This is a genomic window from Acidithiobacillus sp. (assembly GCF_027322205.1).
GTDB lineage: Bacteria > Pseudomonadota > Gammaproteobacteria > Acidithiobacillales > Acidithiobacillaceae > Acidithiobacillus.
In genome coordinates, this window is sequence record NZ_DAHVHY010000009.1 from 1 (window position 1) to 47982 (window position 47982).

Below are 47982 nucleotides of genomic sequence, written 5' to 3' on the forward strand. Positions count from 1 at the left end.
GGCGTGGTTAGCGCCCTTTCCGGTGGCCAGCGCAAACGGGTAGCCATCGCCGCCACACTCGTCGCTGATCCGGACCTGCTTTTTCTCGACGAACCCACCAACCATCTCGACCTGCCAGCGATTCTGGCGCTGGAGCAATCCCTGCTGCGCCATCGCGGCACACTGGTCTTCATCACCCACGACCGGCGTTTTCTCGACCGCCTGGCGACCCGCATTATTGAACTGGATCGCGGGATACTGCGTAGTTTTCCCGGCACTTTTGCCGCTTATCAAAGCCGCAAGGCCGAAGTTCTCGCCGCCGAAGCCGCCGCCGACAGCCGTCTGGAAGGGCAACTGGCGGAAGAGGAGGCTTGGCTGCGCCAGGGGGTCAAGGCCCGTGCCAAGCGCAACCAGGGCCGCCTGCGGCGTCTGGAGGGGCTGCGTGAGGAGCGCGCCAGCCGTCGCCAGCAGCAGGGGCAGGCCACCCTGCAAATCAGCACGGCAGACCGTTCCGGTGTACTCATTGCCGAACTGGATCATGTTTCTTTTGCCTATAAGGGGCATCCGGTCATTCGCGATTTTTCCACACGCATTGAACGCGGCGACCGGGTTGGCATTATCGGCCCCAATGGGGCGGGCAAGACGACGCTGCTGCGCCTGATCCTCGGTGAACTGGAGCCACGAGAGGGTACCATCCGCCGCGGCACCAAACAGGAGGTCGCCTACTTCGACCAGATGCGCGCCGCCCTCGACCCCGAGAGCCGGGTGCTAGACGCCATCGCCGATGGCAATGATTTCATCGAAATCAATGGCGAACGCCGTCATGTACTAAGTTATCTGCAAGACTTCCTTTTCCCACCCGGCCGCGCGCGGGGGCTGATAAAAGCGCTTTCTGGCGGCGAGCGCGCACGTCTGCTGCTCGCCCGCCTGTTTGCCCGCCCTGCTAACATCCTGGTACTGGATGAGCCCACCAACGACCTGGATCTGGAAACCCTGGAGATTTTGGAAGAGCGTTTACAGAGTTACGCTGGCACACTTTTTCTGATCTCCCATGACCGGGACTTTCTCGATAACGTGGTCACCCAGGTGATCGCCTTCGGGGAGGACGGGCAGATCAGTCAGAATGCGGGCGGCTACGAGGACTGGCTGCGCTGGCAGACGGAGTCCGGCGCCCGGGAAAGTCTACGGAGAGTAGCGGCGGTAAGGGTTCTGGCAAACGCGATGGCGGCAGGGGCAAAAAATCCGCCATGAGCTACAAGGAAACCCAGGAACTCGCCACCCTGCCCGTGCAAATTGAGGCGCTGGAGAAAGAACAGGGTGAAATCGCTGCCACGTTGGCCCTGCCGGAAACCTATCAGAACCCGGAGCGGCTGCGCGAGATGCAGGCCCGCGCTGATACCGTCAGCACCTCCCTGACGAAAGCCTATGGGCGCTGGGAGTCGCTGGAAGAAAAGGCAGCCGCCTTGGCCGCAGACTCCTAGGAAGAAGACTTCGGTGCGCGCCGCGCCTTGTCGCGCAGCAAAAAATGCAGCACCACACCGTCAATAATGGCCGGAACCAGGGTGGCGAGCAGGCCCACGGCCATGCTCATCCATGGTCCGGGCGGCACCCGCGGGTCAGGGACAAAACCCTGCCATTGCCAGGCTATCGCGGTCAGGTCATAAGCGATGATCAGCCCCGGAATCAGCAACAGACCATCCACAGCCAGCAGCACCAGCACCGCCAGCAGCACCAGCAGCACCAGACCTGCGCCTTTGATCAATTCACGCAGCCACTGCTGCAGCCAGTCGCGCGGCTCAGCCACGGTATACCCACAACAGAATATCTTTGCGCGGCAGGGTCACCGAAGCACCATTTTTGAAGTCCAGGATAGCACTAGGCCAGAAAGCCGTGACCGCAGAGCGCGGACTCACCCGATAGGCATCCGGCCAGTCAGGAGCGGCCGCTGCCTGATGCCCACCGACAACGATGGCGCGTGCCCCCGCTGCATCCACATAGATGTGCGCCACCGGGATGCGGGCAAAGGCTGCCGCCGCCAGCACCCCCAGCAGGATCACCGCGATACCTGCCGTAAGCACCCCCGCGACCCATTTATCCAGTCTACTCAATTGCCACCCCCCTCCGCCCAGATTTCTGCCTGAGTGGTCGTAATAGGATCATTCTTAGAAACACAGACCTTGCCTCCGCACCAGCGTGGTGCAATATTCAGATCTTCGAGGGCATGGCGCATGGTTACCCGAAACACCGGCGCTGACTCGACTCCGCCGAAATTCCAGTAGCGGGTACTTCCGCGCATGGTCACCGCCATCACCAGCTTCGGCGCAAAGCCCGGCGCAAAGCCGACAAAAGTGGCATTGGTCTTGTTCTTCAAAAAACCATCCTTGCCGTTGGCCATATTCGCAGTTCCCGTTTTGCCAGCCACCGCGTAGCCGGGAATGGCGGCAAGGATACCGGTGCCATTGGCCGCACAAACCCCTTCCAGCCAGTGCCGCAGGTGGGCGGCGATGCCTGCAGACATGATCCGCACGCGCTGCACCGGCTGCCCGGCGATCAACGTCGGGGTGACATGATAGCCTCCATTGGCGATGGCCGCATAACCCTCCGCCAATTGCAGAGTCGTCACGGACACCCCGTAGCCCAGCGCAATCGTGGCATGGCGCGCCTTATCCCAAGTCTGAGGCCGAGGAAGCACACCACCCGTAGCGCCCGCAAAGCCGAGATTCGGATCCTGACCGTAACCTGCCGCCCAGTACATGTCATAAATAGCCTGTGCGGGCGTCCGCAAAGCAATTTTAGCCGCACCAATGTCGCTGGAGTACTTGAGAATATGCGCCACGTTCAATTCATGGTGTACCACATCGTCGCGGATACAGAAACCGCCCACGGGCAGGCAGTGGGAGACATTGAAGCTCTGGTCCGGCTGGATGCTGCCCGTTTTAAGTGCCGCAGCCACCATAAACGGCTTCATGACTGAACCGGGCTCAAAGGCTTGATGTACGGCATTATTCACATAATCAGACGGGTCGCCGCAACCGTCGCGCGCGTTGGGATTACAGGAGGGCACGCTCGCCATGGCGAGAATCTGCCCGGTTTGCGCATCCATTACCACCGCCGAGCCATCTGTGGCACCGAAGTGCTTTTGCGCTGCCAGCAACGTCATGTAGGCCCAATACTGAATCTGCGGATTGATGGTCAAGTGCAGGTCGTGGCCGGGCGCTGGCGTCTGCCGCGCACCCAGAACATGAAGCACTTCGCCCTGCCCGTCCACCAGCACCGTTTCACTGCCCGCCTTACCCGATAACCATTGGTTGTAACCCCTCTCCAGCCCGGCGGCACCCTGATGATCCAGATGCACGAGGCCCAGCAGCGGTGTGGTTACCGCGCCAAGAGGATAATAGGTGCGGCTGGTTTTTTGCACATAGATACCGGGCACATGCAGTGCGTCCAGGGATTTACCCAACTGCGGCTGCACCTGACGCAGGATATAGGCGAAGCCTGACCCACCCGACCGCACCCGCGCCGCCAGAGTCTCTGGGCTGAGGTCCAGAGACTGCGCCACCTCGTTCCAGTCATTGCGGTGGGCATTGAAGAGACGCGGATCGGTCCAGATGGTCACCGCTGGCACATTTACCGCCAGTGCATCGCCGCTGCTCCCATAAATCACGCCCCGATCGGCGGGCAAAGGCCGCGTCTGCAAATAACGCATGCGCCCTTGGGCACGCAAATGATGGGTCCGCCACCATTGCAATTCCGTATCTCGCGCCAGCACCACCACCAGCCCCAGCAGAATGACGACAAGGAGCAATATCGCTCGCCAGCGCGGCAAAATGCGTTGCAAGCCTAGTCGTTCCGGTGGCATGCGCAGTTTCTCAGCACTTTTCTTGGGTCTGCTGCGTTCAGTGTGGCACCCCCATCCCATGCGCGGACTGACGATGAATCGTTTGCAGCCAGGAAACAGCTGGGGCATAACCCGGATTAGCTCGCAGCAACTGCAACAAAGTGATCTCTGCCGCATGCTGTTCGCCTGCTCGCCATTGGGTCAGGGCGATCTCCATCTGCAGATCACTGCGCGGGTAGGGGAAAAGCGGCCGCTGCAACCCCGCCCTTAAAAAGGCCACCCCCTCTTTGATTTGACCCTGATCCACATAGGCCAATTGGGCGATTTTATTGCGCAGGCCAACACTTTCGGGATTGATGGCCAACCCCTTACGCCAAGCCAGCAAAGCCTGCTGATCCCTGTGCTTTCTATCGAAACCGAGCAGGGCACCCTGCTCCAGATAGAGCGTTCCGATGGAATTCCATACCCCCGACTGCTGCGGAATCCCCACCAGACTCTGGTGGTATTGACCGAGCGCCGCCATCACCAGGGAACGGCGGTGTGCGGCATCCGGCGGCGTCTCACTGTTCGCGAGAGTCAGGTAAGTATTGGCCAGATACACATGGGGTTGTGTCGCCAGAGGACGCACCAGGGTCAACACATCCGCCGCCTTGAGCAAAAATAAGGCCCGCCGGTTCGGATTCGTGATCACCCGATTGAGCCAGCCATTATCGCTCAGCAGGGCAAAAGTCGCGCCATCAGCGACCAAATTCCAGGAAGCTACCACTATGGCCAACACCAGGAGCGACTGAGCAATGAATCCATGGTCAATGCCGATTCGTGGCAATAAGGGCGCAGTCTCACCCTGAACACCGTAGATACGCCATGCGCGCGCCAGAAAAAGTCCCGCCAGCAGGCTAAGGGGGAAATTATAAAAAATAAAGTTCCCTAACGCATGACCGGTGATAGCAAAAACCCCCAACACCAGACCCAAAGCCGACAAGCGACGTTCATCCGTCACCTGCAGGACCTTGCCCGCGTGGTACAACAGGCGGTACAACGCATACATAAGGATCGCCGCAAAACCCAGGAGAAAACCCAGATTGATAAGTCCACCTTCGGCCAGGTACTCCAGATAGTCATTGTGGGCGTAAGTACCGGCCGAGGCGAGTTCGTCGGGCAGGCGATATGCGGGATAATTCAGAAAATAGGACCCAATCCCTGTGCCCAACCAGGGATGGCTGAGGAACATGTGCCAAGTGGCCACCCACATCAATCCTCTAGATATCGTATTGATATTGCTGTAGATATATCCTGGAGCAAGATGCCCGATCAGATTAAAACCATGGGCATAATCCATCAGCAATAGAGCAATGAAGGCGATACCGAAAATCAGCACAAAGCGCGAACGCGCTGCGGGCTGTCGCCACAGACCCCAGATGGCAAAAGGCATGGTACAAGCCCAGGCCAGAAGTCCGCCGCGGCTATTGGTAGAGAAGAAGGCAAGGAGCAGCAGCGTCAGCGTCAGCAGATAAAACAAAGCTACCGGGTTGGCACCGCCACTCAAAAAGCGGGTGCGGCGGCGACCATCCTGTACAAAATAGACGGCAAGGGTCGGGAAAAACAGCAGATTCAGCCAGGCGGCGAAACTGTTGGTATCCAACAGTGGGCCGTAAGGCCGCAGATTGACCAGAATAATTCCTTGTCCCATCCACTGGTAATACTGCCAGAGGGCCATGCCGCTTAGTATCCAGGCACTGGCTAGTGCGCCCCGCCACAGCCAAAGCCAGAACTGTTCCGCAATGGGCTCTGGAATCATCACACTGATGAGAAATACCAACGGCAGGGAACCCAGCACCCAAAAATAGAACCAACTACTATAAGGCGACCCGCTCCAGAACAGGGTCAGACCAAACCACACTAGCCAGAGCAACATAAAAACCGGCAGGAAACCGCGGGGCCAGGGTAGTCCCTCACGCAAACGTGGCCACCAGACCAAGGCACCCCAGATCATCAGAACGATACTGGTAATGGCCAGCAGCGGAATCAACTGCCCGTTGTAATACCAGGAAAGTCCATAAGCGATGAGAGCAAAGGTGGCATAGAGCCCGGCTCGGAAAGAGGGTATGGTAGGATTCACTGGTCGTCTCCGGCATGTTGTGGACAACGGTAATCGCCATCACCCCGACAGACCGCCGCACGAATGGAAAGATGCCGGTTGCAACGCGTGCAACACACCAAACGATCCATAGCGGAGACTTTCGGATGGCGGCATTTCTGGCGCCAGCCATAAAACAGGATCACAGCAAACGCTGCGAGAATAAGCCACTTCAGCATCGGCAAACACACCCGCATGATGCCAAGGCGCCCCTATTTCCTATACAGGCGCATCGACCAGGAAAACTACAAGACCGTTACCAAACGACTACGAAAAAGGCCCGACAATGCGGGCCTTTCCTCAATTGGTCGGGGCGAGAGGATTCGAACCTCCGACATCCGCCTCCCGAAGGCGGCGCTCTACCAGGCTGAGCCACGCCCCGATAACATATCTTCAAAAGTCACGCCGCACAGCAAATGCTGCCAAAAAAGCCAAGGCTTCTTTCTCCACACTGCCTGGGAATCCAGACAGATAAGCAATAGCCTGATCCGCCTTTTCCTCCGCGACGCGCAAAGTGTAATCAATTGCCCCTGTTCTGGCAATAATTTCCCAGACTGGTTCAAAGATGGCTGGCGCATCACCGCAAAGTGCTTCACGCAGAATGGCCTGTTCTGCCACCGTAGCATGCTGCATGGCATGGATGTAGGGTAGGGTCGCCTTGCCATCGGCAAGATCATCACCCCGATTCTTACCCATTTTCTCGACACTGGTGGAGTAATCCAGGGCATCATCCATCAGTTGAAAAGCGATACCGAGCAAGGAACCGTATTGCGCCAACGCCTTTTCCGCGGCAGCATCCAGATTATTTACCAAGGCCCCAATACGCGCTGCCGCCTCAAAAAGCTTGGCGGTCTTGGCCTTGATCACTGAGAAATATGCCCCAGGACTCAGATCGGAGTCATTGGCATTCTCCAGTTGTGCGACCTCACCCTGGGCAATAACGCTGGTAGCCTCTGCCATGGTGGCGAGGATACGCATATCGCCGTCCTGTACCATCATCTCGAAGGCTCGAGCATAAAGAAAATCTCCGACAAGCACGGCGGCGGCATTACCCCAGAGTTGATTAGCCGTCGCGTTACTGCGCCGCAGTTCGGATCCATCGACCACATCATCATGCAGCAACGTGGCCGTATGGATGAACTCCACGACTGCAGCCAGCGGGATCGGACGCGGACCACGTTCACCGCCCATACGCGCGGCCAGTAGCAGAACGATGGGCCGCAGCCTTTTGCCGCCGGCATTGATCAGGTAAGTGCCCATGGCCGGGATAGTCGGCACCCCGGAACGCAGTTGCTCTTGGATGACGCTGTTTACCGCCGCCATATCGGACCGCACAAGGCGGTTGACTTCCTCCAAATCCATGATGCCCTGCTGCCCCCTGTCCCTGCATCAGCACCTGCTCCACACCAGAAGGTGCAAGCTTGCGGCCGCAGGCGATTGTCGTTAGCACGGCATAAACTTGTCAAGCGCAGTTATTAGCGATCTGTGGTAGCACCGGATAATCCGGCGGGAATCTCCAAATGGCGTGACTGGGCCAACTGCCGTAAAGTCTCAGGGTCGCCGTTCCACTGCGCCAGCACGCTCCACAAAGGATGTGGCCCCAGATCGATGCCGGCCCGCAGCATGCGCTCGCGCAAAGTTTTACCCCCGGTTCTCACCGCAAGAAACAGCAGAATCAATGCATTGAGATAGTCCTCAATACGATGTTGCTGATGGGTAACACGCAAGAGTTCGGCATAGAGAGGCAGGCGTTGCGGCTCATGCGCAATAGCCCGCTGCAATACCGCCATACCATAGGCAGGATCAGGGTTGCGGGACACCAGCGCCAGCGCCATCTCTGCGGTCATGGCCGTTTCCGATGCCTGCGCCTGCGCTTGAGGTATCGGCACCGCCATCCCCACCTTCTCAGCCAGCACCAGCAGTTCGAGATTGCCCGGATCCTGCGCCAACCCGGTATCCACGCGTTCTTTCCACCACGCCTCATTCATGGGCGCCGCGCCCGGCTTCTCTCCCAGACCTTCAAGCAGCTCGGCATAACTATCGATGTCTGCCATCGCCAGGTAGGCATCCAGAAGCCTGTTGATCGCCTTGGTCTCATGGGGGTTAAGGTCTACGTACCAGCGTAAAACCGTAGCCGCCTGGGCATAGTGTCCATATTCCATATAAATAATGGCTTCATTGAGAAGGTCGTCAATGCTGAGCGCTTGCTGTTCGGCGCCGCCGGTAGTAACGGATGGAGCAACCGCTTCTACACCGGATAGTTCCAATCGAATCTGCGGTGCGTTCGCGGTCGCTGCCAAACGCGCCGATGAGGGGACTGGCGCGCTGCTTTTATTCGGTATACGTCGTCGACGTGCGCGCAGGCGGACAAAAACTTCCGCCAATAGCAGCAGGACCACCACGATTTCCAATAGTAGCATTACACCTTGCATAGACACCTCAATCTCGACCAAACTCCCCAAACACACCCTTTTTATCAGTATACAAGGGAGTTTTAGTCGAAAGCCCCGGATTCGCCAGAAGCAGCTTTGGTGCTGTCGTCCATACCCAACTCTCTGAGCTTGCGGGTGAGTGTATTGCGCCCCCACCCGAGCTTGTGCGCGGCGTCCTGCTTATGGCCACGGGTATGTTGCAGGGCTGCTTCCAGCAGACAGCGCTCGAACTGCGGCTGAATCTTGTCCAACAAAGACTCTTCGCCGTCAGCGAGGCGCTGCCGTACTATACCCCCCAGCAGCAGACGCCAATCCTGGACGTTCGAGTCCTGCGGCACGGCAGACGGCGCCGGCGCGGCCATTTCCGGCGGCAAATCTGTCACCTGAACCTCGCTGGTAGGTGCCATCACGGTAATCCAGCGACAGACATTCTCCAACTGGCGAACATTGCCTGGCCAATACCAATTCATGAAAGCGAACTCCGCTGCCGGACTCAATACCTTGCGCTCGACATCCAACTGCTCCGCACTGCGACGGAGAAAATGGCGGGCCAGGCGCGGGATATCTTCACGCCGCTCCCGCATGGGTGGGAGGTGGATGTGGATGACGTTGAGACGGTGGTAGAGATCTTCCCGAAAACTACCGTCGCGCACCTTGGCTTCGAGATTCTGGTGGGTCGCGGCGAGAACGCGGACATCCGCACGTTGGGGCGCATGGCCACCGACCCGGTAGAAGGTGCCGTCGGAGAGCACCCGTAGCAGCCGCGTCTGCAGGGCGGCGGGCATATCGCCAATTTCATCGAGAAAGAGGGTACCCCCGGAAGCCTGCTCAAAGCGACCCTGCCGGGTCTGCACCGCCCCGGTAAAAGCGCCCTTTTCATGGCCGAAAAGTTCCGATTCCAGCAATTCGGCGGGAATAGCCGCCGTGTTGATGGCGATGAAGGGTCCGTGCGCGCGGGGACTGTGTCTATGCAGAGCACTGGCCACCAGTTCCTTGCCTGCCCCCGACTCGCCGGTAATAAGCACGTTGATCTGTGAGCGCGACAGACGACCGATGGCACGGAACACCTCCTGCATGGCCGGAGCTTCGCCAATCATTTCCGTCGGATCGCTCTCCTCAACACTCGCGGCGCTCGGCTCTGCCTGACTGCCAAGAGCGCGCCGCACCAGAACAACGGCCTCGTCCATATCAAACGGTTTAGGCAGATATTCAAAAGCCCCGCTCTGAAAAGCGGCGACGGCATTGTCGAGATCGGAGTGCGCTGTCATCACGATTACCGGCAGTTTTGGCCAACGCGATTGCACTTCGCGCAGGAAGGCCAGCCCATCCAGGCCCGGCATGCGCAGATCGGTGACGATGGCTTCCGGCTGCTCGCGCCCCAGTGCCCGCAGGGCACTGTCGGCCTCGACAAAACTGCGTACCGGGATATCAGCCTGGGTCAGCGCTTTCTCTAACACCCAGCGAATTGAAGGGTCATCATCAATAATCCAGACCTGTCTCATGCGAAGGTCTCCCGGTGCGTTGACAGAGGCAGAGAAACGGAAAATACCGTTTCCCCGGGTTGCGAGTGGCAATGAACCACCCCGCCATGCCCGCGTACCAATCCCTGGACGATAGCGAGCCCCATCCCCATGCCCTCAGCACGACTGGTGACCAGCGGCAAAAAAATCCGGGGCAACAGGTCTGGAGGGATTCCCGGGCCGCTATCGACTACATCCACACGCAGCGCCAGGCGAAACTTGTGATGCAAGAGGGTAACGTAGCGTTCGACCCGGGTACGAATCAGGATCGTGCCGTGGCGGTCCAGCGCCTGCTGGGCGTTACGCATTAAGTTCAGAAAAACTTGCACCAGTTGCTCCTGATCGGCCAAAATATCGGGGATAGAGGGATCGTAATCGAAACGCAGGGAAATACCCGTGGGCAATTCCGCGTTCAGCAGCCGACGCACATGTTCAAGTACCTGATGGATATTCACCTCGGCAAAAACCGGGCGGCTGCGGGGTCCTTGCAGGCGATCCACCAGATGATGGAGACGATCCACCTCATGGAGAATGACCCGTGTGTAATCCTTCAGTTCAGGGCGCTGCAGTTCACGCTCCAGGAGTTGCGCGGCCCCGCGCAAGCCGCCGAGGGGATTCTTGATTTCGTGGGCGAGGCCACGCAACATCTCCTGGGCGACGCCATAGATACGATCCTGCATTTCCTCCTCGGCATGACGTGCCGGCAGCTCCATTGGCCGCATTTCCAGAATGAGGCCGTCCGTTGGCGCGGGAGTCACCACCAAATCCACTACTGCACTACCGCCCTCACTCAGCACCAAAGACAAAGCCCTGCGCAGTATCGCCGTGTTTGCCGTAGCGGCATCCGCAAAAAGTGTGGCGAAGCGCTCATCACCGACGATACTGCAAAGTGCCGATAAGGCCTGTCCCAGCGCCTGGTGCTGGCTAACGCGCAGCAGATTTTCGGCGGCAGGATTCATATAACGAATGTGGTAACCACTCCCCAGAACCAGTACCGCCGATTCCAGAGCATCCAGCACCATATTCTCTGTGGGCAGAGTGATTATGCTTTTACGGCGCACCATGCAAGCTCCGATTTTGTGATTCACCAAACAGGCTCTATGCCCAGTCAAGCAAAAAGCGCACCAGCTCATCAGGGAGGCAACACCCCTCACATCGGCATACCACTTGGCACTACTCAGTTCTTCAACACCAACACGGACCCGCAGTCACTGTGCGGCGATCCATCGCCAACCACCGATTGCACCATAATAGTGCACTTCTGACAGATTACCTAGCGCCTCCTGGAGGCAGGCAAGGTCCATACTTCCCAAAGGCATCATTTTCAGCGAATATCGTGAATCCATGTCGCCGGGCTTACAGGAACATGCCATGACCTATTGCCTCACCGCTCATGTCGCAGAGGGCCTGATTTTTTGCTCCGACTCGCGGACCAATGCAGGTACCGACAATGTCAGCATCTACTCTAAAATGCACAATTTCTGCTGGCCCGGAGACCGCTTTCTCTGCCTGCTTTCGGCGGGCAACCTGGCGACCACCCAGGGCGTGGTCAAGCGGATGCAGCAGGATATTGATCAGGACGCCGAAACCCATCTGCTCAATCTGACCAGCATGGCGGAGGCGGCGGATTATGTCGGCCTCATCAATGCGGAGGTACAGCGTAACCAGGCCAACCGCGACACCGCCAACACCAACTTTGAGGCGACTTTCATCCTCGGTGGACAGATCGGGACCAAGGTCCCGGCCACCTACATGATTTACCCGCAGGGCAATTACATCCATGAATCCTCGGACCATCCTTTTCTGCAAATCGGTGAAATCAAATATGGCAAGCCGATTCTGGACCGGGTCATCAGCCCCGAACTCTCGCTGGAGGCGGCGGCACGCTGTGCGCTGGTTTCCATGAACTCTACCATGCGTAGTAATGTCACTGTGGGTCCGCCGGTGGAGTTGCTCATTTATCGCACCAACAGCCTACGGGCAGGGCGTTATCTGACAATGTCCGAGGATGACCCCTTCTACCGGAGCATCGGCGACCGCTGGAGTCAGGGATTGCTGAAAGCACTGGATGATCTGCCGCACTTTGCCTGGGAGATCTCTGACACCCCGCTGGCCTAAGCTCCGGAAATGCGGGTGAATCCTGTTTCATGCACCAAATGTGAACCTTATGCACCGCTATAGTGCAAACGTACTTCCCCGCTCAAATGCGAGTTGATACGAAGGCCGCAGATTCAGGACCCCGTCAAGGCGCACAGCAGACACAAGTAGCCGATGACCAGGCTCACCGATCAGAATAGCGTTATCACAGAGATCAGGAAAAATCGGAGACTACCCGACCAGAATTTGGCACAAGTTTTGCTCAAACCTCTCCAATGACTATAGCGCGGCCCGATCCACCATACGGACGAGGACGCCGTTTCACCGCCATATCAGGAACGTGAGCGTGCATCACGCGAAGGGGAGAAAAGGCTTATGGATTGGCTGAGCACGCATTATCAGCAGCAGATCGCCTATGATGAACTGGTGGGCGAAGGCGGCATTCCGCGCCTGGCTGCAGCCCCGCTGTTTGATTACCTCGGCACCCTGGACAGCAGCGAATTGCTCGCCCGTCGGCAGGCCGCAGATGCTGCCATCCTCGCCATGGGTATCACCTTCACCGTGTACAGCGAGGCTGGCAATATCGACCGCGCCTGGCCCTTCGATATCATTCCCCGCATCATGCCGCAACGGGAATGGGTGCGCATTGAAGAGGGGCTCAAGCAACGCTTACGAGCCCTCAACCTCTTTATCGACGACCTGTATAACGAGCAGCGTATTGTCGCCGACGGCGTTTTCCCCGCCGAGGTACTGGCCAGCTCCCGCAATTTCCGGGACGCCTGTCGGGGCGTGCATCCGCCTTTGGGGGTCTGGGCGCACATCTGCGGCAGCGATCTGGTGCGCGATGCCGACGGCACGGTCTATGTGTTGGAGGACAATCTACGGGTTCCCTCCGGTGTCTCTTACATGCTGGAGAACCGGCAAATCATGAAGCGGCTCTTTCCAGAGCTCTTCAAGTCCTCCATCATCCTGCCGGTGGATGACTACCCCAACCGGCTCTACGAAACGCTCGCTGCCCTGTCCCCGCGCGAGGGGGAGCGACCCGTCGTGGCGGTGCTCACCCCTGGCATCTACAACTCGGCCTACTTCGAGCATAGTTATCTGGCACAGCAGATGGGTGCCTATCTGGCGGAAGGCGCGGACTTTTTCGTCGGCAACGACGATGTCGTTTATCTCAAGACAATCTCCGGACCACAGCGGGTGGATGTGATCTACCGGCGTATCGACGACGATTATCTCGATCCCGAAGTCTTTCTCCCCGACTCCGCCCTTGGCGTTCCCGGGCTGCTGGGCGCCTGGCGACGCGGCACGGTCGCCATCGCCAATGCCCCCGGTGCCGGGGTCGCCGATGACAAGGTGGTGTATGCCTTCGTGCCCGAGATCATCCGCTATTATCTGGATGTCGATCCCATCCTGCCCAACGTACCAACCTACCTGTGCATGCGCGATGCGGACCGCGACTACGTACTGAATCACCTGGATGAACTGGTGGTCAAACCGGCCAATGAGTCGGGTGGTTACGGCATGCTCATCGGACCGCGCGCCACGCCGGAAGAGCGGGTACGCTTCGCGGAACTGATCATCGCCAATCCGCGCAATTATATCGCCCAACCCACGCTGAATCTTTCCACCGCACCGACTTTGGTGGACGATCACCTGGAACCCCGTCACCTGGACTTGCGCCCGTTTATTCTGCAGGCCGACAAAATGTACGTGACCACCGGCGGCCTGACCCGGGTGGCCATGCAACCCGGCTCGCTGGTGGTGAACAGCTCCCAGGGCGGCGGCAGCAAAGACACCTGGATTGTCGATGAGGAGGCTCCATGCTTTCGCGAGTAGCTGAAAACCTGTACTGGATGGCCCGCTATCTGGAGCGGACCGAAGACATGGCCCGGCTGATCAATGCCACCACGCTGCTGTTGCTCGACCTGCCCCAGGGCGCCGAGTTCGGCTGGGACATCCTCTTGCAGGTGACGGGCGACGCCGAACTCTACACGGAGCACTACGGCACGCCGGAGGAAGGCCGCATCATGCGATTTCTCATCGCCGACGAGCGCAACCCCAACTCGGTGATGGCCGCCATCCATCAGGCCCGGGAGAACTGCCGCACCTTTCGCGACCTGCTCCCCGCCGAGTTCTGGGAGCGTCTGAACACCCTCTTCCTCTTCGTCCGTGAACATGCCGGTGCCAGCTCGGACAGCCGCCATGCGCGTTACGCCTTTCTCAGCGAGGTCATTTCCCGACGCCATGCCCTGGTGGGCCTGCTCATCAGCAGCATGAGCCAGGACAATGTGTACCAGTTCATCAAGCTGGGTCGCAACATGGAACGCGCCGACATGACCACGCGCATTGTTGACGTGACCAGCGCCGTGATCCTGCCCCAGGATCACGGCCTGCAGAAAACGACCGGGACCAGTCTCTGGCTGGGCGTATTGCGGGCCCTGAGCGCTTTTGAGATGTACCGTCGCCATGTTTCCGTGCAGGTGCGCAGCAATCAGGTGGTGGACTATCTGCTCAAGGACGGCAAGTTTCCGCGCAGCATGAAATATTGCCTGGGCGAGATGGAGGTGGCACTGGCGCACCTGCCCAACGCGGGCACCCCCGCCGAGGCGGTGCGCCGAGCACGGCGGCGCCTGGATGCCCTGAAGCTCGCCAACCTGCGCCCGGACCTGTTGCACGAATACCTCGATCAGGCGCAGAAAGACCTGGCCATGGTCCACCGCACCATTCAAGGCACCTACTTCGCCCGCGATGCTTCGGGGCTTCGGGCTTCGATGGCATGCCTAAGGGACTGCGTTTGAGCACCATACAAGCCTGACGGAAAACACGGCACCTACTTCACCTCCAGAGGGAATCATCATGGGTATCCATGTCGTCCTGCACCACCAGACCGAGTATGACTTTGATCGCCTGGTGCAGATCCACCCCCATGTACTGCGCCTGCGCCCGGCACCCCATTGCCGGACGCCGATTCTCGCCTACTCGCTCAACGTCGAACCGACCAGGCACTTTCTCAACTGGCAACAGGACCCTTTCGGCAATTATCAGGGGCGCTTGGTCTTTCCGGAGCGCGCGCATTCGCTCAAGGTGGATGTGGAGGTCATCGCCGACCTGACAGTGATAGATCCCTTTGATTTTTTTATAGAGCCTGCGGCAGAACACTGGCCTTTTCATTACGATCCGGCGCTCCGCAAAGATCTGGCACCCTACCTGGAGCGGGAGGAGGCAGGCCCGTTAATGCAGCGTTTTCTGCTCGACATCAAGCGCCGTCGTCAGCGCACCGTGGATTTCCTCGTTGCCGTTAACCAGCGACTGCAGGGGCACATCGGCTATACCCTGCGCATGGAGGTCGGGGTACAAACCCCGGAAGAAACCCTGCAAAAAGCCAGCGGCTCCTGTCGCGACACCGCCTGGCTGCTGGTGCAGGTGCTCCGCCACATGGGTCTCGCCGCCCGCTTCGTGTCCGGCTATCTGGTGCAACTGGTGGCTGATCAGGCGCCACTGGACGGACCGTCAGGTCCAGCCAGCGATTTCACCGATCTCCACGCCTGGGTGGAGGTTTATGTCCCGGGCGCCGGCTGGATCGGTCTCGATCCTACCTCCGGACTGTTTGCCAGCGAGGGGCACATCCCGCTGGCCTGCACCCCGCATTATGAAAGCGCCGCCCCCATTACCGGCGCCACTGATCCCTGCAAGGTGGAATTCCACTTCGCCAACTCCGTCAACCGTCTGTCGGAGACTCCGCGCGTCACCAAACCCTACACCGATATGCAATGGAAGCACATCATGGCCTTGGGCAATGCGGTAGACATCCGCCTGCAGGCCACCGACATGCGCCTCACCATGGGCGGCGAGCCCACTTTCGTGGCCAGCGAAGGGGTAGATGACCCCGAATGGAATCAGGAAGCCCTCGGCGACCGCAAGCGGGAACGCGCCGAGAAGTTGGCGCAGCGCCTCGGCGCACGCTTCGCGCCGGGCGCGCTGCGGCATACCGGTGAAGGCAAATGGTACCCCGGCGAGCCCCTGCCGCGCTGGGCACTTGGCCTCTACTGGCGCAAGGATGGTATTCCCTTGTGGCACGAACCCCGACTGCTCGCCGATCCACTGCACGACTACGGCTGGCAGGCGGATGATGTCCACAACTTCGCCTGCGCCCTAGCCCGCCACCTGCAGCTCGACAGCAACCGCCTGCTGCCCGCTTACGAAGATGCCTGGCATCTCCTGCATCAGGAAGGCCGCACTCCGGTTAATATTGATCTCAGCACCCATCGCTTAGATGACCCGCTGGAACGCCAGGCGCTGATCGGCAAATTGCAGGCCGGACTCGACCACCCGGTGGGCTGGGTGCTCCCCCTCGCCTGGGAATGGCGCCAGCAGCGCTGGTACTCGGCGCCCTGGAGTTTCCGGGGCGGGCGGCTGGTGCTGCTGCCTGGCGACTCGCCGCTGGGTATGCGCCTGCCCCTCGACAGCCTGCCCTGGGTCGTCGAAGCCCATAAAAAATGGCAGCCGGAGAGTGACCCCTTCGCGCCGATGCAGCCATTGCCGGATATCCACGGCGAAATCGCCGCGCGCTACAGCCATGTCCCCGAAGCGCCGCCATCGCCCACGGCGGACCAGCCGCTCTGGGAGGAGATCCCCCATACCGCAGTCACCGTGGAAATCCGCAAAGGCTGTCTGTACTGCTTCTTCCCGCCCTTGCAGGTGACAGAACACTATCTGTACCTGCTCAGTGCGGTCGAACACAGCGCCGCCGAACTCAATATGCCGGTGATCATCGAAGGCTATCCGCCACCCAGCGATCCGCGAGTGGAAAAACTGCTCGTCACCCCCGACCCTGGCGTCATCGAAGTCAACATCCATCCCTCGGCACACTGGCCGGAGATGGTGGAAAAGACCACAGCCATCTACGAAGAGGCTCACGCCTGCCGCTTGACCGCCGAAAAGTTCATGCTCGATGGCCGACATACCGGCACCGGCGGCGGCAATCACATGACCCTCGGCGGTGCCACCCCCGGTGATAGTCCCTTTTTACGCCGTCCTGACCTGCTGCAAAGCCTCATCACCTACTGGCAGCACCATCCGGCCCTGTCCTATTTTTTCAGCGGCATGTTCATCGGCCCCACCAGTCAATCACCACGGGTGGATGAGGCGCGCCATGAGGCACTTTACGAGCTGGAGATCGCCTTTGCTCAGGTGCCGCCCGGTATCGTGCCGCAGCCGTGGCTGGTAGACCGTATTTTCCGCAATCTGCTGGTGGACATTACCGGCAACACCCACCGCGCCGAGATCTGCATCGACAAGCTCTATTCACCGACCGGGACTGCCGGTCGCCAGGGACTGGTGGAACTACGTGCCTTCGAGATGCCACCCCACGCCCGCATGAGCCTGGTACAGCAATTACTGGTGCGCAGCCTCCTGCTGCGCTTCTGGGAAGCCCCCTATCGTCATGAACTGGTGCGCTGGGGGACCACGCTGCATGACCGTTTCATGCTGCCCCATTATGTCTGGGAGGATCTCCGCGACGTTTGCGCGGATCTGCAGGAACACGGCGTTGCTTTTGATCTCGAATGGCTGGCGCCTTTCTCAGAATTCCGTTTTCCGCAGCACGGCCATGTCCGGGTCGGCGAGATCGACATCGAACTGCGTGCCGCCATCGAACCCTGGCATGTTCTCGGAGAAGAGATGTCGGGCAGCGGCACGGCGCGCTACGTGGATTCCTCGATTGAACGACTGCAGGTGCGGGTGACGGGTATGACCCCGGGGCGCCATGTGCTCGCCTGCAACGGACGGTGGGTGCCGCTGCGGGCCACCCGTGCCCATGATGAGCAGGTGGCCGGGGTACGCTATCGCGCCTGGCAGCCGCCGTCCGCGCTGCACCCCACCATTCCGGTGCATACGCCACTGACTTTTGATCTGATCGACACCTGGAACGGGCGTAGCGTGGGCGGCTGCACCTACCATGTCATGCATCCCGGCGGACGTAATTCAGAGGTCTTTCCGGTCAACGCCTGGGAAGCGGAGGCACGACGGCAGAGCCGCTTCACCACCACCGGGCACGGTCAGGGTCCGCAGCCGGATGCAATCCTGCAGGGCTCCGGAGAGAGCCTCTTCGTGCCCGTCGGCGGTGGTGAACATCCCTGGCAACCACCTTATGAAGAGAATCAGCCGGATTATCCCCACACCCTGGATCTGCGCTTGGCTGAGCACTATTCCTGCCGCTGATCCTTATGCTGCAGCAACAAGACCTCTGCCCGCGCGCCGAGATACACATAGACACCCAACGCGACCATCAGAGCGGCGGCGGCAAGTAGCAACACCACCGCCAGCCACAAATGTTGCGGGGCATCCAGGGCAAATTTGAAAACCAGCATCAATCCCTCAATAGACACCGCAATCAATATGGCGGCGATAAAACGGGTCAGGGTACGCCGGGTGGTACTGTGGCGACGAATGTCCTTACGGAGCAGCACCTCCTCTTCAAAAATGGTCTTCGCCAGGTCGAATACCGCCAAAGCCAGCGTAAAGAGGATGGTTGCCTGAAAAGGGGCGGCAAAGTCTCCCGGAGAAGCTGCCGCGGACCATACCGGCCCCAGCGACAACACCGCGTGCAGGCCCAAAGCCATGCTCACCGCCAGTAATCCCAATGAAAACAAAATGTAAAAAACCTTAAAATAGGGTTCAAAACCACGGCGAATATCGTCCTCTTCCAGCAGGGCAAGGGCGCGATCGAACTCACTGTCAGCCACCACCATACCCAGCAGTTTGCCACTTTCATCACGAATCGGGGCGGCGGCAGTCACACAAATATGGCCATTGGCAGAAGAAAGATAAGGCTCGGTGAGTATCGGGCTAGTCGCCTCCAGCGTCAGCCGGTAATACGGCCGGTGACTACGGTCCACACCTTCCCCACCCTGCGTATTACGCCGACGGGAGGCAGCGACATTATCCCCAATCTGCAATCCTTCCGCATTGAGCAGATAGCAAAGGTCCAGGAAAGGATGTCGGGCAATGAGACAGGCCAGTTTTTGTCGTTGTGCCTCACGGCCCTGCTGCAACAGTAGCGGACTGGCTACCGCATCGACGACTCCACCCAATAAAGCTGAGAGATCTTTGCGCACTTCACGAAAATGCTCGAAGCGATTCATAGGGGTCACCTGTCGGATCGGGGTTTGGAAATATGCCGGGAATGCATGTCCGCAATACAGCAAAGGGCGTGCCAAACAAGGCTGAAATCAGTTTTTCCATGCATTTTGGTAAAAGCGCAGTACCATATCTCAGAATCTGGCACACTTTCTGCTTTATAAACCATGATCATGGTCATATGATCACTCCTCCTCAAGTGGCTTCCAGGGCGGCTCTTCCGCCCTTTTTTTCTATCAATCCACACAAATTTAATAATAACCACTTAAAAACAATATCTTATAAAAATTTTTGGCCCCACGAGCGGCGCCAGACCGTCGGCGAACGCACCATCATCATACTGGCGCCCTCCCGGTTTATGCACCATACTCGTGCAACAGATGCACCATCCTGGCACGCGACGTGGGCGACCAGTTCAGTCCGCCCCATTCACCGTAAAATGACATGCGGTCAGTGCCGCGCATACCGGACTGGCACGGGAAATGCTTGTTCCATAGCGCACTTGGGGTCTGCGCAACCAGCGAACCTCATGACCCATAATGGGTCTAACACGACGTGGACGCGGCAGTGCCGCAAGGAGTGGCAAATGGCGTTATTCAACCGTTATCAGGAGCGTTTCCTGCAGCAGCAGGAAGTCGTCCTCTCTATGGATGCCTACCTTGATCTTTGTGCGCACGAGCCCATGGCTTACGCCACTGCCGCCGAGCGAATGCTGTCCGCCATCGGCGAGCCGCAAGTGCTGGATACCCAAGTCGACCCACGGCTGTCGCGCATTTTCATGAACCGCAAGCTGCTTACCTACCCCGCTTTCAAAGACTTCTATGGTATTGAAGATGTCGTAGAAAACCTTGTCGCCTATTTCCGTCACGCGGCGCAGGGACTGGAAGAGCGCAAGCAGATTCTCTATCTGCTCGGCCCGGTAGGGGCCGCCAAGTCCTCTCTGGCAGAGCGTCTGAAGAGCCTGATGGAGCAATATCCCATCTACTGTCTGGCCGCCCACGGCAAGGTATCGCCGCTCTTCGAATCACCGCTGGGGCTCTTCGATCCCGACGAAGACGGGCCGGTGCTGGAGGATCGTTTCGGCATTCCTCGTCGCGCCATCCATAGCGTCATGTCTCCTTGGGCGGCCAAACGGCTGCGCGAGTTCGGCGGCGATATCCGCAAATTCACCGTCCACCGCCTGATGCCCTCCCAGTTGCACCAGATCGGCATCACCAAGGTGGAGCCGGGCGACGAGAATAATCAGGATATTTCGAGTCTTGTCGGCAAAGTGGATATCCGCAAGCTGGAAGACTTCTCCCAGGACGATCCCGACGCCTATTCCTATTCCGGAGGGCTGAACGTTGCTACCCAGGGGGTGCTGGAGTTCGTCGAAATGTTCAAGGCGCCCATCAAGATGCTGCATCCCTTGCTGACGGCAACCCAGGAGGGCACCTACAATGGCACCGAAGGCTTCGGTGCCATGCCCTTCCAGGGCATCATCCTGGCCCACAGCAATGAATCGGAATGGTCCGCCTTTCGCAATAACAAGCGCAACGAGGCATTCCTCGACCGAGTCTATATCGTCAAGGTGCCCTATTGCCTGCGGGTCACCGAAGAGACGCGGATCTACCACAAGCTCCTCGAAAGCAGTGCCCTCCACGCCGCCCCCTGCGCCCCCGATACCATGGATATGCTGGCGCGCTTTTCCGTGCTGAGCCGCCTCAAGGAAACGGGCAACAGTAGCCTGTGGTCGAAAATGGAGATCTACGACGGCAAATCCCTCAAAGACAAGGACCCCAAGGCCAAAAGTCTGCAGGAATACCGCGATGCAGCCGGTGTGGACGAGGGCATGGACGGCATCTCCACCCGTTTCGCCTACAAAATACTGTCGCGCACCTTCAACTTCGACAGCGAGGAGGTGGCGGCCAACCCGGTACATCTCCTGCACGTACTGGAGACGCAAATCCGCGCCGAGCAGTTCCCGACGGAGATGGAATCCCGCTATCTCGCTTTTCTGAAGACCGAACTGGCGCCCCGCTATGCCGAGTTCCTTGGTCTGGAGATCCAGAAGGCCTATCTGGAGAGCTACGGCGATTACGGTCAGAATCTCTTTGACCGCTACATCCAGTATGCCGATTTCTGGCTACAGGATACAGAGTTCCGTGACCCCGATACCGGGCAGCTCATGGACCGCAGCCTACTCAACGAAGAGCTGGAAAAGATCGAGAAACCGGCGGGTATCGCCAATCCCAAGGACTTCCGCAACGAGGTGGTGAACTTCGTGCTGCGGGTCAAGGCATCCAACGACGGCGTCAGCCCGGCCTGGACCAGTTATGAGAAGCTGCGCGCGGTCATTGAGAAGAAGATGTTTGCCAATACGGAAGATTTATTGCCGGTAATTTCTTTCGGCAAGAAGAGCTCCTCCGACGATGAGCGCAAACATCAGGACTTCGTCGCGCGGATGACCGCCAAGGGCTACACCGAAAAGCAGGTACGCCTGCTGGTGGACTGGTATATGCGTTATCGCAAGCATCATTAGGGGCACCAGGCCGTCACCGAAAAGAGTAACGGCCCACACTCCCCTCAGCCACAATATCCCGCCCGCATTTGCGGGCATTTTTCATAGCAGCACGATCATTGTTGTGGTGCGGCAGATGTGTTGCACTATTTTAGTGCGCCACTCGTTCCAGACACGCCTCGTCGCGATCCATAATCCATACGATTTCCCATTGTTAGCCATGCTTGCACACTTATTGCTTAGTTCCATCGCAGTGATCAACGGGGCAAGCTGCCCTATATCTGACAGGAAAGAAGGAGTGACAAGATGCGGAAGGGAGCGATATACAAAATTTCTGTGGGGACGCAGTGGGTCGGCGCATTAGCCCTGTTGGCCAGCCCGCTGGCCCAGGCCGACACCATCTCGCCCTTTAACAGCGGCGATACGGCATGGATGCTGAGTTCCACAGCTCTGGTGCTGCTCATGACCGTCCCCGGCCTGGCCCTCTTTTATGCGGGCATGGTGCGCAAGAAAAACGTCCTGGGCACGGCGGCGCAGAGTTTCGCCATCACGGCCCTGATTTCCGTACTGTGGATGATCATGGGCTACTCACTGACCTTCACCTCAGGCAATACCTTCATGGGCGGCCTGAGCCGCCTTTTCCTCAACGGCATGGGCCTGGATTCCGCCAATGCCCTCGCCCCCACCATCCCGGAATCGGTCTATATGACTTTCCAGATGACCTTCGCCATCATCACCCCGGCACTGATTGTCGGCGCCTTCGCCGAGCGGATGAAGTTTTCTGCCTTGCTCTGGTTCACCGGCTTCTGGTCACTGCTGGTCTATGCGCCCATCGCCCACATGGTCTGGGGTCCCGGCGGCTGGCTGGCTGCAGATGGCGTCCTCGACTACGCAGGCGGCACGGTGGTGCATATCAATGCCGGTATTGCCGGCCTGGTCGCGGCGCTGGTCATGGGCAAGCGGGTGGGTTACAAGCGTGACACCATGCACCCCAACAACCTGATGTATACCCTGATCGGCGCCTCCCTGCTTTGGGTCGGCTGGTTCGGCTTTAACGCTGGTTCGGCGGTAGCGGCCAGTGACCGGGCGGGCATGGCCATGGCCACCACCCAGATTGCCACCGCGGTGGCGGCCCTCTCCTGGATGTTTGCGGAGTGGTTGGCGCGCGGCAAACCGACGGTGCTGGGCATGACCTCCGGTGCAGTAGCCGGTTTGGTCGCCATCACCCCGGCCTCAGGCTTCGTCGGCCCTATGGGCGCTTTGTGGATTGGTATAGCAGCAGGGGTCATTTGCTTCTGGGCATCGGTCTATCTCAAGAACTGGATGGGCTATGATGACTCCCTGGATGCCTTCGGCGTCCATGCCGTCGGCGGTATCGTCGGCGCATTGCTGACCGGCGTCTTCGCGGTGCAGGCCATCGGTGGTACAGCGGGTGTGCTGGAAGGGAATACTGGACAACTGCTCATTCAGGCGACAGGTGTTGGTGTCACCATTGTCTATGATGCCATCGTCAGCTTCATCATCCTCAAAGCCATCGACTGGACCCTGGGCCTGCGCGTCAAAGAAGAGCAGGAAAGGGAAGGTCTGGACGTCACTCAACATGGGGAGCAGGTGTACGAGTAAGCAGTGACTTGTATCGGGCTTCCCACGAGGGAGGCCCGCCCCAACAGCAATAATCCGCAACCATCCGCCCCGTTTTAGGTCATAATATGGGTGAAGCGTCGCCACTTGGGAGTCTGCCATGAGCACGATTATCGACCGGCGCAGTTCCGGGACTCGATCCACGGCCAATCAGGATCGTCTGCAAAGACGTGTTCGCGCCCGGCTCAAGGTCGCTGTCGAAAAGATGGCGCGCTCCGGCTCCATTGAAGATCTGGCCAACGCCGACCAGCCCATTTCCATCCCCACCCGCGATCTCCATGAACCGAATTTTCGCCGCGACCTCAGCGACACCTCCTGGGAGCGGGTGTTACCCGGCAACAAGGAATATCAGCGCGGCGACAAAATCAGCAAACCCGAGGGCGGCGGTTCGGGAAAGGGCCGGGAGGGCTCGCCGGACGGTCTCGGAGAGGACGAGGTGGCCATCGTCCTCTCCGCCGACGAATTTCTCGATCTGCTCTTCGACGGGCTGGCCTTACCCAACCTGCGCAAGACCGCGCTGGGGGATATCCAGACAGATCAATGGCGGCGGGCGGGTTTCATCAAGGATGGCAGCCCCTCCCGCATGCACGTTGGGCGCACCATGCGTGCCGCCCGTGCCCGCCGCCTCGCCCTGCGTGCCGGCAAGCGCCGTGAATTGCAGGACCTGCTGGACGCCCGCGGCACACTGCAGGAAGAGATTCAGGGTCGTCTGGCGCAAAAGCAGGATGTCTCCGTGGAGCAGGAGCGCCTCAGCGAACTAGATCGTCAGATTGCCGCCCTGGAACGCAAAATCAAAGCCATTCCCTTCATTGACGAGGCGGACCTGCGCTTCGCCCATATCGACCAGCAGCCCCACCCCATCACCAATGCGGTGATGTTCTGTGTGATGGATGTGTCCGGCAGCATGGGCGAGAAGGAAAAGGATCTGGCCAAACGCTTCTTCCTGCTGCTGTATCTGTTCGTGCATCGTCACTATCAGGCGGTGCAGATCATCTTCATCAAGCACCACAGCACCGCCTCGGAGTGCAGCGAGCAGGCCTTTTTTGGTGCCCGCGAGGGGGGCGGCACGCTGGTCTCACCGGCCATCACCCTGACCGAGGAGATCATGCAGCAGCGTTTCCCGCCAGACCGCTGGAACGTCTATCTGGCGCAAGTATCTGACGGCGACAATTATTTTGCCGACAATGCAGTGGTAGAAGAGCATCTTATGAGTCTATTGCCGCGCTTGCGTAACCTCTTCTATCTGGAGGTCAACCGTGACAGTGAGAGTGATCTGCTGCAACTGTACGAAGCCATTGCTCAGGATTTCCCGGAACTGATCACCGCCCGCGCCAGCGAACGCGAGGATATCTATCCGCTCTTCCGTACCCTCTTTGCCACTGAGGAGATGCCGAGCCATGCCTAAGTTCCTCTTTACCGACAACGACTGGACCTTCGCGCGGATCGACACCGTCACCGAGGCCATCGCCGCCATCGCCGCCGAAGAACTCCAGCTTGACACCTACCCCAACCAGCTAGAGATCATCAGCGCCGAGCAAATGCTTGATGCCTACGCCTCCATCGGTCTGCCGGTCTATTACGCCCACTGGTCTTTTGGCAAACAGCGCGCCATCGAGTCCGGACAGTATCGGCGCGGCGAGATGGGCTTGGCTTATGAACTGGTGATCAACAGCAACCCCTGCATCAGCTACCTCATGGAAGAAAACACCATGACCATGCAAACCCTGGTCATCGCCCATGCCGCCTACGGGCATAATGCCTTCTTCAAAAACAACGTCTTCTTTCAGCAGTGGACCGACGCCGAGGGTATCCTGGACTACCTGGAATTCGCCCAGCGCTACATCGCCCACTGCGAAGAACGCTACGGGATCGACGCAGTGACCGACGTATTGGATGCCGCCCACGCCATCAGCCGCAACGGCGTGGATCGCGCCCGCCGCCCGCGCCAGCTCTCGGCGCGCGAGGAAGAGCGGCGGCGCGAAGAACGTGAACGCTACCTGCAGCAGCAGCTCTCGGAAATCTGGCGGACACTGCCCCCGCATAGCGTCGACCAGCCCGCTGATGCCGCTGTATTTCCGCCATCCCCCCAGGAAAACCTACTCTACTTCATCGAAAAAAACGCCCCGCACCTGGAGGGTTGGAAGCGGGAAATCCTGCGCATCGTGCGCAAGATCGCCCAATACCTCTACCCGCAAGGGCAGACCAAGATCATGAACGAGGGCTTCGCCTGCTTCGTGCATTACCATATCCTGCACAGCCTGCATGCCAGGGGGCTGATTACCGACGGCACCCTGCTGGAGTTTTACGCCAGCCACACCGCGGTCACCTTCCAGCCAGACTTTGATGATCCGCGCTACAGCGGCATCAACCCCTATGCCCTCGGGTTCGCCATGTTCCAGGACATCAAACGGATCTGTCTCGCGCCCACGGACGAAGATCATCGCTGGTTCCCCTTTGCTGGGGACCCCGACTGGCGCAAGCACATCCACTTCGCCATGCGCGAATTCCGCGATGAGAGCTTTGTCCTGCAATATCTCTCACCCAAGGTCATGCGTGACCTGCATCTCTTTGCCCTAAGCAACGATCCCAGCGCTACGACGTACCAGGTGAGTGCCATCCATGATGACTCCGGCTACCAGTATCTGCGCCAGGCCTTAGCCCAACAGATCGCCGAAAGCACCCGCCCGCCGGACATTCAGATCGTGTCCGTGGATCGCTGGGGCGATCGCCATCTGCGTTTGCGGCAGATGGATAGCCAACCCCTCGCCCAGGATGAAGCCCAGAGAACTCTCAGCTTTGTTCATAGCCTCTGGGGATATGATGTTCACCTGGATATGGAAGACCTTTCCTTAAGAGAGCCACGCTCTTCCTGAAAGTTGGATGTTCTGTAGTTCCCAGCCCAGCATATTGCACTCTATTAGTGCACAATGCATCAATACAGTGCAAGCACGCGCTCAACACCTCGACTATTTTAGTAAACGCATTGATTTATAAGCTGTTACAAATTGGCACCAAGTTTGCTAAGAGCTTCCTGCAATTCCATACAATGGGGAGAGGCAAACATGAAGAGTCCGAAAAGCGGTGATCATTATAAAATCATCTCCAGCACTCCCGGCCCGACAAACACTCCAGCAACCAAATCTGCTTCTACCGGTATCAGCGGCATGGTCATCATCCCAGGCTCCATCTGCCACCCTGCCGAGCAATACGGGTTTCTCGGGTACCAACGGCCTTGGCCAGACCCAACTCCCTGGCATACCCCAAACCCGGCTTCATGTTCTAACCCCCGGGGGCTTTTGCCCCCGGGATGTTCTAACCCTGTGCAAGAGGTGTCGTCATGAAATTGATCACTGCCATTGTTAAACCCTTCAAGCTCGATGATGTCCGTGAGGCGCTATCGGCGGTAGGGATCCAGGGCCTCACGGTTACTGAAGTCAAAGGCTTCGGACGCCAGAAAGGTCATACCGAACTCTACCGCGGCGCTGAATACGTGGTGGATTTTCTCCCCAAAGTCAAAATAGAGACGGTAATCAGCGATGATGCCGTTGACCAGGCCGTTGAGGCCATCGAAAAAGGTGCCCGTACCGGCAAGATTGGTGACGGCAAGATTTTCGTCTCCGAAATATTGGAAGCTATCCGCATCCGTACCGGTGAAACCGGTAATGATGCGCTGTAACCACCCATAACCGTTTTACAACCGCTCAGAAATCCTTATAAGGAGGAATTTTCTCATGTCAGTAGCTTGGCTTAATACCGGCGACAATGCGTGGCAACTTACCGCAGCGACCATCGTTGGCTTGCAAAGTGTTCCCGGGCTCGTCGTCTTGTACGCGGGCATTGTTAAGAAGAAGTGGGCCGTCAACTCCGCTTTTATGGCTTTTTACGCCTTCGCTGCCGTGCTGATTGCCTGGGTTCTCTGGGCTTATAACATGGGCTTCGGCAATGAATGGTTCCCTTTCGTGGGGCTGCCGCACCCCATCCTCAGCATGCAGGATGAACTCACACAGGCGCTCCTGCCGACCTCCAACACTACCGCCGCTTTCCCCATGGCAACCATGGTGTATTTCCAGTTCGTGTTTGCGGCCATTACCCTGGTAATCATGGCTGGGGCATTCCTCGGACGCATGAGTTTCAAGGCGTGGATGATTTTCGTGCCGCTCTGGCTGACCTTTTCTTATACAATCGGTGCGTTCAGCCTCTGGGGCGGCGGTTTTCTCTCCACCTTGGGCGTCATCGACTATTCCGGTGGTTATGTCATCCATCTTTCTGCCGGCATCGCGGGCTTTGTCGGTGCGGCGGTCATTGGCCCCCGTCTGGCGCGTGATCGCGAAAACTTTCAGCCCAACAACGTGCTGCTGATGCTGGTCGGTGCCGGCATTCTGTGGCTCGGCTGGAACGGCTTCAACGGTGGCGATCCTTACGCAGCGAGCCGTGACGCTGGTGCCGCGGTTCTGAACACCAACATCGCCACTGCCGTTAGCGTGATCGTCTGGACTATCATGGATATCTTCTATTTCAAAAAGCCTTCCGTCATTGGTGCGGTGCAGGGCATGATCACCGGCCTGGTGGCCATTACCCCGGCCGCTGGTGTGGTAGATGGTTGGGGTGCAATTGCCATCGGTATCGCCTCTGGCATTATTCCCTGGCTCAGCATGAATCTTCTCGGTAAAACCGCGCCGTTCCGCAAAGTGGATGACACCTTGGGCGTCTTCCATACCCATGCGGTAGCGGGTGTTCTGGGGGGCATCATGGTAGGTCTGCTAGCTACCAAGACAGGCTGCGCAGCTTATGGTCTGAGCAACCCCGGTGGTGCCATCGACGGCAACTGGCATCAGGTCTGGCTACAGATTATCGGCGCCGCGTTCATCATCGTGCTGAACATCGTGGTGACCTACATCCTGCTCAAGCTCATCAGTCTGGTGGTGCCGCTGCGCATGTCTGAGGAAGAGTTGCTGATCGGCGATGATGCGATCCACGGTGAAGAAGCCTACGCTTTCTATGGCGATGGTGAACGTCGGCCGGTGGCTGGGGACTGAACTTTTACTAACTCTTCAACATCCTTACACACGGCGGTTGCCCGCCGTGTTTTTTTACGCCTTCTTAATTCATCTAATAAACCATAATAATCGGTTACTATTTTTATACGGTCTGGCCATTGGTCTAACAGGGGTACCTTAATGGGAACACCACCTATCCAACTAAATGCATAAGGCACATTTTGCCCGACAATCAGCATCTCTCTTCACCCTTAATCCATCGTCAGTGATGGATTTTCATCCTATCGCTGCCTGGCAAAATTAAAAATCTCTACTATTTAGTATTCTTAATATAACGCACCCATCCCCACCCTGCTGTTGTAGGACCCCAGAGGACTTTGATGATTCCCGATTCTGTTCTGAACCGATTACAACATCTGGTGCGCGTCTACGAATTCAATACATTTTTCGAGGAAACGGCGGCGCTGGCCGCAGACCTGATGGAGGCCGATGGCGCGGCCTTCATCGTCCACGAAGATCATAACCTGCGTTACCTGTTTTTCCATGGCCTACCCACGAGCTATTCAGACCTGTCGAAGCACGTTTTTCCCGACGACCGCGGCAACAGCGGTGCCGCACTACGGACGGACCGCGCCATTTATGTGCCGGACTATCCACACAGCCCCCATGCCATGCCAGAATATGTAGCTACTGGTTTACAGGCAAGCCTCGCCCTCCCCGTCCACGGCCCCAAGGGTGCCAGTGGCGTCCTGGCCGTTGCCTGGTTCCGCCCGGCGCCCACAAAGCTCACTGAAAGCACTTTGCACCTGGCACAACTGTTGGCCGACATGCTGGGTGCCGCCTGGTACCGGATGGGTATTGAGCTGCACCTGGAACATATTGCCACCCGTGATGCACTCACTGGCGTGCCCAACCGCTATCAACTCGAAGAACGATTGACCATCGCCTGCGCCAGCGCCCACCGCGAACAGTGCACCCTGGCTATCGTTTTGCTGGATATTGATGGATTTAAGGAGGTCAATGACAGCCTGGGCCATAGCGCGGGGGATCGTCTCCTGTGCGAAATTGTAACCCGCCTGCATGACGTGCTGCGTGCCAGCGATACCATCGTCCGCCTGGCCGGTGACGAGTTCATACTGCTGCTGGAAAAGCTGCACAGCCAGCGCGATCTGGAAGATATACTCCAACGCATTCTGCTGGCGCTCAATATTCGCATGGGAGTGGATGATCAGCAGGTTGGTATAACCGCCAGCGCCGGCATCACCACCTATCCCCATGACAACGTCGATCCCGTTGAGCTTATCCACCATGCAGACCAGGCGGTCTATCGCGCCAAGGCAGCAGGTGGAAATTGCTGGACTTATTATGATCACGAGGACGATGAACGCCGGCGCTCCGCCCAACACCTGCGCGGTGAACTGGAGCGTGCACTGTCAAAACAGGAGTTCGTCCTCTACTGGCAACCCATCATCGACATGCAAAGCGGCCTTTGCGTTGCGGCCGAAGCATTGATCCGCTGGCAGCACCCTGAGCGCGGCCTGCTCCTGCCCGACAGCTTTCTGGATGTCGCGGAGAACTCTACGGTCATGCAGCGCATTGGGGCGTGGGTTATCCATAACGCCTGCCAACACGGCGAAACCTGGGCCAAGCAGGGCATGGTCCTTGACATCCAGATCAACCTCGCTGCTCGCCAGGTAGAAAACCATCGTCTCTGCGACGACTTACGCCACGCGCTGGCGGACTGCCCCGCGCTGTCTGCAGAGCGCATCTGTCTGGAGCTGGTTGAACGCATCGCCCTGCGCGATATTGCCAAAACCGCCAGACTGATCAGTGACTGCCAGAGCCTTGGTGTGCGCTTCGCCCTCGACGACTTTGGAACAGGGCCTGCCGCACTGCAATACCTGCTCGAACTCGGCTGCAACCAGATCAAAATCGACCACAGCTTCGTCATTCCCATGGCCGGGAGTCAACGTCACCAACGGATGATTCAGGCCATGATCCAGATGGCCCATGCGCTGGGCGTAACCGTCACCGCCGAAGGCATTGAGAACATGGAGAGCGCCAACCTCCTGCGCCAGATGCAGGCGGACCGAGGACAGGGATATGGCATCGCCAGACCTATGTCGGCATCGGGTTTTGCCACATACTGGCTACACAATACCACTGCGGAACAGCCTGCATCATGACGAAGATTCTCGTTTTACAGCACCATCCGGAAGAAGGGCTGGGTAGCCTGCAACATATTCTTGCGGCACAGAAGCACCAAACGGAGGTGCATCGCCTTGATCTGGGCGTGCCGGTTCCCGATGATTTGGCTGACTATGGCGCTTTGATCATCATGGGCGGACCCATGAGCGTCCACGATACCGACCAGTACCCGTGGTTGCTCACCGAGCAACAAATTATTCGCCGGGCAGTTAGCGAAGAACTCCCTGTCCTGGGACACTGCCTCGGCGGGCAACTGATTGCCCAAGCGATGGGTGGCCAAATAACCCCTAATCCGGATGGTCCGGAAATTGGCTGGTGGCCGGTCACCAAAAACCCGGAAGCAATGAGCAGCGTCTGGTTACAAGAGCTTCCCGACACGTTTACACTCTTTCACTGGCATGGCGAGACTTTTTCCCTGCCATCCGGTGCGGTGCCTCTGCTTTCCAGTGGCCTTTGTACCCAGCAGGCCTTCGCTATTGGTAAACACTGCCTGGCACTTCAGGGCCACCCGGAAGTCACCCCCGCCATGGTGCAAGCCTGGACGGAAAGCATGGCGGATGACTTGCAGCAAACCGGTGCAGGCATACAGCCCAGCAGGACTATTCACAACCATCTGGAGCACAAATGTGAAGAGTTGCTGGGCAGCGCCGTGGCAATCTACCGCCCGTGGCTAGGGCAGTTGCGCTGATAGAGCCAGCGCTACCCGGTCTTGATCATTTCCGCAATCAGCAAACGGTGCAACCATCGGTCGCATGGTCAGCCGCAATCGGCAAGTCACTACGCCGCATTCAAGGTCGCGCGATGGCCTGCCCGACATACTGCCCTATCCAGTGTTCTATCTCTTCCACCTCACGGAGGTGTCCATAAAGGCCTATGCGTGCCGAGAATTTAGTGACTGCAGCACCTTTGGTCCGCAGGGTGATAAGAATGGCGTTACCCTCTGAATCATAGCCATGCACTTCGACAGTATCGGGGCTGATCTGCTTGGACCCGGTAAACTGCATCCCCGCCTGAGGTAAGGCTTTCTCAGTTGCGGCAGTAACCACGCTGAGCGATGCGGGATAATAAGTATAATACGGCACCGGGTTAACTTGCGGGGCCCAGCTGGCTGTACATCCACTCAGCCCGAGAGCCAGCACCACAGAGGCCGCCGCGAGGCGTGATGATAATCGGGTCATAGTATTCTCCATAGCAAACCACGAGGTCGGTCCGGGGAGTGGACCATCGCTCCATACTATACCGCAAAAGGTGGCGGTGGGGATTCATCCTGCAAACCCTCAAGATGGTGAAGTATAGGAGACACTCTGCCCGGAACAGCCATTGCGATTGGCAGGACTGTACCTAGTTGACTACACTAGCATCCTTGCGGAGCTTAGCACCATAATAAGCACCTAAATACTATACGAGGAGATGATGACCATGAAGACAGCACGCTGGTTGATGATTGCAATATTACCCCTTGCATTAGTGGGCTGCGCAAATAATCCCTATGCCAGCAATAGCACCACCGCCAATACGGCGGGAGGTTCCCTGCTCGGTGCCGTGGCTGGCGCAGTTATCGGCAACCAGACGGGTGCCCCGCTGGCGGGCGCCGCCATCGGGGCCGGGTTGGGCGGACTTGCCGGTTATGGTATCTCTCACAGCCAACAACAAGCGCCGGCACCACAACCTGGTTACTATGCAGCGCCACAGGGCAATGTACCGTGCCCCGCCGGTTACGTGTGTACACCGACAGCGCCTCAATACCAGCAGGCACCCGCCTGTCCGCCGGGATATACCTGCTACCATCGATAAGCCGGCGCATGACGGTAGTCCAAGCGTTCGGCATAACGTGGTTGTCCCGCTACAATCTATACTGGGGCGCCTGGGCGAGAGCAACGGCGTACCGCTGCGTGCCGGAGATGCACCAGGCATTCATTATCCCTGCCCCGCATCTCCGGCAAAACGGCCCGTGCCTATAGTTTCCGCTATGCAACAATTTGCGCCGCCTGCATACCTGAATTGAGGGCACCATACCCAAGCTGCCGCTGCGGAACGGATCGAGATCTCAGCATCGGCAAGCGCACCAATCAAATCCGCCTAGTTACCGCCCCCTTCTGACCAAATTTCCGCCTGCGCCGTCGTAATCTGCGGGGCGCGCAGTTTGCAAACCGACTGACCGCACCACTCCGGTCCGATATCCAATTGTTCCAGCGCGTGCTCCATGGTCACCCGGAATACCGGCGCCGCTTCCACCCCGCCAAAATTCCAGAACTTGTCGCTGTCACGCAGCGTCACCGCCATTACCAGACGCGGGGCATGGCCTGGCGCGAAACCCACAAATGTCGCGTTCGTCCGGTGATGAAAGAATCCATCGTGACCATTGGCGAGATCCGCCGTCCCTGTCTTACCGGCTATCGCATAGCCGGGAATGGCAGCGAGAACACCCGTCCCATTGGGCTCGGCAACACTGCGCAACCAGCGCCGCAAATCGTTGGCCACCCAAAGCGGCATTACCCGGCGGCGAACAACCGGTTCGCCCAGTACCAGCGAGGGTCGGATGTGATAACCACCGTTGGCAATAGCCGCATAAGCGTCGGCCAGTTGTAACGTCGTCACCGAAATCCCGTAACCGATGGAAATGGTTGCATGACGTGCCTTGCCCCAACTCTGCCAAGCCGGCAGAACGCCCGCCGTGCTGCCAGGCAGTCCGATTTGCGGCACTTTCCCGAAGCCCACCGCGTGGTACATATCATAAAGCGCCCGGCGCGGCGTCTTGAGGGCAATCTTCGCGGTCCCGATGCAACTGGAATACTTGAGAATATGCTCAATATTGAGGGTGTGGTGGGGCACATCATCGGTGATGGAATAGCCCTCCACCCGGAGTGGATGGAAGACATTAAAACGTGCCGCCGGGCTGATGCTATGGGTCGCCAGGGCCGCCGCAATGGCAAAGGGTTTGATCACCGACCCCGGTTCAAAGGCCTGATGGACTGCGTTATTGACGTAATCCACAGGATTGCTGCAGCCGCCGATGTCATTAGGGTTGCAACTGGGTACGCTCACCATGGCGAGCACCTGTCCGGTACGTACATCCATCACTACGGCGGAACCATTGGACGCGCCGAAATGGCGCTGAGCGGCGAGCAGAGTCATATAGGCCCAGTACTGAATCTGCGGATTGATGGTGAGCTGCAAGGCGTGGCCCGCGTGGGGGAGACGCACCACCCGATCAACATGGAGGATCTGGCCATGACCGTCTTGCAGCACCAGCTCCTTGCCGGGCTGCGCCGCCAGCCAGCTATTATAACCAAGCTCTAGGCCTGTCCCGCCCTGGTGGCGCATATCCACCAGACCCAGCAAGGGTGCCGTTACCGCCCCCAGGGGATAGTAACTGCGGTTGGTGGCTTGCACATAAATACCCGGTACCTGCAGGCGCGCCACCGCGGCGCCCAGCGCCGGTGGCACCTGCCGTAATATATATGCATAATCGGCGCCACCGCTGGCCACCCGCTGCGCAAAATCCGCGGGAGTCAAGTGTAGCGTCCGGGCCAGCGCAGCCCAATGGTTACGATGCTTATCCAGAATGGCAGGGTCTGCCCAGAGGGTAACCGCTTTTACGTTGACGGCCAGCGGAGTACCATCCCGTGCGGTAATAATGCCGCGCTCACTGGGCAAAGGGAGCGCTCGCAGATAGCGCATCCGCCCCCGAGAACGCAGGGTGCTCTGCTCAAAAAACTGCAGATGGAAATCACGGGCCAACACCACCGCAAAACCAATGAGGATGACAGCAATGAGCCAGCGGGCGCGGCCCGCTGGCAAGACACGAACCACTGGACCTGGACGCGTCATTCTTGCCCCGTAAACAGGCCTTGGTTACAGACCATAGTAAGCTCTGATGGAACTCCGACAGCAATGAGACGACGTTTGACCCCGGAAGTTCCGGGCCTCATCGCTGTTTCAACAAATTTCTCGTTCAATTCATGAGAAAAGCCTAATAACCTTCTGCCTTACTTGAACTTTCTTGAGATTATGACCTAGAATGCCAAAGTATTTCCAAACGGGGGCTGTGCCTCACCATGCGCGTACGACACCATCTTCAGATTTCCAGATTGGGCGCTCTTGGCTTCGCCGCTGCAGCGCTGGCAGGCTGCGCGAGTATACCCGATCATATGGCTGGCGCCCCCGGCAGAGGCTATAGTCCGGCCATGGCGGGTTCCGCCTATTCCACCGGACAGGTGTGCTACGCACCAGCGCCCAACCTTCAGGCAGCCTATAACCAGCCCTACGAGATCAATGGAGACTGGTATCATCCCATGGGTGACGATGCCGGATTTTCCGCAAATGGCATCGCTTCCTGGTACGATCAGCAATCTTCCAGCGCCGTAACCGCCATGGGTACCGCTTTTCACGCCCGGCAAATGACGGCTGCCAGCCGGACGCTGCCCTTGCCCTCCTGCGCGCGCGTCACCAATCTGGAGAATGGACGCAGTGTCGTGGTACTGGTCAATGATCGCGGCCCCTTCGTGAGCGGTCGGATCATGGATATGTCTTACGGAGCGGCCAATCAGTTGGGTATGCTCAATCAGGGCACAACGCGGGTACATATTCAGGTGATTCCCAGCGCTCTCAGCCCCGGCACACAGGTTCCTCAAGTATTACCTGTGGCACAACGTCGTATCGTACCCAAGATGGCGCCCATACCCGTACCGGTCTTGCACACGCCGACGGCGATATCCGTGCCTGCCTATACACCCCCTCCCACCACCAACCTGACGGCCGTAGTAAACGACACTTTTGCCAACAGTCCTGTCCGCGCCATACCTGTCACGGCCCAGAAGACCCTTCCCGCTCCCATTTCCCCGCGTCGGGAGACTGTTGCCCACACTTTACCGCAGTGGCGGCAGACACCGCGGTCCGAGCAAATCTATCTGGAAACGGCAAGCCCCATGCAGATGCAAACCGCTGTCCGCGAGCGCAGCAAATTGCAAGATTTCGGCATTAGCACCGCACACATGGTGCCAGTATCCTCCACGACCCCGGGCGGGCTATATAAAATCAAGATCGGTCCAATGGCCCCCACCACCGCCCCGGAAGACTATGTGGCCAGCTTGCAACGTCTGCGCCTCGGCACTTTTGTAGTCAGCGAGCAGAGTGGTTAAAAGCATCCGCGCTCAATTTGCGCAATGGCGGCTCTCGACGTTCTCCCAATATGGCCCAGACCATCAGGATGATCCAGGCAATGCCCGACCAGCCCAATACAATATTCAGGATCAGCACCCACAGAAAATGTTCGTGATGACGTGCTGCGGCAATAATGCTGGGGATGAAATAGATCAACAAACCGAGTATGGCACCTAATAGCCATACCACCATATGCAAAAACATCGCCGCAATGCCCAGTCCTATCAGGGCCAACACCACAATGCCTAATGCCATTAAAGTACTCAAGCCTCAACTCCCTCCGCCTTAGCGGTAAATAGTTTACTGATAATGGTATCTCCTGCCAGCTCTTCACCACTGAGCGTCAGCGCCAGTAATTCACCGCCCAGCACTTCCGGGGAAATAATAAGGTCCGCACCAATGTGTCGCAGACGTTCAAGATTTTTACTGTTCTGAACCGCCGCCACGGTTTTTCCGGGAACCGCCAACTCCTTGGCCGCAAGAATGATAAAGGCGTTTTCGCTGTCAATAACCCGTAATGCGAGCACACCCAAGGCATATTCGGCCCCCGCCTTACGCAAAACATCCACGTCCGTTGCATCACCCACCATGAGGTCTTCCTTAGCCATCCACACATGCTCTGGCGTCACGGGAACCAGCACCAGCACTGGCAAATGCCGGGCACGCAATGCGCGATAGGTGTTCTGTGCCAACGAATTATCACCAATAATCAGATAATGATTACGATGACCACGCTTTTTTTCTCCCATCAGCAGGCGCTGCATCCGGCCATTTACCAGTGGTACAACGACTGCAGAAATAGACGTAGCAAAAACGGTGATGCCCAAGATGATAATAGAAATAACAAATAGCCGGGCATCTCCGCTTTTCGGCACAATATCCCCATACCCCACAGTGGACATGGTAACCACGGCGAAATACAAGGCACTCACCAGGTTCTTGATAGGCGGCGAAAATCCTGCGCCCAACACGTAACTGCCCAGTACCGCATAGCTTATCAGAAGCAAAATAGAAATCGCCGCAAAGAGCGTGCCTGCAGCCACGCTCGAACGCGCAAAATGGCGCTGAAACAACAGCAATGTCACCAGAATAACGGCATTAAAAATGATGACGCCACTCCACACAAAGCCATAGTGATGCAGCAATATAGCCAGCATCGCTGCCGCCAGTACCAGCGTAATGGCCCAGGAAAAACGGGAGCGAAAGAGCAATCCGAAGGCCATCAGCAGCAGCACAAACCCGGCCACTGCTTCGGGTACTGTACCCAAAGCCGACAACAGGGGCGCCTGGGTCAGGCTGGTAGCGGGTGCAAGAGCGGCCAGTTCGGGGAAGAGTTGTGTGAGATGGGGCAACGCATTCAGTATGGCCAGCACCCCCAGCAGCCCTACAGCAATAGCCATCGGCACCTGCGGAAACCATATATTCAGATACAAAACTGCCTGCACCTTGGCCACGAAGCGAAAAAATCGCTGTCGCAGCGATAATTTCATTACATCGGGGATTCTGATCATCGATAGTCCCTCATTTTTGGAGACCAGACGCTGGTAAATTAGAAATTCGGCGAAATGATAAATACCCTTCAGCCTAAACATTCTTCTTTAAGGACTGTAACATCTACAGGGCGTCGTAGCGACCCGCCCTTCGCGCTGAATTCCTTGCAGCAGGTTAATGCCCTGATCAACGGACACACTGGCACCAGAAAATCGCTCTTGACATTACACCGGGCTTCAATGTGTATCATGGCTAGGTTATATGTAGGCTGTCGGCAGCCATCCGCAAACGCGGCCTGCAGTGCGTTTTGTTGCGAAGAGGTGCATTTATGGAAGACATAACACATGCGCACCTTGAAATTGGCATTCAGGGGATGACCTGTGCCTCCTGTAGCGCGCGGGTGGAACGCGCGCTGGGCAAGCTACCCGGCGTAAGCTCGGCTGGCGTAAACTTGGCGACTGAACGCGCCGAGGTGCTTTTCGACCCACAACAACTCGATGCCGCACACATCGCCGAGGCGATCCGCGAGACCGGCTACACACCAGTGACTGATGAGATCGATCTGACGGTGGCGGGCATGACCTGCGCCGCCTGCGTAGGACGGGTGGAACGCGCGCTGGGGCATCTGCCCGGCGTGCTGGAGGCGACGGTGAATCTGGCCACCGAGCGCGCGCATGTGCGCTACGTCCCGGCGATGGTCGGCATGGACGAACTGGCCACAGCCGTAAGCAAGGCGGGCTATGCAGCACATCCCGTACAGGAAGGCGACGTGCAAGGCGCCGACGGGGTCGGCCAGCGCCGCGCGAGTTTGCGCGCCATGGGCCGCGATGTGATCGTGGCCGTAGGGCTGGCCATGGTGGTCCTGGTGTTGGCCATGGGCACGGCCTTCATCCCGGCCTTGGATCGCGCGCTGGCGGCGGCGAGCCCCTTTGCACATTTCTGGGAGTGGGTGCAGTTCATGCTCGCCAGCATCGTCCTGTTCGGGCCGGGTCGGCGCTTTTTCAGGCCGGGCCTGATCGCCTACCGTCATCTGTCGCCAGACATGAACTCCCTAGTCGCCACCGGCACCGGCGCGGCTTGGGCTTACAGCGTGTTGGTGCTGCTGGTACCCGCGATGTTTCCAGCCGAGGCGCAGCATGTGTATTTCGACTCCGCGGCAGTAGTCATTGCCGCCGTACTCGCAGGCAAGTACTTGGAAGCACTGGCCAAGGGCCGCACCTCGTCGGCGATCCGCAAGCTGGTTGGGCTGCAGGCCAAAACTGCGCACCGGCTCGACGAGAACGGTGTCGAGCAAGACGTACCGGTGTCGCGATTGCGCACCGGCGAGCGCATCGTGGTCCGCCCCGGGGAGCGCATTCCGGTGGACGGGCGTGTGGTCGAGGGCCGCGCGCATGTGGACGAAGCCATGTTGACTGGCGAGCCATTACCATCCGCCAAGAGCCTGGATGACGCCGTGGTCGGCGGCACAGTCTGCCAGGACGGGCGGTTGGTGGTGAAGGCCACTTCGGTCGGGCGCGATACCGTGCTGGCGCAGATCATCCATCTGGTGGAGAGTGCGCAGACCGGCAAGCTGCCGATTCAGGGATTGACCGACCGCGCGGTGCGAGTGTTCACGCCGGTGGTGCTGGTCATCGCGCTGGCGACCTTCGGCGTCTGGGTGGCATTGACTGGCAATGTCAGTGTGGCGCTGGTCACAGCGGTAGCCGTGCTGGTGGTGGCATGTCCCTGCGCCATGGGCCTGGCGACTCCGGCGGCGATCATGGTGGGCACCGGGCGTGCGGCGGAGCTCGGCGTGCTGTTTCGCAGGGGCGAGGCGCTGGAGACGCTGTCGCATGTCGACACCATACTGTTCGACAAAACCGGTACGTTGACCGAGGGTCATCCCGCGTTGGTCGATCAGGGCGGCGACGCACCCGAAACCGCGTTGCGCCTGGCTGCGGCGTTGGAATCAGCGTCCGAACACCCGCTGGGGCGAGCGATTGTCGCGGCGGCCGGAGAACGCGGTATGAACGTACCTGCCGTCAAGGCTTTCCGCGCTATTGCTGGCTATGGTGTCGAAGGCGAGGTGGAAGGCCGTATGGTGCGGGTTGGCGCCCGTCGCTTCATGGAGCGCGAAAACGTGGCGCTGGGCGATGACGCCGAGATGGCCGCGCGCCTCGAGGGCACCGGGCGCACGGTGGTATTTGTCGCTGTCGACGCAAGGCTGCTCGGCTGGCTGGCCATCGCCGATCGTATCAAACCGGAGGCGCGCGCCGTAGTGCAGGCGTTGCGCGAGCGCGGCCTGCAGGTGGCCATGGTCACCGGTGATGCGCGCGCCACCGCGCAGTCAGTCGCCACGGAACTGCGCATCGAGGAGATGCATGCCGAGGTGCTGCCCGAGGATAAGGCCAAGGTCGTGACCGGTTTGCAGCAACAGGGCCGACGGGTCGCCTTCGTTGGTGATGGCATCAACGACGCTCCGGCGCTGGCGCAGGCCGACGTCGGCATCGCGCTCGCCTCGGGCACTGACATCGCCATCGAGGCCGCGGACGTGACGCTCACGCGTGGCCAGCTCGGCGAGGTGGTCACGGCGCTGAATGCGGCGCGCCGGACGCTGGGCAACATCCGCGGCAACCTGTTCTGGGCCTTTTTCTACAACATCCTGCTGATCCCGATCGCTGCTGGCGTGGCCGCGCCTATCGGCATCCATCTGAATCCGATGGTGGCTGGCGTGGCCATGGGTCTGTCCTCGGTGTTCGTGCTCGGCAACAGCCTGCGGCTCAAGCGGCTCAAGGCTTACGCACCATCGATTACACCGGGCACGGTGACGGGTACCGCGCTCGAGCCTGCTCATTCCTGAGCCATCGTTCAAACAAGGAGCATCCATAAATTACCGCGCTCGGCATCGGGGTGCGCGACAAGTTCCAGCATGTGGCTGATATCGTGCGCGATTGAATAACGCTTATGCGAGCACTTTGTAATGATTTCTTATTTCCAACAGGAGAAAACCCATGAGCAATATTCAGCTGAAAATAACCGGTATGACCTGCGAACACTGCGTGCGTGCCGTGGCGAGGGCACTGGAAGGCGTGCCCGGCGTGGACAAAGTGAACGTCACGCTGGAGACAGGAGAAGCCGTGGTGCATGGTAAGGCGGACACTGCCGCACTGATCACGGCAGTTGAGGAAGAAGGCTATAAGGCGGAGCGGGGCTGAGGAAGCCAAATCGCGCTACGGTGTGAAGCGGATCCCATATATTGGGACAACAAGCCTAAACCATTGTCCCAAAATCTGGGACTATACATGCTAGCATGTTGTAATCCGCAGCCCTTCCGGAACGAAAATTTCAGGACACAAACCGACCTTGACACCGTACCATAGTACGGCATCTATGATGTCTCCTGTGGGAATCATCCCAGGATGACCGATTGGAGGTGGGCCATGACTGTCAAGGCTAAGCATGTCGACGCAGACAAAACCTGTTCCGCAAACCCCCAGGCACTAGGTCCTGCGCGGAAGGGTATGTGGGGTCTGATTGTCGCTGTAGTGGTGGGCTTTTTTGCCTCAGCCTGCTGTGTATTGCCGCTGTTGTTGATTGTGGCTGGCATTGGCGGTGCGTGGATGGCCAATCTGCGGGTTCTCGAACCCTATGCGCCTTATCTGGACGTTCTGGCGTTGGCCTTTCTGATCTACGCCCACGTACAAAACCATCGAGAAAAGAAGGCTGCTGCCTGTGGCGCTTGCGCGCCGGTGGGACGGTGGAAAACGCCCCTGCTCTGGGCTGGTACCATTGTAGTGCTGATCGTGCTGGCACTACCCCATATATTGCCCCATCTGCTGATGCCATAGTCAGGCCCTTTTCATCACTCACAAAAGGAGACTTATCCATGAATATAAACGCTTTTTATCAAAAACCCGGGGCCTCTCTGTGCGTCATCGCATTACTCATGGGGGCTATCACGGTCATGCCAGCGTATGCGGCAACTGCCCCCGCCAGCGCCACCCAAAGCACCTTGGTTACAACCGTATTCAAGGTGCCCGGCATGACCTGCGCAGACAAGGCCTGTGATACGTCCATTTATATCGCCCTACATCGTCTGCACGGCGTGAAAAAGATTCAGATGGATGACATGGCCAAGACCGTCACGGTGCGATACGACCCGAAAGACGTCAGCGTCCCCACCTTGTTGCATACTTTCACCCACATTGGCTATCCCGCCTCAATAGCGCCCCAGTAAGACCATGGGTACAGGCGCTTCGCCCATGAGGAGCATCATGATGGACAAACGAATTACGTTACCCATTACCGGAATGACCTGCACGCACTGCGCGGTCACGGTGGAAAAGGCGCTGCGCGCGGTGCCCGGTGTAGGCAATGCCCAGGTGTCATTCCCGGAAAGCGTGGCTCAGGTGGAGGTCGCCGATACGGTGTCCACCGAGACACTCACTGCCGCCGTCACCAAGGCCGGCTACGGCGTTTCTCTGTCAGATACCGTCACTATCCCGGCGGGGATGGCTGCGGCAAAGGGATCCGATGGAAAGATGCATGTCGCCGTGATCGGCTCCGGATCGGCGGCCTTTGCCGCTGCCATCCGCGCCACAGAAGGTGGCGCCCAGGTCACCATGATAGAATTCGGCACTCTGGGCGGCACTTGCGTCAATGTCGGCTGCGTTCCTTCCAAGATCATGATCCGTGCCGCACAGATGGCCCACTGGCAACGTGCCCATCCCTTCCATGGACTGAGCCATGCGGTGCCTACCGTGGATCGCGCGACACTGGTGCAGCAGCAACAGAATCGCGTGGACGAACTGCGCCAGGGCAAGTACGCCAAGGTGCTGACCGCGCATCCAGAGATCACCTTGTTGCAGGGACATGCCCGCTTCGCCGATGCCACGACCCTCATCGTGCGCGCTGCAGACGGACATGAACAATCCATCCATGCAGATCGTTTTCTGATTGCTGTCGGAGCCCATGCGCATCGCCCCGCCATAGCGGGGCTGGCGCAAACCCCTTACTGGACATCGACGGAAGCCCTGGTGGCAACGGAATTGCCGCGGCATCTCATCGTGCTGGGCGGATCGGTCGTGGCCGTGGAGTTGGCGCAGGCCTTCCGCAGGCTCGGAGCCGAGGTCACCCTGCTGGCGCGCAGCACGCTCCTATCCAAAGAGGACCCGGCGCTGGGTGCGGGGCTGGAGGCCGTGTTTCAGGAAGAAGGCATACGCCTACTCAAGTACACGGTCCCCACCTCAGTACATTACGGGAAAGGCCAGTTCGTCGTACCAACCGGCACGGAGACGCTCCGCGCAGATCGCCTGCTGGTGGCGACAGGACGCACACCCAATACCCAGGACTTGGGACTGGAGCAGATCGGCGTGACAACCGAAACATCGGGGGCGATTTCGGTAGACGATCACATGCAGACCAGCGTGCCCCATATTTATGCGGCAGGTGATTGCACCACCCACCCCCAATTCGTCTACGTTGCGGCTGCCGGGGGCACCCGTGCGGCCATCAATATGCTGGGCGGGGACACGGCCCTGGATTTGCGCATTATGCCGACTGTCGTCTTCACGGACCCGCAGGTCGCCACCGTAGGACTGGATGAGCAGACAGCGGAGCAGCATGGATTCACGGTCGACAGCCGCACCCTCAACCTCGACAATGTGCCGCGCGCATTGGCAAATTTCGATACGCGCGGGTTCATCAAGCTGGTGGCGGACAAACACTCCGGCAAATTACTGGGTGCCCAGATTTTGGCCGCAGAAGGTGGGGAAATCATCCAGGCGGCAGCGCTGGCCTTGCGCGGCGGCCTCCAGATACAGGATCTTGCAGACCAACTCTTCCCCTACCTGACCATGGTCGAAGGATTGAAGCTCTGTGCTCAGACTTTTACCAGGGATGTCTCGCAATTGTCCTGCTGTGCGGGGTGATAAATTAATTGAGATAGGCAGCGGGAGTTACGCATGACTAAGCAACGGGACGAATCCGGTTTCAGCATTGGCCAGGCGGCGAAGGCTGCCGGTGTTCATGTGGAGACCGTGCGTTTCTACGAGCGGGAAGGGCTCATCAGGCAACCGGTGAAACCTAGCCTTGGTATACGTCGTTACTCTTCCGAAGTGGTGACCCGTATACGCTTCATCAAACATGCCCAGGCACTGGGATTTACCCTGCAGGAGGCCCGGGAACTCCTCGCTCTGCGCACGGATGACGCGGAAATCTGCACCACCGTGCGCCACCACGCCGAGGTCAAGCTCGCATCGGTTCACGAAAAGATTATAGCGCTACAAAGTCTTGAGACCATCCTGATGCGATTGATCGAAGAATGTAAAAGCGGAGATATCAGCAACCGCCACAACTGCCCTATCCTGCAGTCACTGGATGATGAGTAACTCCATGTATATGGTGCTGAAACACAGCAGATCCCATAAGCGGGCAACACCCGTTGCCAGGATAATCGACCATGAATAAAGTGATAAATAGATATTTGCTGGGATTTGCGTTGTTATTACCCATAACAATCACCGCACTTGCCATGCCGGAAAGCGTCATGAAACATCCGGCACTCCCCAATATATCTTTGCATGATATGTCGGGCCACTTGGTCAAGCTGAAAAGTCTCGAAGGAAAAATCATGGTGGTTACGGTTTGGGCAAACTGGTGCCCGTATTGCCATCAGGAAGCACCGGGCCTTGTTCGCCTCCACAAAGAGATGGGTTCCAGAGTGCAGTTCATCGGCATTGCCATTGATGACAGGGAATCGGCCGAACATTTTGTTAGTCAGGAACACGTCAATTACCTGACATTACTGGCTGGCGCCCATCTAGGTAAGGTGCTTGCACGGCTTGGCGACCGGCAAGAGATGCTTCCCTATACATTGATTATTTCTCCTAAGGGTTATGTCCTGCAGCGTCATTTGGGATTCTATTCATCAGAGAAACTCTCATCAGAGTTAAAATATGCGATGAGCTCCACTCAGTAATTGGAAATTTTAGAACCAAAAAAAGAAACAACGTATGCTCTCCAGGAGGATTACTTGCGCAAAGCCTCTGTAATATCCGGGCGGTGTTGATGCACTGCCTCGGCGCGGGAGGGCTCCGGTAAACCGGTTTCTGCGGACAAACATGGCGCGCGAAACAAACGACCGCTCCACATTCCCACAACACTGCGCTGGGTCACGATAATCCAAAAAATGGTGAGCATGACCGTAAAAACCGCACCCAGGGGCAGGAAGACCGCAAAATGTGTTTCTTTCGCGAGCAGATAAGTAGCGGCATCAAAGACACCCAGGGGGAAAGTGAATCCCCACCAGCCCATATTGAAGGGCAAGCCTTCACCCAGATAACGTAGGGTGAAAAAGGCCGCCATAAGCATCCACCATAGGCCGAATCCCCAAAGTAGCAAAGCCAGAAAAAGGCCCGCCATTTCGCCAAACTGCGTCATACCTGCCAAAACCGTACCGGCGAAAACATGCTGATCGGCAACGCCGAGGGTAATCATTGCCATGGCGCCGGTGCCCAGCGGTCCCAGCGGCAACCAGGCCGATACCGCCATATCCCGGTGCGGTAATTTATGCAGCGTAAGACGTAAAAACAGGATCGCCAGAATGCCCATGGAGAGCAACACGGATATAGACCACAGCACATAACTGACATAGATCACCGCAGTACCGGCGGCAGGCGCCAGATGCTGGGCCAGCAAGCCACCGCTGGCCGCTGCCACTTCCGGTGGCACAATGGGCAATAGCCAGGCTGCGGTCATCTGCTCAATGTGGTGTTCGTGTACGGTAAACATGAAAAAAGGCACCAGCAGCACTGAAATCACGGCCAGGACCGTATCCACCCACCACATCACTTCTGTAATCGCGATGGAACTCGCGCTGGTTGGCCAGATAATGATCATGCCGTTCACAATAGTGGCAAAGCCCATAGGAATGGCACCAATAAACAAAGACTGAATGGGATGATGAAATAAACGCCGGAAACTGTCTGGATAGAAAATCGCCCTTCCCACGAAAAGCAAAGCAAACAGCACAAAAAAGAGGACGTTAATACCCCACAAGCCTTGTGCCAGAAGCTGTTGCCCCCAACGCCCATAGGGAAATTCTGCCAGCATAAGGGCGAGAATACCGGTACCCATATTGGCGGCGAACCAGTTGGGCGTGAAGTGGCGAATAATTTCCCGGGGGTCACTTTTGGGTGCGTCTGCAAATAGGGTCATGATCCAGCTTCTCTCTGTAGCGTCCTGATTGTCATAAAGCATAGACTTGAGCAGAACCCATCTCTAATGCTATTTTCTAATCTGAGAAATAACCCACGGTAATTTCTGAAAGAAGGGGAGAATAGTATGGCTTCGGGACGCATAGACCCTGCCCTCTTACTGGTCTGGGCGCAGGCCGCACGTAACGGCAATTTGCATGCGGCGGCGAACGCGCTGTTCATGACCCAGCCCGCCGTCTCCCATCGCCTCAAACAATTGCAGGAACTGGTTGGAGAACCGCTGTACCACCGCGCCCGGCATGGTATCGCTCCTACCCCCACAGGCTTGTCCCTGCTCCGCATTGCCGAACAAATTGAGGCCGCGCTGGAAGATGCACGCGCCCTGTGCATGGACTCGGAAGGACTGCTGCGTGGCTCCCTGGCCCTCATCGCCAGCCACAGCAATGCCGAAACCCTGCTCCCCCGCGCCATCGCCAACTTCCAGCGCCTATATCCTGCCGTCGCGGTCCGCCTGATCACCACCAACAGCCGCGCCGCCAAGGAGATGCGCGATCAGGCCGATCTGATTTTTGTGGAAGACGATACACCCCTGACCGGTGTCAGCGACTGGCAGCAGGAAACACTGGTGGAGACGGAAATCGTGCTGCTCGTCCCCACCGGACACCGTTGGTTGCTGGAGCAGAAGCCAGTGCCTTTAGGAGCCCTCGCTGAGGAATCGCTGGTGTGGCGGGAGGAGGGTTCCGGCATCCGTGAACATGCCTTGCAGGCACTCAAAGCGGAAGGGTTTTATCCCGAAATTCGCTATGAACTGAGTGGCCTCGCCGCCATCCGCGATGCCGTGCGTTGTGGATTGGGCGTCAGCTTTGTCTCTGCATTGAATGATGCTGACCAGCAACCTGGACTTGGGACCCGTCCTACCGCACCCCTCATTCGTCACCGGCTGACGGTGCTACACCGACGGGCACCCAGTCACAGCGCCAGGGCCTTTCTGGCACTGTTGCAGCAGCATAAAACCATATGGCCGTCTGGATGATTGCGCCCATACCTTGACATTTCCCATACTCTGTACCATATACAAACACTGTTGTTGTTACTGGTGCGAGGCAGTCAAAGATCAGAGTGGCTGGCGGGTGAAAGCACCACATGGTCTTTTTCTGGATGTGCATCAGGAAGCATCTCCACCAACTGCTCAGGCATGATTTGATGCTGCAACTGGAAGGATACGGGATGCCAACCCCCCCCTTGGGTGGCTTCATAGATTTTCGGCAATCTCGATAACGTTTAGGTATTAACGGGATGGCTCCCGGGGTATTACTTCCCCATTCGCGTCTTCGGCATCCCAACGCCGCGCCAGTGTATCCAGCGCGTCCAGCACTTCCCGCAATTCCAGTCCACGCCGGGTCAGGCCATAGGTCACTTCCGGAGGAATGCTGGGATAATACTCCCGGAAGACGATCCGGGCCTCCTCCAGGGTGCGCAAGCGCTCCGTCAGCATGCGCGATGAGATGCCGCGCACTTCCCGTTTAAGTACCCCAAAACGCAGTGGGCCGCGCTGTCTCAGAGTCCACAGGATAACCGTGGTCCATGGCCCCATCAGCAGGTGGAGCAGGGCATCCATGGGGCATGGGGTTTCTTGTTTGGTTTTTCGGGTCATGGTTACTCATCCGTACCTACTTCACAAACCATACTAAATGGTCTTTACTGGGCCGGCAATATTCACTGACGCGAGGAGTTCATCATGAGCAAAATACTGGTGCTGTATCACAGCCTCTGGGGTCATATTGAAACCATGGCCCAGGCCATCGCCGAGGGCGCCCGGGAAGTCCCTGGCGTGACGGCGGATATCAAGCGGGTGCCCGAAAGCATGCCGGCAGAAACCCTGGCCGCCATGCATGCCAAGACCGGTCAGGCGGCTCCAGAAGCCCACCCCGATGATCTGGCGGATTATGATGCCATCATCTTTGGCACACCGACCCGCTTCGGTAACATGAGCGGACAGATGCGCAATTTTCTCGACCGTACCGGCAATCTCTGGCAGGAAGGTAAACTGGTGGGCAAGGTCGGCAGCGTGTTCGCCAGTACGGCCACTCAGCACGGCGGCCAGGAAACGACTATTACGTCTTTTCACAGCTTTCTTTTTCATCAGGGCCTGATCGTGGTAGGCGTCCCCTATAGCTGCCAGGAGCTCATGAATATGGACGAGATCAGTGGTGGTACACCCTATGGCGCCACGACCCTCGCCAAGGGCGATGGCAGTCGCCAGCCCAGCGCTAATGAACTGGCCATCGCCCACTTCCAGGGGCGCCACGTTGCAGGTATCACTCAGAAGCTATTCGGTTAATTTTCAATACATCAACCCGTAATTTCTCCCTTTAGTGCTACCACATTCTCAAGAGATCGAGACCATGTGAAGTTGCATTACAATCCCGGCGGCTGTTCACTTTCGTCCCCTGCCGTCCTGAACGGCCGTCATTGTTTTTATACTGGATGATGGCTTTCAGCGACCCCAGCCGCATAGTGGCGCTAAGGCATTAAATCCATGCACGCCAGTGACACCGCTGTTCTCCGTGGTTTATGGACAGAGATAAACCACGAGATATTAAACATACTGCAGCATTATATTTCAGCAACTCTGATGATAGCG

At 58.1% G+C, this 47982-nt stretch carries 39 protein-coding genes, 1 tRNA gene and 2 pseudogenes; 26 read left to right on the forward strand and 16 right to left on the reverse strand.

The window, feature by feature from the left end; translation table 11 throughout:
• Window positions 1-3: 3 nt before the first annotated feature.
• The 3 genes and pseudogenes from M7F93_RS12025 to M7F93_RS02720 all read left to right on the forward strand — a co-directional run.
• Window positions 4-384 (forward strand): annotated as a pseudogene (locus M7F93_RS12025) (ATP-binding cassette domain-containing protein); the annotation flags it as partial.
• Window positions 385-582: 198 nt separating this feature from the next.
• Window positions 583-1230 (forward strand): annotated as a pseudogene (locus M7F93_RS12030) (ATP-binding cassette domain-containing protein); the annotation flags it as partial.
• A complete protein-coding gene (locus M7F93_RS02720; protein WP_298168678.1) occupies window positions 1227-1460 on the forward strand; it encodes an ABC transporter C-terminal domain-containing protein in 234 nt (77 codons plus the stop codon). The pseudogene M7F93_RS12030 and the gene M7F93_RS02720, both read left to right, overlap by 4 nt.
• Here M7F93_RS02720 and M7F93_RS02725 read toward each other — a convergent pair.
• The 9 genes from M7F93_RS02725 to glnL form a co-directional block, all read right to left on the reverse strand.
• Complete coding sequence (locus tag M7F93_RS02725) at window positions 1457-1783, reverse strand: hypothetical protein (RefSeq protein ID WP_298168681.1); 327 nt, start codon at window positions 1781-1783, stop codon at window positions 1457-1459. The genes M7F93_RS02720 and M7F93_RS02725 overlap by 4 nt on opposite strands.
• Window positions 1776-2087: a hypothetical protein gene (locus M7F93_RS02730; protein ID WP_298168687.1), complete on the reverse strand. Its 312-nt coding sequence runs from the start codon at window positions 2085-2087 to the stop codon at window positions 1776-1778. The genes M7F93_RS02725 and M7F93_RS02730 overlap by 8 nt, the downstream gene beginning before the upstream one ends.
• Window positions 2084-3838 carry a peptidoglycan D,D-transpeptidase FtsI family protein gene (locus M7F93_RS02735; protein WP_298168690.1) on the reverse strand — a complete coding sequence of 585 codons (1755 nt, stop codon included), beginning with the start codon at window positions 3836-3838 and terminating at the stop codon, window positions 2084-2086. The genes M7F93_RS02730 and M7F93_RS02735 overlap by 4 nt, the downstream gene beginning before the upstream one ends.
• Before the next feature lie 37 nt (window positions 3839-3875).
• Window positions 3876-5936, reverse strand: a complete 2061-nt coding sequence (locus M7F93_RS02740) for an O-antigen ligase family protein (RefSeq protein WP_298168693.1) — start codon at window positions 5934-5936, stop codon at window positions 3876-3878.
• Window positions 5937-6259: 323 nt separating this feature from the next.
• Window positions 6260-6336, reverse strand: a tRNA-Pro gene (locus M7F93_RS02745).
• A gap of 11 nt (window positions 6337-6347) precedes the next feature.
• Window positions 6348-7316: a polyprenyl synthetase family protein gene (locus tag M7F93_RS02750; RefSeq protein ID WP_298168696.1), complete on the reverse strand. Its 969-nt coding sequence runs from the start codon at window positions 7314-7316 to the stop codon at window positions 6348-6350.
• Between the two features lie 113 nt (window positions 7317-7429).
• Window positions 7430-8374 carry a tetratricopeptide repeat protein gene (locus M7F93_RS02755; RefSeq protein ID WP_298168699.1) on the reverse strand — a complete coding sequence of 315 codons (945 nt, stop codon included), beginning with the start codon at window positions 8372-8374 and terminating at the stop codon, window positions 7430-7432.
• A 74-nt stretch (window positions 8375-8448) separates the two neighbouring features.
• Window positions 8449-9888, reverse strand: a complete 1440-nt coding sequence (gene ntrC, locus M7F93_RS02760; RefSeq protein WP_298168702.1) for a nitrogen regulation protein NR(I) — start codon at window positions 9886-9888, stop codon at window positions 8449-8451.
• Window positions 9885-10970 (reverse strand): nitrogen regulation protein NR(II), encoded by a 1086-nt coding sequence (glnL, locus tag M7F93_RS02765; protein ID WP_298168707.1) that lies wholly within the window; start codon window positions 10968-10970, stop codon window positions 9885-9887. Before glnL ends, ntrC begins: the two co-directional genes overlap by 4 nt.
• A gap of 307 nt (window positions 10971-11277) precedes the next feature.
• Between glnL and M7F93_RS02770 the strand changes: the two genes are divergently transcribed.
• The 4 genes from M7F93_RS02770 (at window position 11278) to M7F93_RS02785 (ending at window position 18225) form a co-directional block, all read left to right on the forward strand.
• Window positions 11278-12024 (forward strand): proteasome-type protease, encoded by a 747-nt coding sequence (locus M7F93_RS02770; protein WP_298168709.1) that lies wholly within the window; start codon window positions 11278-11280, stop codon window positions 12022-12024.
• Window positions 12025-12378: 354 nt separating this feature from the next.
• Window positions 12379-13842, forward strand: a complete 1464-nt coding sequence (locus M7F93_RS02775) for a circularly permuted type 2 ATP-grasp protein (RefSeq protein WP_298168712.1) — start codon at window positions 12379-12381, stop codon at window positions 13840-13842.
• Window positions 13827-14804 (forward strand): alpha-E domain-containing protein, encoded by a 978-nt coding sequence (locus M7F93_RS02780; protein WP_298168714.1) that lies wholly within the window; start codon window positions 13827-13829, stop codon window positions 14802-14804. The genes M7F93_RS02775 and M7F93_RS02780 overlap by 16 nt, the downstream gene beginning before the upstream one ends.
• A gap of 58 nt (window positions 14805-14862) precedes the next feature.
• Window positions 14863-18225, forward strand: coding sequence for a transglutaminase family protein (locus M7F93_RS02785; RefSeq protein ID WP_298168717.1), 3363 nt, complete (start codon window positions 14863-14865; stop codon window positions 18223-18225).
• Here M7F93_RS02785 and M7F93_RS02790 read toward each other — a convergent pair.
• Entirely contained in the window at window positions 18210-19148 is a 939-nt protein-coding gene (locus tag M7F93_RS02790; RefSeq protein WP_298168720.1) for a PDC sensor domain-containing protein, read from the reverse strand. The two genes, M7F93_RS02785 and M7F93_RS02790, sit on opposite strands and share 16 nt — an antisense overlap.
• A 581-nt stretch (window positions 19149-19729) precedes the next feature.
• Between M7F93_RS02790 and M7F93_RS02795 the strand changes: the two genes are divergently transcribed.
• The 8 genes from M7F93_RS02795 (at window position 19730) to M7F93_RS02830 (ending at window position 31177) form a co-directional block, all read left to right on the forward strand.
• Window positions 19730-21664 carry a PrkA family serine protein kinase gene (locus tag M7F93_RS02795; RefSeq protein WP_298168723.1) on the forward strand — a complete coding sequence of 645 codons (1935 nt, stop codon included), beginning with the start codon at window positions 19730-19732 and terminating at the stop codon, window positions 21662-21664.
• Window positions 21665-21949: 285 nt separating this feature from the next.
• The gene (locus M7F93_RS02800; protein WP_298168726.1) at window positions 21950-23266 is read left to right on the forward strand and encodes an ammonium transporter; all 1317 of its coding nucleotides are present in this window, start codon (window positions 21950-21952) and stop codon (window positions 23264-23266) included.
• Between the two features lie 118 nt (window positions 23267-23384).
• Window positions 23385-24689: a YeaH/YhbH family protein gene (locus M7F93_RS02805; RefSeq protein ID WP_298168729.1), complete on the forward strand. Its 1305-nt coding sequence runs from the start codon at window positions 23385-23387 to the stop codon at window positions 24687-24689.
• A complete protein-coding gene (locus tag M7F93_RS02810) occupies window positions 24682-26157 on the forward strand; it encodes a SpoVR family protein (RefSeq protein WP_298168732.1) in 1476 nt (491 codons plus the stop codon). Before M7F93_RS02805 ends, M7F93_RS02810 begins: the two co-directional genes overlap by 8 nt.
• A 464-nt stretch (window positions 26158-26621) precedes the next feature.
• Window positions 26622-26960, forward strand: a complete 339-nt coding sequence (gene glnK, locus M7F93_RS02815; RefSeq protein ID WP_298168735.1) for a P-II family nitrogen regulator — start codon at window positions 26622-26624, stop codon at window positions 26958-26960.
• 55 nt (window positions 26961-27015) lie between these two features.
• Complete coding sequence (locus M7F93_RS02820) at window positions 27016-28320, forward strand: ammonium transporter (protein WP_298168739.1); 1305 nt, start codon at window positions 27016-27018, stop codon at window positions 28318-28320.
• Window positions 28321-28661: 341 nt separating this feature from the next.
• Window positions 28662-30467 carry a putative bifunctional diguanylate cyclase/phosphodiesterase gene (locus M7F93_RS02825; protein ID WP_298168742.1) on the forward strand — a complete coding sequence of 602 codons (1806 nt, stop codon included), beginning with the start codon at window positions 28662-28664 and terminating at the stop codon, window positions 30465-30467.
• Window positions 30464-31177, forward strand: coding sequence for a type 1 glutamine amidotransferase (locus M7F93_RS02830; protein WP_298168745.1), 714 nt, complete (start codon window positions 30464-30466; stop codon window positions 31175-31177). Before M7F93_RS02825 ends, M7F93_RS02830 begins: the two co-directional genes overlap by 4 nt.
• Before the next feature lie 100 nt (window positions 31178-31277).
• Here M7F93_RS02830 and M7F93_RS02835 read toward each other — a convergent pair whose 3' ends face one another.
• Window positions 31278-31667: a hypothetical protein gene (locus M7F93_RS02835; protein ID WP_298168748.1), complete on the reverse strand. Its 390-nt coding sequence runs from the start codon at window positions 31665-31667 to the stop codon at window positions 31278-31280.
• Window positions 31668-31908: 241 nt separating this feature from the next.
• Here M7F93_RS02835 and M7F93_RS02840 point away from each other — a divergent pair, with 241 nt between their 5' ends.
• Window positions 31909-32283 carry a glycine zipper domain-containing protein gene (locus M7F93_RS02840; protein ID WP_298168751.1) on the forward strand — a complete coding sequence of 125 codons (375 nt, stop codon included), beginning with the start codon at window positions 31909-31911 and terminating at the stop codon, window positions 32281-32283.
• A gap of 285 nt (window positions 32284-32568) precedes the next feature.
• On the opposite strand, the gene M7F93_RS02845 is transcribed toward M7F93_RS02840, so the two are convergent.
• Window positions 32569-34320: a peptidoglycan D,D-transpeptidase FtsI family protein gene (locus tag M7F93_RS02845; protein WP_298168753.1), complete on the reverse strand. Its 1752-nt coding sequence runs from the start codon at window positions 34318-34320 to the stop codon at window positions 32569-32571.
• Between the two features lie 227 nt (window positions 34321-34547).
• Here M7F93_RS02845 and M7F93_RS02850 point away from each other — a divergent pair, with 227 nt between their 5' ends.
• Window positions 34548-35630 carry a septal ring lytic transglycosylase RlpA family protein gene (locus tag M7F93_RS02850; protein WP_298168756.1) on the forward strand — a complete coding sequence of 361 codons (1083 nt, stop codon included), beginning with the start codon at window positions 34548-34550 and terminating at the stop codon, window positions 35628-35630.
• Here the strand turns inward: M7F93_RS02850 and M7F93_RS02855 are convergent.
• Entirely contained in the window at window positions 35611-35919 is a 309-nt protein-coding gene (locus M7F93_RS02855) for a superinfection immunity protein (RefSeq protein ID WP_298168760.1), read from the reverse strand. The two genes, M7F93_RS02850 and M7F93_RS02855, sit on opposite strands and share 20 nt — an antisense overlap.
• Window positions 35916-37142, reverse strand: coding sequence for a voltage-gated potassium channel protein (gene kch, locus M7F93_RS02860; RefSeq protein WP_298168763.1), 1227 nt, complete (start codon window positions 37140-37142; stop codon window positions 35916-35918). Before kch ends, M7F93_RS02855 begins: the two co-directional genes overlap by 4 nt.
• Before the next feature lie 329 nt (window positions 37143-37471).
• On the opposite strand from kch, the gene M7F93_RS02865 reads away from it, so the two are divergent.
• From M7F93_RS02865 to M7F93_RS02895, 7 genes are all read left to right on the forward strand, one after another.
• Window positions 37472-39982: a heavy metal translocating P-type ATPase gene (locus tag M7F93_RS02865; RefSeq protein ID WP_298168766.1), complete on the forward strand. Its 2511-nt coding sequence runs from the start codon at window positions 37472-37474 to the stop codon at window positions 39980-39982.
• Between the two features lie 151 nt (window positions 39983-40133).
• Window positions 40134-40337, forward strand: a complete 204-nt coding sequence (locus M7F93_RS02870; protein WP_298168768.1) for a CopZ family metallochaperone — start codon at window positions 40134-40136, stop codon at window positions 40335-40337.
• Between the two features lie 225 nt (window positions 40338-40562).
• Window positions 40563-40970 carry a mercuric transporter MerT family protein gene (locus M7F93_RS02875; RefSeq protein WP_298168771.1) on the forward strand — a complete coding sequence of 136 codons (408 nt, stop codon included), beginning with the start codon at window positions 40563-40565 and terminating at the stop codon, window positions 40968-40970.
• 38 nt (window positions 40971-41008) lie between these two features.
• The gene (locus tag M7F93_RS02880) at window positions 41009-41359 is read left to right on the forward strand and encodes a heavy-metal-associated domain-containing protein (protein WP_298168773.1); all 351 of its coding nucleotides are present in this window, start codon (window positions 41009-41011) and stop codon (window positions 41357-41359) included.
• Window positions 41360-41399: 40 nt separating this feature from the next.
• Window positions 41400-43052 (forward strand): mercury(II) reductase, encoded by a 1653-nt coding sequence (gene merA, locus M7F93_RS02885; RefSeq protein WP_298168794.1) that lies wholly within the window; start codon window positions 41400-41402, stop codon window positions 43050-43052.
• Window positions 43053-43085: 33 nt separating this feature from the next.
• A complete protein-coding gene (locus tag M7F93_RS02890) occupies window positions 43086-43511 on the forward strand; it encodes a MerR family transcriptional regulator (RefSeq protein WP_298168776.1) in 426 nt (141 codons plus the stop codon).
• Window positions 43512-43582: 71 nt separating this feature from the next.
• The gene (locus tag M7F93_RS02895; protein ID WP_298168779.1) at window positions 43583-44101 is read left to right on the forward strand and encodes a TlpA family protein disulfide reductase; all 519 of its coding nucleotides are present in this window, start codon (window positions 43583-43585) and stop codon (window positions 44099-44101) included.
• A 50-nt stretch (window positions 44102-44151) separates the two neighbouring features.
• On the opposite strand, the gene M7F93_RS02900 is transcribed toward M7F93_RS02895, so the two are convergent.
• The gene (locus M7F93_RS02900; RefSeq protein WP_298168783.1) at window positions 44152-45339 is read right to left on the reverse strand and encodes a TDT family transporter; all 1188 of its coding nucleotides are present in this window, start codon (window positions 45337-45339) and stop codon (window positions 44152-44154) included.
• Between the two features lie 126 nt (window positions 45340-45465).
• On the opposite strand from M7F93_RS02900, the gene M7F93_RS02905 reads away from it, so the two are divergent.
• The gene (locus M7F93_RS02905; protein WP_298168785.1) at window positions 45466-46371 is read left to right on the forward strand and encodes a LysR family transcriptional regulator; all 906 of its coding nucleotides are present in this window, start codon (window positions 45466-45468) and stop codon (window positions 46369-46371) included.
• Window positions 46372-46626: 255 nt separating this feature from the next.
• Here M7F93_RS02905 and M7F93_RS02910 read toward each other — a convergent pair whose 3' ends face one another.
• Window positions 46627-46992 carry a winged helix-turn-helix transcriptional regulator gene (locus M7F93_RS02910; protein WP_298168788.1) on the reverse strand — a complete coding sequence of 122 codons (366 nt, stop codon included), beginning with the start codon at window positions 46990-46992 and terminating at the stop codon, window positions 46627-46629.
• A gap of 84 nt (window positions 46993-47076) precedes the next feature.
• Between M7F93_RS02910 and wrbA the strand changes: the two genes are divergently transcribed.
• Window positions 47077-47679, forward strand: coding sequence for an NAD(P)H:quinone oxidoreductase (gene wrbA / locus M7F93_RS02915; RefSeq protein WP_298168791.1), 603 nt, complete (start codon window positions 47077-47079; stop codon window positions 47677-47679).
• Window positions 47680-47982 lie beyond the last annotated feature (303 nt).

Excerpts from the sequence above, each read along its gene's own strand:
- M7F93_RS02750 (WP_298168696.1), bottom strand. The coding sequence starts at position 7,316 with ATGGATTTGGAGGAAGTCAACCGCCTTGTGCGGTCCGATATGGCGGCG.
- M7F93_RS02810 (WP_298168732.1), top strand. The coding sequence starts at position 24,682 with ATGCCTAAGTTCCTCTTTACCGACAACGACTGGACCTTCGCGCGGATC.
- M7F93_RS02735 (WP_298168690.1), bottom strand. The coding sequence starts at position 3,838 with ATGCCACCGGAACGACTAGGCTTGCAACGCATTTTGCCGCGCTGGCGA.
- M7F93_RS02785 (WP_298168717.1), top strand. The coding sequence starts at position 14,863 with ATGGGTATCCATGTCGTCCTGCACCACCAGACCGAGTATGACTTTGAT.
- M7F93_RS02905 (WP_298168785.1), top strand. The coding sequence starts at position 45,466 with ATGGCTTCGGGACGCATAGACCCTGCCCTCTTACTGGTCTGGGCGCAG.
- M7F93_RS02795 (WP_298168723.1), top strand. The coding sequence starts at position 19,730 with ATGGCGTTATTCAACCGTTATCAGGAGCGTTTCCTGCAGCAGCAGGAA.
- M7F93_RS02805 (WP_298168729.1), top strand. The coding sequence starts at position 23,385 with ATGAGCACGATTATCGACCGGCGCAGTTCCGGGACTCGATCCACGGCC.
- M7F93_RS02830 (WP_298168745.1), top strand. The coding sequence starts at position 30,464 with ATGACGAAGATTCTCGTTTTACAGCACCATCCGGAAGAAGGGCTGGGT.
- M7F93_RS02835 (WP_298168748.1), bottom strand. The coding sequence starts at position 31,667 with ATGACCCGATTATCATCACGCCTCGCGGCGGCCTCTGTGGTGCTGGCT.
- M7F93_RS02865 (WP_298168766.1), top strand. The coding sequence starts at position 37,472 with ATGGAAGACATAACACATGCGCACCTTGAAATTGGCATTCAGGGGATG.
- M7F93_RS02825 (WP_298168742.1), top strand. The coding sequence starts at position 28,662 with ATGATTCCCGATTCTGTTCTGAACCGATTACAACATCTGGTGCGCGTC.
- M7F93_RS02910 (WP_298168788.1), bottom strand. The coding sequence starts at position 46,992 with ATGACCCGAAAAACCAAACAAGAAACCCCATGCCCCATGGATGCCCTG.
- M7F93_RS02850 (WP_298168756.1), top strand. The coding sequence starts at position 34,548 with ATGCGCGTACGACACCATCTTCAGATTTCCAGATTGGGCGCTCTTGGC.
- M7F93_RS02800 (WP_298168726.1), top strand. The coding sequence starts at position 21,950 with ATGCGGAAGGGAGCGATATACAAAATTTCTGTGGGGACGCAGTGGGTC.
- merA (WP_298168794.1), top strand. The coding sequence starts at position 41,400 with ATGGACAAACGAATTACGTTACCCATTACCGGAATGACCTGCACGCAC.
- M7F93_RS02890 (WP_298168776.1), top strand. The coding sequence starts at position 43,086 with ATGACTAAGCAACGGGACGAATCCGGTTTCAGCATTGGCCAGGCGGCG.
- M7F93_RS02775 (WP_298168712.1), top strand. The coding sequence starts at position 12,379 with ATGGATTGGCTGAGCACGCATTATCAGCAGCAGATCGCCTATGATGAA.
- M7F93_RS02880 (WP_298168773.1), top strand. The coding sequence starts at position 41,009 with ATGAATATAAACGCTTTTTATCAAAAACCCGGGGCCTCTCTGTGCGTC.
- M7F93_RS02870 (WP_298168768.1), top strand. The coding sequence starts at position 40,134 with ATGAGCAATATTCAGCTGAAAATAACCGGTATGACCTGCGAACACTGC.
- M7F93_RS02770 (WP_298168709.1), top strand. The coding sequence starts at position 11,278 with ATGACCTATTGCCTCACCGCTCATGTCGCAGAGGGCCTGATTTTTTGC.
- wrbA (WP_298168791.1), top strand. The coding sequence starts at position 47,077 with ATGAGCAAAATACTGGTGCTGTATCACAGCCTCTGGGGTCATATTGAA.
- M7F93_RS02840 (WP_298168751.1), top strand. The coding sequence starts at position 31,909 with ATGAAGACAGCACGCTGGTTGATGATTGCAATATTACCCCTTGCATTA.
- M7F93_RS02790 (WP_298168720.1), bottom strand. The coding sequence starts at position 19,148 with ATGAATCGCTTCGAGCATTTTCGTGAAGTGCGCAAAGATCTCTCAGCT.
- M7F93_RS02720 (WP_298168678.1), top strand. The coding sequence starts at position 1,227 with ATGAGCTACAAGGAAACCCAGGAACTCGCCACCCTGCCCGTGCAAATT.
- M7F93_RS02895 (WP_298168779.1), top strand. The coding sequence starts at position 43,583 with ATGAATAAAGTGATAAATAGATATTTGCTGGGATTTGCGTTGTTATTA.
- M7F93_RS02755 (WP_298168699.1), bottom strand. The coding sequence starts at position 8,374 with ATGCTACTATTGGAAATCGTGGTGGTCCTGCTGCTATTGGCGGAAGTT.
- M7F93_RS02780 (WP_298168714.1), top strand. The coding sequence starts at position 13,827 with ATGCTTTCGCGAGTAGCTGAAAACCTGTACTGGATGGCCCGCTATCTG.
- ntrC (WP_298168702.1), bottom strand. The coding sequence starts at position 9,888 with ATGAGACAGGTCTGGATTATTGATGATGACCCTTCAATTCGCTGGGTG.
- kch (WP_298168763.1), bottom strand. The coding sequence starts at position 37,142 with ATGAAATTATCGCTGCGACAGCGATTTTTTCGCTTCGTGGCCAAGGTG.
- M7F93_RS02820 (WP_298168739.1), top strand. The coding sequence starts at position 27,016 with ATGTCAGTAGCTTGGCTTAATACCGGCGACAATGCGTGGCAACTTACC.
- M7F93_RS02900 (WP_298168783.1), bottom strand. The coding sequence starts at position 45,339 with ATGACCCTATTTGCAGACGCACCCAAAAGTGACCCCCGGGAAATTATT.
- M7F93_RS02845 (WP_298168753.1), bottom strand. The coding sequence starts at position 34,320 with ATGACGCGTCCAGGTCCAGTGGTTCGTGTCTTGCCAGCGGGCCGCGCC.
- M7F93_RS02875 (WP_298168771.1), top strand. The coding sequence starts at position 40,563 with ATGACTGTCAAGGCTAAGCATGTCGACGCAGACAAAACCTGTTCCGCA.
- glnK (WP_298168735.1), top strand. The coding sequence starts at position 26,622 with ATGAAATTGATCACTGCCATTGTTAAACCCTTCAAGCTCGATGATGTC.
- glnL (WP_298168707.1), bottom strand. The coding sequence starts at position 10,970 with ATGGTGCGCCGTAAAAGCATAATCACTCTGCCCACAGAGAATATGGTG.